The organism is Geobacillus sp. DSP4a, assembly GCF_013096875.1.
GTDB lineage: Bacteria > Bacillota > Bacilli > Bacillales > Anoxybacillaceae > Geobacillus > Geobacillus thermophilus.
The window spans coordinates 1-57,671 of sequence record NZ_SDLD01000013.1; the positions used below are offsets into that span (position 1 = coordinate 1).

Sequence of the window (57,671 nt, forward strand, 5' to 3'; positions counted from 1 at the left end):
ATAGACCTTTTTGACTTGAACGTTCATAAGAGAAAAACTCCTTTACGTTCCTTGTGTGTCAAGGATTCATTCGACATCGGAACGAAAAAATCCTCCCGATTTTCGTCGAGAGGGTGCGAAATGTGAGATTTAATGTTCATAATTATATTAAATGCTTAAAAAGCCTTTTGATACGGTTTCTTGGAAGAGGTTATGGAATGACAGTAGGTTGACCAACTTAATCGCAAAAAGAAAAGCCCCGCAGAGATTTCTCTCCGCGGAGCTTTTCGACATTTTTCAAGCGATGACACTGTGTACCTACCCTAATTATCTTGTAACAGTTAACTCGATTACCACAGGTTCAGCTAATAAGTTCTTAGCTGGGGTTACTGTAGTATCGTTTGAACGAGTAACTTCTGTTAATAAAATTTTAGCTGTTCCTTGTTCCTTGTCAGTTACTAAATTGAATGTAGCTGTTTCATCATTACCAGTAAACTCTACTCCGTCTTTAGAGATTACAGTAAATTTGAATTTTAAGTTTTGTGTTCCTGGAATTACTGAATTATTAATTGCTACTGCACCATTATCATAATTAGACTGATTTAATTGAAGAATTGCTGGACCATATGGCAACTTCACATTGTTTTGGCTTACTAATTCAATAATTGGATTGAATTTATAGCCTGTTGAGCCATTTTTGATGGCAATAGATTTTTTAGTACCACTGTAATCATCAAAAATGTATTGATCTTCATTAGCAACACCAAATAACACATCTTTAATCATTTTTTTTCCTGTTAGTTTCTCTAATTCACTTAAATCTACTACAGGTTTCGTATTCTTCACAGATACTTTGTATGCTACCTCACTAGAGTTTTTAACAGCTACATCAACTGTTCCAAACGCAAGTTTGTTCGCACCTACTTTTGTAGAAACTGTAATTTTACCATTTTCTCCAAATAATGTGTCAGCACCTGAAGCAAAACTATATGTTACTGCTGCAACATCCCCTACTGTAAATTTAGTAGGTGTTACCCACTTTCCAATCACGCTATTATCTGTATCAAATGTAAATTCAATTTCATCGTTTGTAGAGATAACAACATCATCAGCAGTAGAAGTAAGATCTGTTCCACGGTTTATAGATTTTACACCTTTTTTAACTGGACGAATTTTATCACCTTGAGCGTCTACTTCCCAAAGCTCTATTTTTGCTGTTGGATGAAGTGTAGCATCTAGATCGTTTTCTTTAAATACTTTCAAAGCTGTTACTTCACCGATATCTTTAATTGTTACAGGTAATTTTTGAGAAGAAACTAATGTTTCTGTTCCTGAAGTTGTATCATAGAACTTCACGTATACATCAACATTTTCATCAGCTGTTACATTACGATCTGATTTTGTTTTAACTTTCAAACCTTCAAGAACGCTGTTATTAATTTTAATTGATCTAGTAGACGTATCACTCAAGTCTAATTTATTGCTATCAGTAGTCACTACGATTTTTCCATATTTAGTCTCATTACCATTATTATAAGTAACATTAATCTCTACTTTATCAGATGTTACAGTAGTACCAGTGACACTGATAGAAACATTATTATCATTGTTAGTGTTCCCATCTTTAAACAATGCTTTATATTGGTCCTTTAAGACTACATCAAATTCAGCAGATTTTAAAGAATTGTCTACTAAATCTGTTTCACCTGCTTGATCTTCAGCTAACACTAGAGCTGTTTTGTTTAACGCAATTTCTTTTACTTCAGGATAATTACGTAGTTCAATATTTGCATCATAGCTAAATGAACCACGAGTTACTTTTACAGTCGCTTTTCCTTCTTTCTTTGCAGCAAACAATACTTGACCAGTAGAAGGATTTACTTGTAATAAGCTACCACCTGAAGTTACTTCGTATTTCACTACTTCAGAGTTTTTCGATTTAATTTCTTCTGTTAATGGGTCTTTATTGTTGTCATAACCGAATACACCTAGTCTATAATTTGTAGCCGTATCATTTGCATAAATGACTGTACGATTTGCACCAGCAGCACGTAAAGCTTCAAATTCTACTGTATTGTTAGGCATATCATCAGATGTACCATTATTCTTAGCTAAATGGAAGCCAGCCGCATTTGCTACATACTGCTCTGTTACTTTAATAGTTTTAACACCAGTTTCCAATACCGTACCATCTTTTAATTTGTACTTAATATTTACATTTGCAGAACCTGCAGCAAGGATATCTCCAGTTGTAGCAATTACAGTTGTATTGTTAGTTTCTAAGATTTTTTGATCAATTAAGCTTTCAGATACAGCTTTTCCATCAATAGTAGCTGTTACATAATCGAAAATATTATCTTTTTTCGGTGAATTCGGATAGATAGTGAAATCTGTTTTAGCTAACTTTAATTCTTTTGATTGTTCAATAGAATATAGGAATGAAGCTGTTAAATCATTAATTGTGTTACCATTTGCATCTTTTAAACCAGTTACTTTAACAGTGTATGTTGTACCACTCGAGAAATCCGTGCTAACTGTTAATGTAACTACTTTACCTTCTACTTTTACGTCCGTTACAGAAAGGTTAGTAACTTCAAAATTTTGTGGTTTTAAATCTAATTTACTTACATCTTTATTGAATGTTATTGCAATTTGTTTTGAGTTAATCGCACTTACACTCTCAACCTTCGGCGTCAATGCTGCTTCATACGCCGCATTGGCGTCTTGTGCTGCTTTTTGCAGTTCAGCTTTGAACGCATCGGTTACTTTCGATACGTATTGGTTGACTTGGTCAAGCGCGGCTTTCGCTTTGTCCAGGTTGCCGGCTTTGACGGCGTCTTGCGCTTCACGCGCTTTCATGGCAACAGTGATGTCGTAGATCAAGCTGTCGCGCAGTTTTTGCGCTTCGGCTTTGAATTGCGAGCGAAGCAGTTCGCGCGTCGATTTGCCGTAGACGCGGTCGAGAATGACCGTGCGCGTTCTGAGCTCGTACGAAATTTTGTGGTAGAGCTCTTCTGCCTTTTTCAAGTCTTTTGCTTCGACAGCTTTCGCCAGATCTTGACGCAGACCGTCAAGCTTGACTGCGTAGTTGTAAGCGTCGATGTACGTAGCCACGCGCGCTTCGCCCGATTTCGGGTTGGCTTTGAATACATACGTTTCGTATGTAGCTTGCAAATCAGCCAAATACGCGTCTTTTTTCGCGCCGCCGGCTTTGTTCACGACAGCAACCGCGTTTGCATACGCTTGTTTCGCTTTGTTGTAGGCGGCATATACGTCGCGGATGTTCGGGAGTTTGCCCGTTTCCGTTACCGTGTGGCTGTACGCATAATACGCTGCTTTAAATTGCGCTTTCGCTTGGCTGACGACCGTCGCCACGTCCGTTGCTGCTTGGGAAGTGTGCGGGTTGGCGGCGACGAAAGCGCTCGCTGCTACAGCGCTGGCTGTGGCGAGTTTGACTGCTTTCTTTTTGTCCATAAAGCCTAAAATCCCCCTTCGTTTTTATGAAACTTTAAGACAATGATCCTAAACGGCTGCCGTTTAGTAGATTCATTGCCTAAAAGGTGCTAACATGAATCAAGATCATCCTGTGTGTCCAGATGATAGACTTATTAGCAAGGCTATCATCCAGTGCTAGCACTTTCACATCATTCCTTAATGCTCCACGTCTCCTATAATAATACATTTTTCTTCTAAATTCTAGCCCTAAATACAACTTTTTTAGAGAATATGCCATTGAAATTATTTCCATCGATGACGACATTGATATGAATATGCCTGTAACAGAAATTTAGAACAATATTTTGGCAGTTTGATGGTTTTGGTTGGCAAACATTTTGCGCAAAAACATCAATCGTTTTTCTTCACCGTGACGTCCATCGGTTGGCCAAGCGTCATTTTGACGACGTCATAGCGGTCATTCAAGTACAAATCGAGAAAGCGGAACTGTCCTGCGAATTGTTCCGGGCTGTTCGTGATGGAAAATTGCAGCTGCATGGCGTAATCGCCGCTGTTGGCGAGCTGTTCGGCGATTTTTTCGATCTCTTCCTTCGGCACGTTGTACGCTTTTAAGTAAGAGATCGAGTCGGCGATCGCTTCGGCATTGTCGTTGAAATAAATGGAGAGTGTCACCGCGGCGCCGTCGATGCGGCCTTCAAGCGGCAATGACATATTTTGGCCGTATAAATACCAGCCGAACAGACGATTTCCTTTTTGCCGCTCAATGACGAACGGGACGGATTCATTTCCTGCCTGAAGAATGTATTGCCCTTTCAATGAGCGGGCGACAAGGGCGAGAAGTTCGTCTTTGGTGAACGGCACGTATTGGATGGCATCCCCTTGTTTGGCATACAGTCCGCCGCCGAGGCTGTAATAGACGGCGCCGCCTGCCCGTTTTTGGCTGTAGGCGCGATACTCGCGCCCTTGTTTCGCCGTCATGGCGGACTGCCATGCCGCTCCGTTCAGGCGGTATAGAGGCGTGTCGCGCAAAATGACGACTTTGCCGATCATGCCTTGTTTCCATTGGACTTGCCCCCATTGGACGGCGGCGTTAACCGTTTGCCCATTTCCTCCGAGGGCGATGGCGGCGGCGAGGCAGATGGCGGCTGCCATGTGGAATGGTCGTGTCATGTTCTGGTTCCTCCTTTTGCGTTTCGCTGTCAGTGTTGTATGCTAAAACAGCCGCTTCGCCCCCAAGTACCGCTGTTTCCAATACGGTTGGTCGAGGCGGCTCGTCGTCACGCCGGTCGAAGCGCCGCTATGGATGAACTGGCCGTTGCCGATATAGATGCCGGCATGCGACGGGCTATTCGTGGTCGTGGCGAAAAAGACGATGTCGCCGACTTCCGGGGCGGAAACCGATGCGCCTGCATTCCACATCAAGGCGACGGTGCGCGGGATGGGGACGCCTTGTTGCTGGAACAGGTAGAAAATGAAGCCGCTGCAGTCAAATCCCTCTTCCGGCGTCTCGCCGCCCCAAACGTACGGGACGCCGAGCAGTTCGGCCGCATCGGCGACGAGTTCGATGACGTCCAGCTTCGCCGCAGGGGCTTGTCCGATCAGGCGCTCGTATGTTTCGCCGTCCACAACGCCGGTTGCGGGGAGTTGGGCCGCTTGTTGGAAACGGCGGACGGCATCGGCGGTGGCGGTTCCGTAGTAGCCGGTGATGTCCGTCCAGAAGTAGCCGAGCTCTTTGAGCTTCGTCTGAATGCGCTTGACGTCGTCGCCGAGCGCGCCGATTGAGAGGCGAACCGCCAGGCGCTCGCGCTCGATCGGTGCAGGGGAGGTCGTTTTCGCTTTTACTGCGCTCGCGAGGCGGGCAGCGGTTTGGTTGTCGACCGCGCCGGTCACTGGCAGGCCGTTGTCGCGTTGAAAGCGGCGGATGGCGTCGGCGGTCAGCACCCCATAGTAGCCGGTGATGTCCGAATACGTAAAGTAGCCGAGTTGTTTGAGCTGTTGCTGCAGCTTGCGGACTTCGTCGCCGCGCGCCCCAACGGTCAGCGCCGCAGACGGTGAGGGCGAGGAACCTTCTTCTTTTTGCTTCAGCCGCTCAAGCGTCGCCCGGTCCGCCCGGCCGGTGGCGGGAAGCCCGTTCGCCCGTTGAAACTGCTTCACGGCATCGGCCGTCACCGCGCCATAGTAGCCGGTGATTTGCGGATAGCGAAAATAGCCGAGCTGTTTCAGCCGGCGTTGCAAATCACTGACGGCCGCGCCGCGGGAACCGATGGCGAGCGTGTCGTTTGACGCAGGCGCGCTTTTGAGCTTCGCGTAGGTGGCGTCATCGACGATGCCGGTGGCCGGCAAGTTCACCGCCTGCTGGAACGCCTTCACCGCTTCTTCGGTAATCGGCCCGAAGTAGCCGGTCGCCTGCGGATAGGTGAAAAAGCCTTTTTCTTTTAATAGCTGTTGCAGCTCTTTGATTTTGAAAGAGCTCATGCCCTCTTTCCATTCAGCCGCCTTCCCTTCATCCGGCGCGAACAACAGCGCAGACGCGAAGGCAGCGGCTAGCACAACGTGGCCTCGCTTCACTTCCGCTTCCTCTCCCTTCCATCCTTCTCTTTCTTCTATCCCTCAATGCGCCCTGTTCCAACAAAAACTGACAGCACAAGCGCATTCGACGGCAAAAACAGACGATTTTCTCTCCTAATTTTAAGTATAACGAACAGATGGCGGGAAAGGAAATACTTTTTTCCATTGGGAAGCAAAGGGAACGGAAACAACACTCACCGCTGTGTGCGGTTGTTCCGGGCCGGGCATGTAAACAAATACGAGATGCGGCTTTGGTCGCAAATATACATGGACTGCAAAATTTCATAAATCAGCTGTTTTTCCATGGCCAGCCATTCATTTGTGCGGATCAACATATATTTTTGCTGGAGCTGGTTCCATTCATAGAGGGCAACAGCCAATGTTTTTCGGCGAAGGTCGAGCTTGACGATAAACATGTACAGTTGATTGACGCATTTAAACACAAAATACAGCTGAGCTTCATCGGAACAAGAAATGGTGCGGAACAACGCCTCCCCCTCGAAAGAAAAACGCTCCTTTTCCTCTCCGCTTCGCAGGCAGCGGAGGGAATCGGTGAAATTGGTCGGGGCGATGGTTTTCAACTGGATGGAGAAAGGGTTGTTCATTTCTTTAATGAACACGCGGTACATTTTTTTCCCTTTTCTTGCTTCATTTCGTTCACGAACGATCAAATCGGCGAGATAAATATTCACTGTCATCCCTCTTCTTCCTCATTATAATAGTAAATATTTACCCCTTTTTACTTATTGTACTATGGATAGAAATAGGAAAAAAGATGTCGAATGCTGGAAGGAAATGCATGCCGGTTCTTATTCTGAACGAAAAAGGTTGATGGTCGGAAAACGAACAAAAATCGCCACCGCGCTTTCCTATCTTTAAGATAATGATGTAAAGCGTGGTGACAAACGATGAGAAACCTCGGCGAGGTGCTGAAAACGTTGCGGAAACAGCAGCGTTGGACGCAAGAACAGCTGGCTGAACAGTTGAACGTGTCCCGCTCGCAAATCAGCAAATGGGAAAACGGCAGCCTGCTTCCTGACATTCAATCGCTCGAAAAGCTATGCCATTTGTTTAACGTCAGCGCTGATTTTTTACTCGGCAGCGAACTCGGACAGCGGGAAGTGCTGCGGGAAGTGAAGCGGCTGTATGGGGAAACGGAAATGGGTGAAAAGACGCTCGCTGTCGTCGATTATGTGCTGCGAAACCGCGAGATCAGCGACGCGGTGTACACGTTGGCGAAATTGCCGGAGAAAAAACGAAAACATGTCGAAACGATGCTGATCACGATCATTAAAGAGTGCGCCGAAGCCCTCGGCTGACTCCCGCCCTTCGACAAAAAAAGCGCTAACATCGGCTGCTAGCGCCATCGTTGGGGAGTCTTGCGAGGACACGTTCTTTCTCTTGGGGATTCGTCAAGAAAGGAATGAATGGGGAAACAAATCATCAAAACGGGAGAAAAAGCGCGGATTCAGCGGCCCTTTGCGGAAGTCGCGAATCCGTTTAGACGTGCTCCGGCCATTCCCGTGTTTTGCCGGAGTGGAGAAATTTGACCGAATCCGCGACGACCTCGGTCACATAGACGCGTTGGCCGTCCTTATTATCGTAGCGGCGCGTCTGAATTCTTCCCGTCACCGCCACCATCGATCCTTTCCGGCAGTAATTGGCGGTATGTTCCGCTGTTTTCCGCCATAAGACGCATGGAACGAAATCGGCATCAATCCCTCCTTCCGCGTTGCGGAAATTTCTCGCCACCGCCAAGGTGACGGTCGTCACGGCTGCTCCTTCGGCTGTGTAACGGAGCTCCGGGTCTTTCGTCAACCGCCCGACAAGCACCACTTGATTGACCATACGCCGGCGCATCCCTCCTTTCCATCCACCGCATCCTTATGATAAACGATCGCGTTTTTTGCCGTAAAACTGCGATTTTTGCATTTTTCTGCGCAATCTATAAGTACAATCCCCGGCAAATGCGGACAATGCGCCAGCAATAGCGCAGCAAAATGGCGTTTTTGTCATTTCGCAGCAAAATATGTGGATGGCTTTGGCGGAGACAGGCGCATCATCCTGTTTTTCTTCCCTTCGTTGGCTATGGTATAATCATGAATAGACAATCGTGATGAGGTGGGCGACCATGAAAACGTTCAAGCTTGTCGGGCTCTCGGTGATTGACGAGGGGATGCACCGCCGGGACATTCCGTTTATTGACGGCCTGATCATCAATAAGGAAGACGGGCAAAACCGCTGGCTCGTCGAGGCGTATTTGGATGATGAATACGAACCGGTATTTGCCGGATTGAAGGAGCGGACTGAGTTTCAACTGCAAGTGACGATCACCCACACGAGCAACGATCCGGCGAACATGCTTGTTGCCGTCCGTTCCATCACGAAAATGAACGGCCATATTAGCGTGCTGATGGAAGGGTTGATGATCCCGCGGCGGACTCATTTGGCTGAAATGGTATTGGCCGGCCTTGTTGAGAAAGGGTTGCAAGGCGAGGCGCTGCTCAAAGAATTCCGCCAGCAAATGGATGAGCGGCAAGGCGTGAGAGCGAGGGACGGACGGACATAATAAAAGGCTAGAGAGCGCGACTCTCTAGCCTTTTTGTATATCCATCGAGATCGGACGGCCATCAAACGTGGGCAGCGAAATCGACATGCACGAACGAAACCGGACAGTGTGGGCAGGTCGCCGATACGCGCCATTGACGCGCGACAGCTTTCATTCACTGACGCATCCCTCGCCAAAGCGAATGCTGTCCATGTCCATTGGCATGGACAGCTTACCATTCATTGTGAACGCGTTCCAGCGAAACGGTCTGAACCGGGCGGGCGGTGACGATGTAGCGCTTCGGGGCGCGGCCGATGAGACGGAACGGATAGCACGTCGTCACCGTCAACGTCGGACGTGCCTTGTTGACGAGAACGGTCCGGTCGTCGTCATCGACGATGCGGATGCGGACGATGCGATAATGAACAGCTGTGTCCGCCGCCCGGATGACGAGAGCATCACCGATCCCCAGTTCCCCAAGGCGGCGAAACACCGTGTCGCGATGCCCTGACAGCACGACATGCCCCTTTCCCCCCGGCCAAGCGCTGGCCGGGTAATGGCCGGCGCCGCGGCGCAGCTCTTGCTCGCGGACGCCTTCGTATACTGGGATCGCCACCCCGAGCTTCGGAATGACCAGCTCGCCAAGATGCGCCCCCAGCGGAGCAGCGGCTTGTTCAACCGGACGGCGGGACACGGGGGCGGCTTCGGCCGCCGATGATGGAGACGAATCCGAGGCAGGCAAGCGAGCCGCTTCTTGATTCGCTGCTTTCCAGCCAACGATGTACCAATAGCCGTTCCAACCTGCTGTTGCCGCTCCGATGGCGAAAACGGCTGCGGCCGCCCAGCGGGCAGCTTTGCGTTTCCATCGATACCGAGGCGCAGCTTTCCGCACTGTCTGCTCCCTCTTCACAGCCGCTCACCCTTTAAGGCGCCCCGCCCGCCGGTAAAGGAGAGCGCCTGCGACAGCCAGCAGCAACCCGGCCGCCGCCTGCGGCAAATACGGCGACGCCGTATCCGGCAATTTTTCTCCTTGCATCATCCCCTTCATCTCAAGCGCCAGCAGCCCGGCTTCAATCCCTTTCTCCCCGGCGCGGACGATGTAGCCGGACGTCAACATGTCCCTTGTCATCGCGATATCGGCCATTTCTTCGCCTTGGCGGTTATACAATTTCACGATCGTCTTCGTATCGGCTGCAGCGGCCGCTGACGGCGTTATCTCCCGCCCGTTGACATAGTACTTGGCCTCAAGCTGCAGCAAACGAAGCGCTTTTTCCCAAAGGGCTCGCAGTTCGCGACGTTGCTCATCCGTCCACGGCCCCTCGGTCTGCTCAAACGGGCGCAGCTGCGCACGAAGCGCCGCCAGCCGCCCAGCCAATTGCGGGTCGTCAATCGAGGCGATATGGCGGGTGAAGGCGCGTACTTCTTGTTCCGTCATCCCGAGCACCCCAAGCAAGTCGTTGATTTGCTGCATGGCGGCGTTATGCTGTGAGTAAAAGCGGACGGCCCGGTCTAAGTCTTCAACAAATGTGTAGTCTTGCACCGTTTCGCCAAACTGGCCGAGCAGCGCCTCGAGCTCCTCGACCGTCAGCCCGTGCCGACGCAAAACGGCATGAAGCCGCTCGTCAGTGATGGGCGTGCCAAGCCATTGTTTCATCTCATCCATGGTGCGAAAATCGGCGGCTGTCAAGCCGTATTGATCCAAATAAGCCAACAGGTCGCTCACTGTCCAGCCGACGCTCTCAGCATACTGCTCAAGCTCGCTTCGGCTGATGGCCGCCGCCCCAGCCGGAAACGAAGCGAAAACGGCGACAAGCACAGCCATTCCTAGCCATTGCCGCATTCGTTCTTCCTCCCTTCCGCTTTCTTTGACGTACATTGGTAGTATTTTCCGAACATGCCGCTCTTATGTACGCCAACCAGCGAAAAAAGAAGAAAGCTCGGCCTAGAGCGCTTGAACGTTCTCCCACCTACGCAAACGCTTAGAGATGGGAGATTCTCGGGGACACCTGCCATAAGGCAGACTGCCAGCCAGACCATCCCCGTCTGTCCCTGTGACTTGGCTGTTCCAACGAAGTCCTTCTTTCAAGATATTTTGAGCGGCGTTAGGGGACATCCATGATGGAAGACGCTGATTCATTCCCCCCTTCGGCTGATCGCGTGAAAGCGGGGGCTTCTCGGTACATAAGAACAGGCGCCCGAGTTTCGGACGCCTGTTTCGCGTTAGGAAAGGGGGCTTACGGTTGCCTGTTGGAAGTAGGCGTTGTACAAGGCGCGAACCGCCTCGTTGACGACTTCTTCTTTGACGCCGAACATCATGCTCACTTCGGACGAACCTTGGTTGATCATCTCCAAGTTGATGTTGGCGTCAGCGAGCGCAGTCGTGGCTTTCGCCGCCATCCCGATCGTTTTTTCCATCCCTTCGCCGACGACCATAATGAGCGCCAAGCCGTACTCAATCGTCACCTCATCGACGGCAAGCTCCTCGCGGATGCGGGCGAGGATGCGCTCCTCTTTTCCGTCCGCGAGCTGATCCGCCCGCAAGATGACCGACATGTTGTCGATGCCGGACGGCGTATGTTCGTAGGAGATGCCTTCGTCTTCTAAAATTTGCAGCACACGCCGGCCAAAGCCAATCTCACGGTTCATTAAGTATTTGCTGATGTTGATGCTGCAAAAGCCCGTGTCGCTCGCAATGCCGGCGACTGGTTCGTCGATGTGGTTGCGCTTGGCGACGATCCACGTGCCTGGAGCGGCCGGGTTGTTTGTGTTTTTTACGCAAACGGGAATGCCGGCGCGATAGACCGGCTCAAGCGCCTCGTCATGAAAGACGGAAAATCCGGAATACGACAGCTCACGCATCTCGCGGTACGTGATTTCTTTCAACTTGCGGGCATCAGCGACGATCGACGGATTGACGCAATAAATCGAATCGACGTCGGTAAAGTTTTCGTACACGTCCGCTTTGACGCCCGCGGCGACGATCGAGCCCGTAATATCCGACCCGCCGCGCGGGAACGTGACGATATGGCCGGACCGGGAATACCCGAAAAAGCCCGGGATTACGAGCACACCGCGGCGTTCACGAAGCTGCCGCAGCTTTTCATACGATTCCGGCAGCACTTGGGCGTTGCCCGGCTCATCGGTGACGATGATGCCGGCTTCAAGCGGGCTGACGTAGCTCGCCTCAAGCCCGCAATCTTGCAGATAGAGCGCCATGAGCCTTGCGTTATGGTCTTCGCCGCTCGCTTTAATGGCGTCAAACAACCGAGGCGGCTCGCTTCGATAGGCGCTGATTTTCGACTGCAAGTCATCGACAAGCTCGGCCAAAAAGCCGTCGGCTTCCAGCCCCAGCTCATTGGCGATGTCAGCATACCGCTTCACGATCGCTTCCATTGTTTCCTCATGCGGCTCGCCAGCCACAACTTGTTCGGCCAGCTGGATGAGCATATCGGTCACTTTCACATCGTCCTTGTACCGTTTCCCCGGCGCCGACACGACGACGATGCGGCGCTCGATATCCGAGCTGACGATGTCGGCCACTTTACGGAATTGTGCAGCGCTCGCCACCGAACTTCCACCGAATTTGGCTACTTTCATCGTTCATGACCCTTTCTGTCGAAAGTCTCTATAATTGTTTATCATATCACATTTTTCCGCCCATGGAACTATTCATTTTTTAGAAATTTCCGCCAACGTCCAAAACTGCCGCCATCGCCGGCCATGACTCTTTTCAAAACAGATGGCGCCGTGCTTCGTCAATGGAAAGACGGTGCTGCAACAGCCCCCCCTCCTTGACAAACGGATGATGGTTCAGCGCAGCGCCGTTTTTCCATCGTTCCTCCTTGATTTTTCCGAAAACGGCCGCTCTGCCTCACGTTTGCGCCACATTGCCGCGGCGGACGTTGGCGATCCCTTCTTTGCAGACGCCATACGGCAGCCACGAGCAGTTGCGGCATAACTCGTCCAAATCATCCGGCTTGACCCGTTCCGCCGTCCGCCGGATCAGTTCAGACTTCCAATACACATTGCCCGCCTCAAGCCCTAAATGGCGGATCACGTTTCCGTCGAGCGAGCGGACATGAGCGTCGGAATTCGGCCCCGCCTCGCACGTCGTCTCTCCATGATGCGGACAGGCGAGGCACGCCTCATCAAGCGCCGCTACCACTTCAATCGGAAAATCATCCTTTTCATCACGGATGCGCTCGACGATCGCCCACATCTTCTCGACGAACGATGGACTGTAGCCCATGCCCCGAAACCCATGCACACAAAGCAAATGGTGGCCGCGCAGACGCAACGGCTTCATGCTCCTCTCTCCTTTCCTTCGTCTCGTTCGAGCATATGACAGGCGCGTGAAAATATGCCTGTCGCGCCGTTCTTTCATCTCTAAAATCATCATACGCCAACTGGTCCCTAGCAGCAATCATGAATTTGACCGGCGCCTTTCCAACTTCTTTTTCATTCAAGGATGGGGAGCAACATGGTACAATGAAAGCGGCAACTTCGCAACGAAAGGAATGGCGAATGATGACGAAAGACGAAGCGGCACGTTGGCTTTCCGTTTTGCTTCACGAACTGACCAAACCATGGCGAAAAGAAAAAATCCATTCCGATGTGCTCGAAATCATTATGAAACTGCGCATCCAGGCAGCGGATGACGAACGCTATATGAATAATTTGCTCAGCAACATCGCCTTCGCCGGCGAATCGGCGCATGCGTTAAAGCAAATTTGGAGCTACATGCTGCGTGAGCAAACGTTTCTATCGCCACAGACGATCGAGGCGATGCTCACGGACGCCCAGCAAGCGATCCGGCGCCGGCTGCCGGAGCTGACCGCCCGCTACGGCCGGCCATTTGAGCAAATCGACAACTTGATAGAGCGGAAACATCAGCTCGAGCGCTCCTATAGCGCGCTCCTTCTCTTTAACCGGATCGCTACCGATTTTTTGCTTGCGTTTGTCCGCGAAGAAAATGAATCAGCCGCCCGCGCATTTTTCGCCGCCGATCCAAACGAACTGCTCGAAGTGTTCCATCATCTTTGCAGCGTCTATGCGAGCCGCTGGATTGAGGGGCTGGAAGTCGACTGATGCCCCTCCCTGCTCCGGCGGCAGGGCGGCTCGTTTTCAGGTGAAGGTCGTTGAGGCTTTTCCATTTGACAATATTGTCTAGCCATGCTAACCTAATCATTGGGAGGAATTTTTTAAATATTCCTTCCATTGTAAGCGGATACAGAATCCATTGAAGGAGGAATCGGGGATGATCTACGCACAACCAGGCCAGCCAGGCGCGCTTGTTACATTTAAAAAGCGCTACGAAAACTTCATTGGCGGCAAATGGGTGCCGCCGGTCGACGGCGAATATTTTGAAAACATTACGCCGATCACCGGACAGCCGTATTGCGAAGTGCCGCGCTCAAAAGCGGCGGACATCGAACTGGCGCTTGACGCCGCCCATGCGGCCAAAGACGCATGGGGACGCACGTCTCCGGCAGAGCGCGCCCGTTTGCTGAACAAAATCGCCGATCGGATGGAAGAAAACTTGGAAATGCTCGCCGTTGCGGAAACATGGGAAAACGGCAAGCCGATCCGTGAGACGCTCGCGGCTGACATTCCGCTTGCCATCGACCATTTCCGCTATTTTGCCAGCTGCATCCGCGCGCAAGAAGGCACGATTTCGGAAATCGATCACGACACGGTCGCCTATCATTTCAAAGAACCGCTCGGCGTCGTCGGGCAAATCATCCCGTGGAACTTCCCGATTCTCATGGCGGCATGGAAACTCGCCCCGGCATTGGCCGCAGGCAACTGCGTCGTCTTGAAACCGGCGGAGCAAACACCGACATCGATCCTCGTTCTCATCGAACTCATCGAAGATTTGCTTCCACCTGGCGTCGTCAACATCGTCAACGGCTTTGGCTTAGAAGCCGGCAAGCCGCTCGCCTCGAACCCGCGCGTGGCGAAAGTGGCGTTCACCGGCGAAACGACGACCGGACGGCTCATCATGCAATACGCCTCGCAAAACATCGTGCCGGTTACGCTCGAGCTGGGCGGCAAGTCCCCGAACATTTTCTTCGCTGATGTGATGGACAAAGACGATGACTTTCTTGATAAAGCGCTTGAAGGCTTTACGATGTTCGCCTTAAACCAAGGCGAAGTGTGCACATGCCCGTCGCGCGCCCTCATCCATGAGTCGATTTACGACGCCTTTATGGAACGGGCGCTTGAGCGCGTCAAGCAAATCAAGCAAGGCAATCCGCTCGATACGGAAACGATGATCGGCGCCCAAGCCTCCTCCGAACAGCTCGAGAAAATTTTGTCATACATCGACATCGGCAAACAAGAAGGCGCCGAACTTTTGATCGGCGGCGAGCGGAACATGCTCGAAGGAGAACTGTCCGGCGGCTATTACGTCAAGCCGACCGTTTTCAAAGGGCATAACAAAATGCGCATTTTCCAAGAAGAAATTTTCGGCCCAGTGCTCGCGGTCACGACGTTTAAAGATCATGACGAAGCGCTTTCGATCGCCAATGAGACGCTGTACGGCCTTGGCGCCGGCGTCTGGACGCGCGACATCAACACCGCGTACCGCTTCGGCCGCGGCATCCAGGCTGGCCGCGTCTGGACGAACTGCTACCACGTCTATCCGGCCCATGCGGCGTTCGGCGGCTACAAAATGTCCGGCATCGGCCGCGAAACGCACAAAATGATGCTCGACCATTACCAACAAACGAAAAACTTGCTCGTCAGCTATTCGCCGAAAAAACTCGGCTTGTTCTAATATTCATCCACCCACTCTTTCATCGCCTCCTCGTTTAGAGGCGAAGCGCCCATCATTTTGACAAGGTGTCCTGATCTTTTCGGGACACCCTCTTTTGCCTTTGGCGACACCGCTGTTGTCCCGCTTCGGCGGACCGCCGGGCGAGCGTCAATGTCGAAAACGGAAATCGAATGCATAAGGAGGGGACGTAATGGGCGATGAACCGAAAGTGATCGCCACCGAAGCGGCGTTGGCATTAATCGAAAAACTGAAAGCAAAGTACGGCCCGCTCATGTTCCACCAATCGGGCGGGTGCTGCGACGGCAGCTCGCCGATGTGCTATCCGCTCGGCGAACTGATTGTCGGCGATTCTGACGTCCTGCTTGGCGAAATCGGCGGCTGCCCGTTTTACATTGCCAAGGCGCAATACGAATATTGGAAGCACACGCAACTGATCATCGACGTCGTTCCCGGGCGCGGCGGCATGTTTTCGCTCGAAGGTCCGGAAGGCGTCCGCTTTCTCACCCGCTCCCGCGTCTTCGGACAGAGCGCAGAGGCAGGCGCGCCGTAGCCGCCCGTTGCCGATCGTCACCGTGAAGCTGCCAAGCGCCGAGCATCGCGTTGATGCGAGACCCGCCCGGCGAAATGAGCGGCATAAAAGCAAACCGACGCCTACCTCTGGATGCCTCATCGCTCTTTTGTTCGTTGCCGCCCACAAAAAAGGCGGCCCGCCTTCTCGCCGAAAAGGCGCGGTCCGCCGTTTCCTTTTCTTCACTCGGTCTCGGTTCCCTGCTTCAACGGCTTCATCGCCTCCGCCCGATCGGACAAGACGACCCTCTTCAAGCCGAACACGAAAAGCAAGCCGACCGCGATAAACGCGAGCCCGAACCAAAAGACCGCCTGCAGGGAATCGACAAGCGACTGCTTCAGCACCGGCACGAACATGTCCCGAAGCGGCGCTGGAATTTTCGCCATCGCTTCCGGGCTGAGCAAGACGGAATACAGCCCTTGCGGATCGTCATGGATCATGTCCGCAAAGCGGTCGACAGCCCCCTTCGCCTGCGCCGGCAGCGCTTCAAGCTTTGGCATGAGCCGTTCGTCAAGCAAAGTGCTCGAACGATGATTCATGATGGCCCCGAGCACTGTCATGCCAAACGTCCCACCGATCGAGCGGAAAAATTGGCTTGAAGATGTCACCACGCCAAGCTCCGATTTCGGAAAGCTTTCTTGCAAAGCAAGCGTTAAAATCGGCATCACGAGCCCTGTACCGAGTCCAAGCACGATCATATACAGCGTTGCCGTCCATTTTGACGTATCGACATCCATCGTGCCAAGCAAGCCAAACGCTGACAACATAATGGCCATGCCGACGATCAGCTGTGTTTTCACACCAATTCGGTAAACGAGTCGGCCGCCAACGACACTGCCGATAATCATCGTAATCATCATCGGTGTCATAATCGTTCCTGACTCTGTGGCACTTACCCCAACCACCCCTTGCATAAAAAACGGGACGAACATGATGGCTCCGAACATACCGACGCTCATGAAAAAGCCGATGCCGTTTAACAACGTAAACGTCCGGTTGCGGAAGAGCCAAAGCGGAATGATCGGCTCCTCCGCCCGCTTTTCTGCCCAAACGAACAAGGCGAAAAAGATCACCGCCGCCGCAAACAGCGAGATGATTTGCCATGAGCCCCACGCATATTGGTCACCGCCAAATGTCAGCCCAAGCAATAAGCTGACGACACCTGCCGTCAGCGTCGCCATCCCGGCAACGTCGAATTTCACTGGCCCTTCAGCTTTATATTTGCTTAACCCCATCGCAATCAGCACGGTCGCTAAAATGCCGACCGGCAAGTTAATATAAAACACCCAACGCCAGTTCAAATGATCGACGATAAAGCCGCCGATTTGCGGGCCCAGCACCGAAGCGAGACCGTACAGACCACCGAACACTCCTTGCCATTTCGCCCGCTCTTTCCCCGTAAACACGTCACCAACGACAATCATTGCCATCGGCATCATAATGCCGCCGCCGATTCCTTGAATGCCGCGGTAAATAATGAGCTGGGTCATATCGTTCGCCATGCCGCAAAGCGCGGAGCCGGCCATAAAAATGATGAGTCCGCTCACATATACGATTCGACGCCCTAATACGTCGGCAAGCTTCCCGGCGATCGGCACGACCGCTGTCGACGTTAACATGTACGCCGTTGTCAGCCATGTCATCACGCCAAGCCCGCCGAGCTCCCCGACGATGCGCGGCATGGCCGTTCCGACAATCGTCCCGTCCAACGCCGCAAAGAGCATCGCAATAATGAGCCCGGTGATCAGCAGCGAGCGATGACGAATGGTGCTCGTCGGCACTGCTATCGCTTTTTCCATACTTCTCTCTCCCATCCGTTTTGTCGTTGGTATTCATCCATTTCTTTGACCAATGCATCCAAAGCCGGCGCCAGTTGAGGCGTTTGTTGATGACGCAAATACAACAGCAGCGCTTCGACGATATAGGCGCGGGGCGGCGCGTGCCGTCCAAGCAGCTCTTCCTCCAGCGCCGCTATGGCTTCGAGCACATCGCTTGCCTGCTTTGGATCGAGATCGTTGACGGCCTCCCGGACGGCGGCGAACGCGGAAGCCAGCCGCTCCCGCTGACGCTCTCGCTCCTGCTCCTCCATCTTCACCCATGGCGCAAACGACTCTTCCGTCAAAAGCGGACGCTCCTCAGCCGTGAAGCTAGCGACAATGGCATCAAGGCGGCGCATGAGAAAACGAGCCGCCTCGTCCGCATCAAACGCCTCCTCGCGAAAAAAGAAGTAAAACAAATATTGCCGGATGATGCCGTTGATCATCATGGCCACATCATACACATACGGACCAACCGCCTCGCCATAGACCTCCGTTAGGCGCGTGCAATACCATAAAAAAAGGCGCCCATGCTGGCGGAACATATACCGCTCCACTTCCGGATTGACTTTCGGCAATTGTTCCGACATGATCATGCGCAAAAAGTCTTTGTACTCGCGAATGTGAGAAAAATGGGCCGCCAACTGGCGGATGAACCGCTCCTTTTCCGGGCCATCCCCGCCGGATGCCGTGAAATCTGCGACCATTTTTTCGCTGTAATAGCGAAGCACTTCAAGCAACAATTCCTCCTTCGAGGCGAAATGATGGTAAAACGCCCCTTTGGAAATGCCCCACGCCTCGACCAAATCTTGAATCGAGGTGGCATGATACCCTTTTTCCGCAAACAGTTTCATCGCGGTTTCAATAAAGCGAACGCGCCGTTCATCCATGGCAACGACTCATTCCTTTCCCATTCGCCCTCATCCATTGCCGGTACGACGGCAACACCGCGCGCGGTTTCACGACATCAACCCGTACGCCGCGCTGTTGCAGCCATTCTACCAACCGTCGAACATGGATCATTGTCCTCGCCTCCATATCACTTATGACCAAATGGTCAAACTAATTATAAACCGACGTCATAAAGATACGCAACTCAAAAACGATTTTTTTGACCAATAGGTCGTTTTTTTGCTAATTTCGTTGAACAATCGGTCAATATCCCTGCCTTCAAACAAAAAACGGCCCCACCGCCTGATTGAAGACGGTGAACGGCCGTCCTTGCTATTCGATCGCTCTCGCCGCAAGCGCCAACGCGCCCGCGATGCCGGCGTTGTCGCCAAGCCCTGGAAGGACAATATACTCATCAATCCGTCGCAAAATCGCCTCATGCTCGACATACCCGTTGAGCAGTTCCTGCACATGGCGGCGCACAAGCGGCAACACGTGCGTCTGCTTCATGACGCCTCCGCCCGTGATCACTTTTTTCGGCGATAACACGAGAATGTAGTTGGCAATCGCTTGGGCAAGATAAAAGGCTTCCAACTCCCATACTTCATGGCGGTCCGCCAATTCCGCCCCCTTTTTCCCCCAGCGCCGCTCAATCGCCGGGCCGGACGCCATCCCTTCTAGACAGTCGCCGTGGTATGGGCAGACGCCGGCAAACGCGTCATCCGGATGGCGGCGGACCAAGATATGCCCCATCTCCGGATGAAGCAGCCCATGCAACAGGCGGCCCTCGACGATTGCCCCAACACCTATGCCCGTTCCGACCGTTATGTACAGGCAGCTGTCAAGCCCTCGCGCCGCCCCCCAGCGCTGTTCGCCAAGCGCCGCCGCATTGACGTCCGTGTCAAAGCCGATCGGCACCGGAAAATGCCGCTTCATCGCGCCGACAAAATCGAAGTTTCGCCACGCCTGTTTCGGCGTACTCGTAATGCATCCGTACGTCGGGCTGTCCGGGCGCAAATCAACCGGACCGAACGACCCGATGCCGATCGCCTCCACGTTGTGAGGGCGGAAAAAATCCATAACATGCGCCATCGTCTCCTCCGGCGTCGTCGTCGGAAACACCGCCCGTTCATGGATGTTGCCGTGTTCATCGCCAACGGCGCAGACAAATTTCGTGCCTCCAGCTTCAATGGCTCCCAAAATCATATGTACGCCTCTCTTTCTTCATCTGCTCTTTTGTTGTATCTATTTTACTGGAAAAAGGGAGAGGACATCAATGGCAAAAAGCCGCGGATCAGCGGCTTTTTGAAACATAGGGAAATCGATTCTATTGTCCGCCGGGGTTGTTGATCTACACCGCTGATCGGCTCACCCCTTCACCGATCCGGCAAGCAAGCCGCGGACGAAGTATTTGCCGAGGAAAATGTACACAAGCAAAGTCGGCAGCGCGGCGAGCAAGGCGCCTGCCATTTGCACGTTCCATTGCACGATTTGGCTGCCGGATAAGTTTTGCAGTGCGACCATGATCGGCTGTTTGTCCGAGGTCGTAATCGTCACGGCAAACAAAAACTCGTTCCAAATGTTCGTAAACTGCCAGATTGCCACAACGACAAATCCGGTGATGGACAAGGGAAGCATAATATCACGAAAAATGCGGACAAACCCAGCGCCGTCGATTTTCGCTGATTCAATCATCTCATCCGGTATTGCGGCGTAAAAATTGCGAAACATCAGCGTCGTAATCGGGATGCCGTAGACGACATGAACGAACACCAACCCAGTAATCGTGTTGTACAGCCCGATTTCACGCAAAAACTGAATGAGTGGAATTAAGATGCTTTGATATGGAATGAACATGCCAAACAAAATGAGCGTAAATAACGTGTCCGCCCCTTTAAACTTCCACTTCGACAGCACGTAGCCGTTGAGCGCCCCCAGCAGCGCCGATAACAGCGTCGCCGGCACGACGAGCAAAATCGAGTTCCAAAAGTTCGGGGCCAGCTTTTCAAATGCGGTCGCATAGCTGCTCCAATCGACCGTTGACGGCAACTTCCACATGTCCGCCAACGTCACTTCATCGAGCGGTTTTAAGCTTGTCACGATCATGACATATACCGGCAATAGAAAAAATGCGCTCATCGCCAGTGCGAGCATATACAAAAACGGCCGCGCCCATAGTGGTTTCGCCATTATGATCCCCCCTTGCGGCTCGAGACGAGATACGGAACGATAAACATCGCGACCGACAGCAGCATCACAATGGCGATTGCCGCCCCGTTCGCATAATAGTTGCCGCGGAATGTCGTTTCAAACATATACACCCCAGGCACATCGGTGACAAAGTTCGCCCCTGGTCCGGTCATAGCATAAACCAAATCAAAAATTTTGAGTGAAATGTGCGCCATAATGATGATGACACTGGCCGTAATCGGCCGCAACAGCGGCAAAACGATTTTCCAATACAATTGAAACTCGGTCGCCCCGTCCATCCGCGCCGCTTCACGCACCTCATCCGGAATCGCGCGCAAGCCAGCCAAATACATGGCGACGGCAAAACCGGTCATTTGCCAGACTGCTGCGACCACCACCGCAATCATGGCCAATGGGACGCCAAATTCGATTTTGCCCCATTGAAATCCGCCCAAAATCGTTGTATCCGTATACCATTTGGAATCCAAGCCAAGCGGTTTTAAGAACAAGTTCACGCCCGTTGACGGGTTGAACAGCCATTGCCACACGACCCCGGTGACGACAAAAGACAAGGCCATCGGGAAAAAGAAAATGTTGCGAAACAACGATTCCCCACGAAGCTTTTGGTCAAGCAAAATCGCGAGCAGTTGGCCGAGCACAATCACGACGGCGATAAACAACACCGTAAATACGAGCGTATTGCGCAAATCAGCTTGAAAGCGAAAGTCTTGGAACAAATACTGGTAATTTTTCAATCCAGCGAACGACCAATCCGGAACGAGCGAATTCCAATTGCTGACCGAAACATATCCTGTCCAGCCGATAAATCCATACACAAATAGGAAAATCAAGATGACCGACGGCGCCAAAAACACGGCGGCCAGCCAATGGTCGGCCGTCCATTTTCGCTTTTTCCGCACCGTCGGAACCGCCGTTGCCTTCTCCGCCGTTGTGACGTTGACCGTTTCCACCATCATCCCTCCTCATGATGACGAAAAGGGGAAGAGAATGGCTCCCGTCCCCTTTCCATTCATTACTTCTTCAGTTCCGCCGCTGCCGAAACAAGGGTGTCCGTAAACGAATTCACATCTTTTTGCGTGACGAAAATGTTGACGGCCTGATTCACCTTCGTGACAAACCCTTCCGGCGCTGCGGAGCCGTGGGCTAAGCTCGGCGCCAATTCGGCTGTTTTGAAGTCTTGCATCGTTTGTTTGCCGTATTCATCGTACTTGGACGGATCCGCGTCGATGCGGGCCGGGATGGAGCCTTTCAGCGGGTTAAACGCATCTTGCCCTTCCACCGAGCCAAGCACCGCTAAAAATTTCTTTACATCATCCGGGTTTTTCACGCCTTTCGGCAGGCCGAACGTATCGGTAATGACCATAAACTTGCCATCGGTGTTCGGTGTCGGTACGTAGCCGAAATCTTCGTTCACTTTTAATTTTAGGTCGTTGACGAAATAGCCTTTGGCCCAGTCGCCCATCACGTACATGGCCGCTTTTCCTTCAGCGACGAGCTGAGCCGCGTCTTGCCAGTTGCGCGAGCTATGGTCTTCGTTAATATAGCCAAGCATTTTCTTAAACGTCTCAACGGCTTGTTTCACTTGTGGGTCGTTAAACGATAATTCTCCCGTCCAAAGTTTCTTGTAGTTTTCCGTTCCGAGCGTGCCAAGCAGCACGTTTTCAAACAGGTGCGTCGCTGCCCACGGCTCTTTGTCGCCTAAGGCGAGCGGCGTAATGCCCTTTGCTTTCAGCTTGTCGGCCACTTGGAAAAACTCGTCGAATGTTTTCGGCGGCTGAAGCCCGTTGTCGGCAAATACTTTTTTGTTGTACCAAAGCACGTTGCCGCGGTGAATGTTGACAGGCACGGAGTAAATGTTGCCGTCTTTGCTCACCATGTCAATCAACGCTTTCGGGAATTTGTCCATCCAGCCTTCTTTTTCATATAAATCGTTGAGCGGCTCCATTTTGCCGGCGGCCACCCAGCCTTCATTCAGCTCCGCTCCGCCGTGTACTTGGAACGTCGATGGCGGATCGTTTCCTTGCATGCGGCTCGCCAACACCGCCTTGGCGTTCGTGCCCGCCCCGCCGGCCACCGCCGCGTTTTCGACTTCAATATCCGGATATTTTTCTTGGAACAGTTTGATGAGCGCTTTTAAGCCGTCTTCCTCACCGGCTCCGGTCCACCAGCTGAAAATCTCGAGCTTCTCTCCCGCTTTTTGGCTGCCTTGTTTGGCGTCATCGGACGAAGAAGAGTTCGAGCTGCTGCAGCCCGACAGCGCCATACCGACGCCAAGCGCCAACGCCAGCCATGCGGATGCTTTCTTTCTCATGTTCCTCCCCCTTTTCCGTTTGTTTTTGAAACCCCTTTCAATGTTGAGTGTACCATGGGCCGCTTATCAATCGGCGGCTTGATTTCTTCACTTTTTTGCGTTTTTCTTCACTTTTTTGTTTTCCTTTCTCCTGTTGGGCAAACGGAAGGCTCGCTGGTACAGCTAACGGCCGGTTCGCTTCCATGGCGCGAAAAAAGCCCGTCTCCCCATCAGTGGGGCGGGCTTCGCTTCGGACGCCGGAAGAAGGGCGGAGCCTGCTTTGTCCGCGGGACTTACCTTTTGACTTGCCATGCACCTTCCTTGTTGGAGACAGCACTCCCCTTGTCAGCGCGCCTGTACTTTTTTCCGGTATTCGCTCGGCGACAGGCCGGTTTGCTTTTTAAAGACGCGGCTGAAATAGTTGGGGTCGTTGTAGCCGACTGAAAAACAAATTTCTTTTAAGCTTTGATCCGTCTCAGCCAGCGCTTCTTTCGCCCGTTCGATGCGCACGTTCGTCACATAGTCGATAAAGGTGATGCCAAACTGCTCTTTGAACAGTTTGCTGAAGTAGTATGGGCTCATCCCGGCTTGTTCCGCCACCTCCTCAAGCGTCAGCGGCTCGGCGTAGTGGCGGTCAATGTAGTCTTTCGCCTTGCCGAGTTTGCCATACGCTTGCTGCTGGCGCCAAACCTCGAGATCAGCGGCGATGCGGTCCAGTTCATCAAGCGCCGCTCGCTTCAATTCTGCCGCCGACCGGCAGGAAGCAAAGGAAGCGAGCCGCTCATAACGAATGCCCAGCTCCGATAGAAGACGCCCGAGCCACACAAAGGTCTCTTCCGCTTTGCGGCCGGCGGCCGGCAGTGAATGAGAAGAGGCCAGTTCCTCTATATACGTCAGACAAATCATCCGGGCTTGCTCGATGTCGCCAAGGCGCAGCGCTTCAAACAGCTGCTTATCCCGTTCCGCTTCCCCGCCGGCGCGCGTCGCTTCCGCCGGCAGAAACCCCACTTGTGCTTTTTGCCGGTCGGCGTAATAATGAGCGGCCGACAGCGCCTCATAGTACGAGGAACGAAGTTGGTCAAGGCGGGAAAACGGGGAGCCGAGCCCGATATACAGCGCGGCGCCGTACCGGGCCGAAAACTGCCGCGCCAAATCGAGCGCCAATGCCTGGATGACGGGCTTCCAGGCTGGCTCGCCATCGTTTGGGCTGCGGAAAAACAAGACCGGCAGGCGCCGGTTCACCATCCGCCCGATCCAATAGCGCGTTGGCGCCTTCCCGCTAAGCTGCTTGTCCAGCCATGATTTCCATTCGTCAGCCACCCCTGCATCCGGGAACTGAATGACGAGGAACATCCCCGACGCAATCGAAAACGGCAGCAGTTCCTTCCACCGCTCCCACTCATCAGCCGATACGTCTTCTGTCATGAGGACGGACAGCCATTCGCTTTCCACAAGCGTCTGCAACCGGCGAATCTGCTCCTCGAGCTGGCGGCTGCTCTCCTCGTGTCGCCGCTTGGCCGCCACTTCTTGGCTGACCCGTTCCAAAGCCGAAATGACCTCCTCCTTCCGGCTCGGTTTCAATAAATATTCCTTGACGCCAAACCGCATCGCTTGTTTCGCATAGTCGAACAAATCAAACGCCGACACAATAATGAACTCCAGATCGAGGCCGTCTTGGCGAATCGCTTCGATCGCTTGCAGCCCGTCAAGGCCGGGCATTTTGATGTCAATCAGCATGATATCCGGACGATAACGCTTGGCGATCTCGACCGCCTCGCGCCCGTTGGCGCCCTCGGCGACCACCTCGATATCCGGAAGGTGGTCGCTAATCATTTTGCAAAGCGCTCTTCGCTCCAACGCCTCATCATCGACGATCGCCACTTTCACCGTTCATCCCCCCTTGCCATCTTGGCAGCCATAACCGCACCGTCGTTCCTTTTCCTAGTGCAGACTCGATTTCGGCCACATCCATCACTCCGTAAAACAGCTGCAGTCGGCGAATGACATTGTGCAAGCCGATGCCGGTTGAATGGCCGCGCCCTTGCTCACGGCGCGTCCGCGGTTCTTCGCCGCGGATCAACGCTTCAAGCTCCGCTTTCACCTGCTCATCCATGCCAACGCCATTGTCGCGCACTTCCACAACGACCCGCCCGTTTTCGGCGAAAACGGACACGGACAGCTCGGCTCCCTGCTCGTACGTCTCAATGCCATGGATGAACGCATTTTCAATCAGCGGCTGCAACGTGAGCGGCGGAATCGGTTGATCGAGGCAAGATGGTTCCGCCTCTAACGAAAACTTGATCCGATCAAAAAACCGCGTCTGCTGGATGAAGAAATATTCACGGGCGATGCGCACCTCATCGGCAAGCGTCACCGTCCGCTGCAAATCACCCAAGTTGTAGCGCAAAATGGCCGCCACCGCTTCAATCAGCCGCGACGTTTGCTGGGCGTCCTCCAAGTACGCCATCTTCGCAACCGTGTTCAGCGTATTGAATAAAAAATGCGGATTGATTTGGCTTTGCAAGCTTTTGAGTTCCAGCTCCTTCACCAGCCGGTCGAGCTCAGCCTTTTGTTTCATCTCCGCAATCAGCTGCTTTAAATTGCGGCGCATGTCATTAAACGTGATCGTCAACAGCCGCAGCTCATCGTTGGTCATCGGCTCAATATCCGGCCCGTCCAGCCGCCCGTCAGCGATGGATCGGGCAGCGCGCGAGAGAAGAATGATCGGCTTCGTTAAGTGGCCGGAAAAGAACACCGCCAGCAAGGCGCCAAGCAACAACGTCGTGACAAACAATCCCATTCCCATATAGCGGAAATAGCGGTTGCGCCGCTCCACTTCATCGTACCGCCGTTGGTAGGCCGTCAGCTCATCGTCAATCAAGTTTAACGTTTCCTCTTGCAAAAAGGACGCAATGTTCATCGTTTCATGCAAGTGGGATGAGTACAAGCCAATATTTCCAGCTTGAAAATGATAGACCGTCAGCGCCGCCTCCTCCAGCAAACTTTCAATCATATGTTCATAGTTTTCCGCCGCCAGCTGGTCGGACAGCACTGGCAAGATGGCGCCGAGCTGCCGGCGGCGTTGCTGCAGCCAGCGGAACTCCCGCTCATAAGCGCGTGCATACCGTCCTTCTTTTTCCGAGACGTACGCATTGAGCTGTTCCATCATTCGGTTTGCCCGCTGCGACACCTCATTGAGCAACAACAAGCGGCGCATCCGGCGATCGTAATCGCTCATCATCTCTTCGCTCGTTTGGTACAAAAGAAACACCGCTCCATTTAACAAAAGCAAAAAAACGGTAAAACAAAGCAGCATCTTCGTGCGGATGTTCATCCTGGCTTTCCCCCCGCTGTCCCCAGCGCTTTGTTGTCTGCACCATCCCCGTGCCGTTTCAAGCTAAAACGGATTCCAACGTCAAGCTGATCGAACCGATGAAGGCGCCGCCGCGTTCAAATGGGCGTACTTGAATGCGACAGCCATCCATATTTTCATCGCACACCCCACCGTTTTGACGGCGCTCCCCCATCTTCCGCCGCTTTCCGTTCACCCTGCCAAGCTGTTGTTCGAATAGAACGTGCTGTTTCCCAAATCAGAGTCGCATTGACTCCTCTTTGCACACAAGGAACGATCAAGAAAAACACTTTTTTACTCGTTTTCTATAGGAGCTGCAAATGCCAACGTTATGGCGTGTTGACCTCATAATTGCGCGCCGGGCGCAGCGGCAAGTCTTTTTTCCGAATGACTTTCGTCTCCGTATTCGTCACCGCCGGCACGTCTCTCCCGGCGACGATCTCGGCCATCATTTTGACAGCCTTGTATCCCATTTCATACGGCTCCTGCACCACGGTCGCCGCAATCGTTCCTTTTTGCAAATAGCGGATCGTCTCCGGCAGCGTATCAAAACCAATAATATACGTCTTTTGCTCCCGATGAAACTGCTCGACCACCTTGGCAACGCCAATCGCATCAAGCGCGCTCGTGCCGTAAAACGCATTCACATCCGGGTGCTTTTTCAAAATCGTATACGCCTTTTCCGCGGCTTGCACACGCGTAATGTGCGACTCTTCGATGGCAACGATGCGGATTCCTTTTTCCTGTCTCACTGCATCCTCAAATCCGCGCACTCGCAGCTGTTGGTGCGCCGCCGTCAAACTGCCGGTAATAATCGCGACCGTCGCCTTGCCCTTTGTATCCTCAGCCAACGCCCGTCCTGCGAGAAAACCGGCATAATAATTATCCGTTCCCACATAGGCGACGCGTCGGCTCGTTGGAGCATCCGTATCGATCGTCACCACAGGAATATTCTTGTCCGTGATTTCGTTAATCACTGGGACAAATTCCGCTTCCGTCAACCCTTGGGTGATGATCCCATCGACTTTCGCTGCCGCGGCTTTTTTCAAAATGCGCAAATGCTCATCAATATTCGCCTGCCGCGGACCGATATACTCGAGGTCAACCCCCAGTTCTTTCGCCGCCGCTTTCGCTCCTTTTTCCACGAGCCGCCAGTAATCATTATCGAGTTCCTCCGGCACAAGCACGAAATGATAGGCCTCTTTTGTTGTTTCCGGAACCCGTTCCTTTTCTGATTTCGGATACGCATACACGTTCCAAGCGCAATAGGCGGTGAAGGAAGCGCTTCCAATCAGCGCGGCGATGCCGCCCCCGTAAAACAGCCGTTTCCACCAATCGCACATCTTGATTCCTCCTACCGCCATTGTACACGAACGTCGGGGCGCTAGCCTAGACAAAAGAAAATGGATGAATTGCATCTATATGAAATCCAAATAGGGGTCAGTCCGGCCGGCATCATTCGCCATGCGGCGATGGCCATGCCCATCATCAAGTGCAGAGCGAGCAAAAAAACCCCGTTCCGAAACAAGCTCGCTGCATCGGAACGGGGGCTCTCCACTCGTTTATCCTTTCAACTTTTCCACCGCCTCCACTGGCAGTCCGGTCAACTCACAAATCGTTGGCACATCATATCCTTTCCCTAACATCCGTTTCGCAACGTCCATCTTGCCTTTTTCCATCCCCTTTTCCACCCCCCGTTGCTCGTACGACACGATGAGATCCATCACTTTTTTCGCTTCCTTCGTTTCCATTTCGTTCACCTCGTTTCGCAATTCGAGTTCCTCTTGTTCGGACAACCGCAAATACGTCTCAAAAAAGCCAAACAACAGCCGCTGTTTCGCTTCATCAAGCTCCAAACGGACGAGCATGCGCAAAAATTCTCTTTTCACGGCCACTCTTTCACTTTCATTATACCCCATTTTGCTTAACAGAGCGGCGGCGACCGGGTTATCGCGGCGAATGTACTCGCGCCATGGCAACTTGCGCAGTTCAACGGTAAGAAAGCGGAAATCGACAACGGTTAGGAACGAAAACTGGATGGTGAACGAGGACGGTTCATCGCGGATGGCGTCATAGCTGAAGATGGCAACGGGCAGAATGCGGCGGCGGTATTTTTGAAACAAACGGCTGACATAAAGGAACATGCGCTCGGGAAACGCCGGCTGCGTGTAGCTTTGGTGCTCGATATGGACGATGATCAGCCCGGCTTCCCCCTTCAACTTTGTTTCCACCAATAGATCGACACGGTGCTTTTCGCCGGCTGCCACATCCGTAAACACCTCTTCGGACAAAAAGGAGATGTGGCGGAAGTCGACTTGTTCATACACATGCGGGAAAAACAGAAGCAAAAACTCTTCAAAAAACGTCGACAACAACTCCTTAAACAGCCGATCATGGTCGATTCGCGTTTCGGACACGGTCTCCCTCCTTGTGATATTTGAACTTCCTTTATTTTCTTCGCCGCGCCTTAGGCAAAATCCTGCCGAAAAGGCTGGTGAAAAGCATTGATTTTGTCTAAAATAAGGGGAACGTGAACGGGAAGAAAGCCCTTGTGTTGTGCGGCTTTTCACGATGAAATGACAAAGCCGCCTGTCACTGGCGGCCTTGTCAGTCCACTATAGCTTAGTTTCCAGCCGCTGCTTTGGTCTGTTTGAAAAACTGCGGCAAATGTTCTTTATGCGCTTCAAGCATTTCGTCCAAAATTTGTTTGGCGATGGTGTCAGACGGCACAAGCGGATTGATCGTCATGGCGACGAGCGCCGTTTGGTAGTCGCCGGTGACCGCCGCTTCGGCTGCGACGCGCTCGAACGACTTGATTTGCTGGACGAGCCCGCGCACCGCGACCGGCAAGTCGCCGACGGCGATCGGTTTCGGCCCATCTTTTGTGATGACGCAGTTGACCTCAACGGCTGATTCTGGCGGAATGCTGGCAATGGCGCCGTTGTTTCTCGTGTTGACCGGCTGAATGTCGCGCTTGTCGTTGTAGATGGAGCTGATCAAGCTGCAGGCGGCGTCGCTGTAGTACGCCCCGCCGCGCTGTTCGAGCTGCGGCGGCTTGATGGCCAAGTTCGGGTCTTTGTACAGCTCAAACAGCTCTTTTTCGAGCTGCTGCACAACCTCGGCGCGCGTCCCTTTCGTTTTCGCCGCCTCCAGCTCCTCGGCGAGCATTTTGTCTGTTTGGTAGTAATACCGGTGGTACGGGCATGGCAGCACTTTCAGCCCTTTTAGGAAATCCGGCTCCCAGCCAAGGTCGACGATATTTTTCATCGTCACACCGGAACGATCCGGATGGGCAAGGAGGTCGATCACCTTTTCCGTCACCCGGACGCCGTCCAGATAGACGTGCAAGCCAAACACCATATGGTTCAAGCCGGCAAAATCAATGTGCACGCGGTCGGCATCAACGCCAAGCAGCTTGGCGACGCCCATGCGCATGCCGATCGGCACGTTGCACAAACCGACGACTTTTTCCTGCTTCGTGTAGCGCAAGACGGCTTCCGTCACCATTCCAGCCGGGTTTGTGAAGTTGATCAGCCATGCATCGGGGCAAAGCTCTTCCATATCGCGAATGATATCCAAAATGACCGGAATGGTGCGCAGCCCTTTAAACAATCCACCCGGACCGTTTGTCTCTTGGCCGATCACCCCGTATTGGAGCGGGATGCGCTCGTCTTTCGCCCGCGCCTCAAGACCGCCGACACGAAATTGCGTCGTAACAAAGTCTGCTCCTTCCAAGGCCCGGCGGCGGTCTAGTGTCAAATGAATCTCAATGGGCACACCGGCTTTTTCGACCATCCGTTTGGCCAGTGCGCCAACGATTTCGAGTTTTTCTTTGCCTTCCGGAATATCGACAAGCCACAATTCCCCGACCGGCAATTCATGATAACGCTTGATCAACCCTTCGACCAATTCCGGCGTGTAGCTCGACCCGCCGCCGATCGTCGCCATTTTCAATCGTTTATCCATACTCCTCTTCCCCTTTCGCCCTGTTGGGCATGGTATAATCAATGTAGGAATCAACCAGTGGGCTTGGAAGCGCCATCCTTTCCCAGCTATCGCACGTTCCGTCCCATGAAAGCGAGGTGTCCCGATGTTCACTCCTGAACAAATCGCCCAGTTCTCCGAGCTCGACTACGCCATTTACGACTATGTGATGAAACATCCTCATGAAGTCGCGTACATGCGCATTCGCGAGCTCGCCGAGGCCGTCCATGTCTCGCCGCCGACCGTGCTCCGCTTTTGCAAAAAGGTCGGATGCGAAGGGTTCAGTGAATTTAAAACGAAATGGAAGCTGTATTTGCGCGAGACAAAGCGAACCGCGATCATCAGCAGTCAAGAGGCGCTTAAGGAATTTTTCGAACGGACGCTGACCGCCGATTACGAGCGGACCATTCTGGATGCGGCAGCCGCGATCGCCCGGGCGGATCACGTGATTTTTGTCGGCTCCGGCAGCTCCGGCATTTTGGCTGAATACGGATCGCGCTATTTTTCTGCCTTTCAAAAGTTTTCCGTCTACATCAAGGACCCGTTTTTTCCGATTTACGGCCATTATTTCCACAACTGCGCCGTGATCGCCTTGTCGGTGTCTGGAGAGACGTCATATACGCTCGCCCAAGTGCACCGGTTCAAGGAAAACGGCAGCACGATCATCAGCATCACCAACCGGAAACATTGCACACTCGCGAACATCTCGGACTACAACTTGACGTATTATGCCACCGCCGAGCGGATGGGACAGACGGATGTGACAACACAACTGCCGGTCGTTTATTTGCTTGAGCGGCTCGCGAAGGAAATGTACCGGTTGCTGCCGACGCAGACTGACCGCGGGCCGAGCGGGCGGTGACAAAGCTACAGCTCGGCACCGTTCGTCGCAATCACACGCTGATACCATTTGTTCCCTTAAACGTTCGGCCCGGCTGTTTGGCAAACACATCCCATACCGATAATCCTTTTCCATCTTCGTTCCACGCCCCTTCGACTTGATACGCAGCTGATGCTGCACCCCATAAAAACCCGGGCGGAAACGGTTTCAGATGGCGATGCTCCATTCAGATCGTCTCCTTTCTCGCAACAACGTCGATGAATCATTCTATCACCAATAAACCGTGTTTGGCGAAAAAAGTAAAGGGCGCGGCGGCTTTTTGTAACGAGACGAACGTGAAAAACAATTGTTTCTTCGGAGTAACAAACTGTTACAAAAAGGATAAGAAAAGCAAGCGCGCAGTATGCAAAAAGCAACCGTGAGGACGTTTCATGAAATGCGAGCAACGGCACTCTCCATCCTTGTAGAGAAACACAAGAAGAAAAAGGTGCTCCGTTCCATTGAGAGCACCCTTTTCCCCATAAAGGCCCGTCTTCAGCCCATTTATGTTTGGGAGAAATATTCAACCTAATCCATCGAGCCGCCATACAGATGAAGCGTTACGGCAAAAAGATTTTTCCCGGATTGAGAATGCCGTTCGGGTCAAACAGCTGTTTCAACCGTTTCATCCAAAGCACGGCGTCTCCTTTTTCTTCACGCAAAAACGCCCGTTTGCCAATGCCGATGCCGTGCTCTCCCGTGCACGTGCCGCCGCGCGATAAGGCATAGCGGACGATATGGGCGTGCACGCGTTCGATCCGCGCCATCTCATCCGCATCGTTCGGGTCAAAGGCAAGCACCGTATGGTAATTGCCGTCGCCGACATGGCCGAAAATCGCGGCGGTCATGTTCTGCTCGTTGACAAGCCGGCGCGTATCGGCGATCGCCCCCGGCAGCTCGGACAGCGGCACGCACACATCAGTTGAGAGCATCGCCTTGCCTGGATAGGCGGCTTGAATGGCGAACGCCGCATGGTGGCGCGCTTCCCAAAGCTTCGCGCGGGCGAGCGAGTCGGTCTCGACCACAAACGAAACGGCGCCCTCCCCTTCGCACAATTCGTTGACAAGCTTTGTTCCGTCCTCGACGCTTGACGGGCTGCCGCTCAGTTCAATAAACAGCGTCGGTTTCACTGGATAATCGGTTTTTTTGTACGCATTGACCGCCGCGATCGTCGCCTCGTCAACGAGCTCGATTTTCCCCGGACCGACGCCCGCTTTCAGCACGGCAAACGCCGCTTGCGCTGCCGCCTCAAGCGACGGAAAGCACACTTTGATGGCCGTTGTCGCCTCCGGAATGCCATGCAGGCGGACAATAAGACGGGTGAACACGCCAAGCGTCCCTTCCGATCCAACGAACAAGCCGGTCAAGTCATAGCCGGCCGACGATTTCACCGCCAAGCTGCCCGTTTGCATGACCGAACCGTCAGCGAGCACCACCTCTAATCCGAGCACTTGATCGCGCATGACGCCGTATTTCACGCAGTTCGTGCCGCTCGCGTTCGTCGCCGCCATGCCGCCGATCGTCGCGTCCGCACCCGGATCGACCGGGAAAAACAACCCATATCGCTTCAGCGCCTCATTCAGTTGCAACCGCGTCACTCCCGGCTCGACGATGGCGAGAAAATCGTCCGGGCGAATGTCGATGATGTTGTTCATCAACGTCAAATCCAAACTGATGCCGCCCGCAACTGGAATGACATGCCCTTCCAAGCTCGTGCCGGCGCCAAACGGCGTCACAGGGATGCGGTGCTCGTTGGCAAACGCCATCACCCGGCTCACTTCCTCCGCCGTTTTCGGAAACACGACGACATCTGGCGCATGCGGCGCATGGTAGGCGATGCCTTTGCTGTGGTGTTCGAGCACCGTTTCATTGATGCTCACCCGCTCGCGGTCGCCGATCAATTCAAGCAGTGATTCGTATACGTTCATCGTTCTCCTCCTCACCCGATCGGATCAAGCGGCGCCACCCATCGATGCGCCGCCTTTTCTCTTGACGCACTCTGATGGTGGATCGATCGACCCGGATGGCATGGTTCGTTTAGTAACGGAGCAACGTTTCAATTCCTTCCGCAATCCGCTCGGCGTTCGGCAGCCAATCATCCTCCACCGACGGCACCGGATACGGCGTGTCGTAGCCGGCGATACGCACGATTGGAGCTGATAGAGAAAACAGCGCCCGTTCGCTGATCAAGGCCGCCACTTCCGCGCCAAACCCGCCTGTTTTCACCGCTTCATGGACGATCATCACCCGTCCTGTTTTTTCCACCGAAGTGATGATGGTGTCGATATCAAGCGGCTGCAGGCAGCGAAGGTCGATGACCTCCGCATTGACTCCTTTCGCTTGCATCTCGGCGGCGACTTTGGCGGCAAGCGGCACGGTCGCCCCCCAAGCAATGATCGTCACATCGTCTCCTTCTTTCACAACCCGTGCTTGGCCGAGCGGAATCGTGTACGGCTCTTCGGGCACTTCCATGCGAAACGCCCGATACAGCTTCATCGGCTCCAGAAACAGAACCGGGTCTTCATCGCGAATGGCGGAAATGAGCAGCCCTTTCGCATCGTACGGATTGGACGGCATGACGACTTTTAAGCCCGGCGAATGGGTAAACAGCGCCTCGAGCGCATCCGAATGCAATTCGGGCGTCCGCACCCCGCCGCCGTACGGGCTGCGCACGACGATCGGGCACGAAAACCGTCCGGCCGAGCGGAAGCGGATGCGCGCCGCCTGGGCCGCCAGCTGGTCCATCGCCTGGTACACAAACCCGAGAAACTGAATTTCGGCAATCGGGCGCATGCCGTTGATCGCCAGTCCAATAGACGTGCCGATAATGCCCGATTCCGCAAGCGGCGTATCAAACACGCGCCCCTCGCCAAACTGCGCAAGCAGCCCGTCCGTCGCCCGGAAGACGCCGCCGTTTTCGCCGACATCTTCGCCCAGCACGATGATGCGCGGATCGCGCTCCATCTCTTGGCGCATCGCTTCATTGATCGCTTCAATCATCGTCAATTCCGCCATTTATCTCACCCCGCTCCGTTGTTTGCGCCGCATCACTTCGTCTTTTTGCTCGGCCAGCAATTTGGGCGCCTCGCTGTACACACAATCGAATGCATCGACAATCGAACCGGACTTGCTGGCGATGGCCGCCTCGTACGCCGCGGTCACTTCATCATTCACTTGGGCGACAAGCGCGTCTTCCTGCGCTTCCGTCCATAATCCGCGCCGTTCCAAAAGCAGGCGCAGACGGCGGAGCGGATCTTTCGCCCGCCATGTCTCGACTTCTTCCGGCCGGCGGTATTTCGTCGGGTCGTCCGCCGTCGTGTGCGGCCCGAGCCGATAGGTGAGCGCCTCGATCAACATCGGCCCCTCGCCGCGGCGAGCGGCTTCGACGGCCTGCTTCATCGTTTCGTACACCGCCAGCACGTCATTGCCGTCAACGAGCACCCCTTTCATCCCGTACGCAAGCGCCTTTTGCGCGATCGTCCGGCTGGCCGTCTGCTTCCGGTACGGGACGCTGATGGCGTATTGGTTGTTTTGGCAGAAAAAGATGACCGGCACGTTGTACACCGCGGCAAAATTCATCGCTTCATGAAAATCGCCCTCTGACGTCGCCCCGTCGCCGAAATACGCCACCGATACTTGCGATTCGCCTTTCAATTTCGACGCCCACGCGCAGCCGACCGCATGCAACGTCTGCGCCGCGATAATGATTTGCGTTGGGAAAATGTTCAATCCTTCCGGCATCCGCTTTCCCGACAGGCGGCCCTGCACATAATGGAAAAACTGCTCAAGCGGCATGCCGTGCATCAAGCAGACCGCCACTTCGCGGTAGCTCGGGAAAATCCAGTCGTCTTTTCGAAGCGCAAGGGCGCTGCCGATTTGCGCCGCCTCTTGACCGCTAAACGGGGCATACGTCCCGATCCGCCCCTGCCGCTGCATGCGCAACAGCCGCTCATCAATGACGCGCGCCCGCCGCATTTCCCGATAGGCGCGAAGCAGCCATTCATCGGAAAACGCCGCTAACTTCTCCTCATCGCCATTTCCGTTTTCATCGAGAATTTGCACAATCTCGACCGGCAATTTGTCCGGGTCAAACATGGGCTTCCCTCCTCATCATTTTTTCATCACGGCCCAGCTGCTTCTCTTTGGCGCTCGCTCTCTTCCAGCACGAAGACATGTCCTCCTAACCGAGCGCCGCCTACCGCACGTCCAAGAGCAACACTTCCGGATTTTCCAAATAGTGCGCCACCGTCCGCATAAACCGCCCGGCCGGCTCGCCGTCAATGACGCGGTGGTCAAAGGTGAGCGACATCCCCATCATATCGCGGATGACGATTTCATCGCCGACGACAACCGGGCGCCGTTTGATCGCATGAGCCCCGAAAATCGCCACTTCCGGATAGTTGATGATCGGCGTCGCAAACCAGCCCCCGCCCGCCCCGGTGCTCGTGATCGTAAACGTGCTTCCTTGCAGCTCCTCAAGGCGAAGCGCCTGGCGGTGCGCTTTTTCTGACAGTTCCGCGATTTCGATGGCGAGCTCGCGGATCGATTTTTGATCGGCGTCACGGATGACGGGGACGACGAGACCGGCTTTCGTCGCCGTCGCGATGCCGATGTGATACCGTTTCTTCAACACGATTTCGTTCGTTTCCTCATCCAGCACCGCATTAAACATCGGATATTGCTTCAGCGCCCTTGTCACCGCTTTAATAATAAACGGCAAATACGTCAGTTTGATACGTTCTTCCGCCAATTGATTGGCAAGGTGCTTGCGGATTTCCACCAACTTCGTGACGTCCACCTCGTCCATGCCGGTCACATGCGGCGCCGTGTACATCGATTTCACCATTTTTTCGGCGATTTTTTTGCGCAAGCCTCGAAGCGGGATTCGCTCTTCTTCTTCAAACACCGCATCCAAACTCGCGATGGATGTCCATGAGGCTATACTCTCCTGCCGTCCTCCGGCCGCACTCGCGCTGCCGGTCGGCAGAACGCCGGCTTCGTTCGCTTCCCTTCTTGCCGCCTCCGCCACCGAAGCGGCCGCCTCGCGCTCCCTGACATACCGCTCCAAATCGGCGAGCGTCACCCGACCGCCTTCGCCCGTTCCTTCCACTTCATCGATCGGAACACCCATCTCCCGCGCCCGCTTGCGCACAGACGGCGCGGCAATCGCCCGCTTGCGCCCCACCGTTGGGCGCGGGGCTTCTATATGAACAGCAGACGCAGGCTCCTGAGCCAAATGGTCAGTCGGCGCGGCTTCCCCCGCGACCGACGCCTCGGTTTCCACGACAATCAACGGCTCTCCAACCTTCACCGTCGCCCCTTCCGGTCCGGCAAGCGCCACGACTTTGCCAGCGACCGGCGTCGTCATTTCGACCATCGCCTTATCGGTTTGAATTTCGGCAATCGGCTGATCCGCCTTGACCACATCCCCTTCGCGAATGAGCCAGCGGATGATTTCCGCTTCATGCAGCCCTTCGCCGATGTCAGGCAATTTAAATTCGTAGATCATGCCATATCCCCTTCCCCTTGTTCTCATGTTGTGATTGGAAACAAAAACAATGGTGCAGCATCGATGGTGTGGCGATCATGAGGCAGTACAACGGTTAAGCGCTTACAAAAAACGTGGTGAACATTCGCTTTTTCTGCCAAAATATCAAATGAATATTTCAAATTTTCTAACCTACAAGATTTATGATAGTATATAGATTGTCAGGCTGTCAATATAAGGAGAGCGGACATTTTTCGCCTGCTTCGACAATCATCGACAGGCGTTTCCATTATCGCAAAATAATAACTGTCGGTTCGATTCGCCCCAAGCATCGAAAGCTGGTAAAAACGATGCAGGTTTCATCGGTGGGAGGCCACTTTTTAACGACATCCTAGAGGGCTGGTGAAAAACGACCGATTTCGCCGAACCCGTTGCTTTCGGCTGAAAGAGAAGCGTTGATTTTACAGGATTTCTCAATTTGAGAAGAGATTCCGTTTTCCGCGACTTTTCACTAAATCACCAGCCTTCTAGAAGGCCAATGAAAAATGGCTGTCACGCGCAAATCAGCGGCATTTTTTAAAAAAAGTTGGTTCTACAAGGTTTCTCTAATTGAAAAACGGATAAGTTCAACGGTATTTTGCAATACATCACCCGTCTTATATAGGAGGAGTCGACATGCGTCTTGCCACGATTCACCATATCGCCATTATTTGCTCGGACTATGAGCGGTCGAAACGATTTTACACTGAAATTCTCGGATTTCGCCCCATCCGTGAGCAATACCGCGCCGAGCGCCGCTCGTACAAACTCGATTTAGAAGCGGACGGCGGCATTCAGATTGAGTTATTCTCCTTCGAACACCCGCCAAAGCGCCCAAGTTGCCCAGAAGCGTGCGGACTGCGCCATCTTGCTTTGGCGGTGGACAACCTCGATGAAGCCATTGCCTACTTGCGCCAACATGGCATCGATGCCGAACCCGTCCGCGTTGATGAAGCGACCGGAAAACGGTTCACCTTCTTCCAAGACCCGGACGCGCTGCCGATCGAGCTGTATGAAAACTAGAGAGAAAAGCGCACTTGCTCAATGACGATGACAAAACGAAGCCCCTCCGTTAATTTATGGTACAATGAGGGTCGATACGATCAAGGAGGGAAACAATATGGTGCGATTCGCAACAATCGGCACAAACTGGATCACCGAAGCATTTCTTGACGCCGCGCGCCTCGTCGATTCCATTGAACTCGCCGCCGTCTACTCGCGGACGGAGGAAACAGCGAAGCGTTTTGCCGAGAAAGTCGGAGCGCCGCGCACGTTCACTGATTTACACGAACTGGCGAGCAGCCCTGACATTGATGCGGTCTACATCGCGAGCCCGAACGCACTTCATGCCGAGCAGGCGATCTTGCTCATGAACCACGGCAAACACGTCTTATGCGAAAAACCGCTCGCCTCGAACGCCAAAGAAGTAAAGGCGATGATCGAAGCGGCCGAGCGAAACGGCGTCGTGTTGATGGAAGCGATGAAAGCGACACTGCTCCCCACATTCCGGTCCATCCGCGAGCACTTGCCGAAACTCGGCCGCATCCGCCGTTATGTGGCGAGCTACTGCCAATATTCATCGCGCTATGACGCCTATAAGCAAGGAACGGTGCTCAACGCCTTCAATCCGGCTTTTTCGAACGGAGCATTGATGGATATCGGCGTCTACTGCCTGTACCCGATGGTGGTGCTGTTTGGCAAGCCGAAGAGCCTCAAAGCACAAAGCCTCAAGCTTGAATCGGGGGTAGACGGCGAAGGAACAATCGTCTTCGACTACGGGGGGATGGATGGGATCGTCTTTTATTCGAAAATCGCCAATTCCTACTTGCCGGCGGAAATCCAAGGAGAAGAAGGAAGTATGATCATTGACGCCATCCATACGCCGACCAAAGCGGAAATCCGCTACCGCGACGGGCGCGTCGAGGACATCACCGTCCCGCAAGACAAACCGCCGATGTATTACGAGGCGGAAGAGTTTATCCGTCTCATCGAAAGCGGGGAACGGGAGTCGTCCATCAACTCACACCGCCATTCGCTTTGGACGATGGAAATCATGGACGAAGCGCGAAAACAAACCGGCATCGTGTTCCCGGCCGACGAGCGATAATAAAAAGGTTCCAACCTAGTCTTCCTGGGGCTCGGTTGGAACTCTTTTTCTTTCTGTCTCATTGGATTTCCTTGGCCGCCGATAAGCCATGGCTGTTACCTTCTGCTAAAATACGGGCCAAGCCATCCGCTTTCATGCGTCATGACAAACGTCCAGTTGAACTCGCTGTCCACCACATATAGATCGATTTTGTCGTTTTCCGCTGCCAGATCGGCGGCTTTCAATCCGGACGCATCCTCCACGGTGAACGCATCGTCGCCATGTTGAAAGAAAAGATAGCAACACGTTTTCTCTTCTTGATCAAACGCCATTTCCGCTTCTTCTCCTGTGAAACAGCCTCTCATCCCATAGCTGAACACATGCCATAAGTAGCCGTTGACTCCATTCCGATTATGAAGGTGGATGTGTTGTTTTTCTTCCGCAGTCAAATGGCCGGCAAACACCTCTTCCCACTGTTGTCGCCATTGCGCTCCGAAACCGGACTGTTTGCGGATTTTGATGTTTCGGCGAGCTAACTGATGAAATAACTCCATTTGGTTTCTCCTCCAGTGACCTAATGTGGCACCGCCTTCATCGATGTGCTCATTTCGTCTATCAACAAGATGGCTTCTCACCATCTTTGTCACGCCGAGCGGTTTTCGTCCGCCCAGCCAATTCCCCGTTTCCGGCCGCACTTCGACGAGCAGTTGCTACGCACCCTATGCAAGACAGTTTCCCCGCTCTTTGCGCCTTGTTGCACCGTCCCTATTCACCCGTCTCGGCAAACCGGCGGATGCGCGCGCCAATTTCATCGCGGACGCGGCGGAACACCGCCAGCTTCTCCTCTTCCGTCCCTTCCGCTTTCGCCGGGTCGTCAAAGCCCCAATGGACGCGCTTCACGTGCGGCGGGGTGACGGGGCAATGGTCGGCCGCATGGCCGCACAGCGTCACGACCAAATCAGCGCGGTTGAGGAGATCCGGGTCGATGACATCAGACGTTTGCTTCGAAATATCGATGCCGACTTCCTTCATCACTTTCACCGCATTCGGATTGAGGCCATGCGCTTCAATGCCGGCGCTGTACACATCCCATTCATCGCCTAACAGTTGTTTGGCCCAGCCTTCCGCCATTTGGCTGCGGCATGAGTTGCCGGTGCATAAAAAGTATATGACTTTTTTCTTCATCGCTGGTTCCCACCTTTACGTTGATGTTGGATTGCCCGAAGAAAAATACTTTCGCTGAAACGCCAATGCTACGTTGACAAGCGCCAGCATCACCGGCACTTCAATGAGCGGACCGATAACTGCCGCAAACGCCGCGCCCGAATGAATGCCAAACACCCCAATGGCGACGGCAATGGCCAGCTCAAAGTTGTTGCTTCCCGCCGTAAACGCGAGCGTCGTCGACACCGGGTAGCCGGCTCCCAATTTTTTCGCCAAAAAGAACGACACAAAAAACATGATGACAAAATAAAGCAGCAACGGAATCGCAATGCGCACAACATCAAGCGGCAAGCTGACGATCATATCGCCTTTGAGCGAAAACATCACCACGATCGTAAACAAAAGCGCAACAAGCGTCAGCGGGCTGATTTTCGGCACAAACACTGTTTCATACCATCGCCGCCCTTTCGCTTTCACAAGCACAAACCTTGTCGCCATGCCAGCGAGAAACGGGATGCCTAAGTAAATAAACACCGATTTCGCCACTTCCGCCATCGTGATCTCGACAACGGCTCCCTCAAGCCCAATCCATCCCGGAATGACCGTCACAAACACGTACGCATATAGCGAGAAAAACAATACTTGAAACAGTGAATTGAAGGCGACAAGTCCTGCTGCGTACTCGGTGTCGCCGCGCGCCAAATCGTTCCAGACGATGACCATGGCGATGCAACGGGCAAGCCCGATTAAAATCAAGCCGATCATATACTCCGGCTTGTCAGGCAAAAAGACGACCGCCAACAAAAACATGAGAATGGGGCCGATCACCCAATTTTGCACGAGGGACAAAACGAGCACCTTCACATCTTTGAACACGCGCCCCATCTCTTCGTAGCGCACTTTCGCGAGCGGCGGATACATCATCAAAATCAAGCCAATCGCAATCGGAATCGAGGTCGTACCGACTTGCAGACGATTCAATCCATCCACCAACCCAGGAGCCCAAATTCCGACTGCGATCCCGACCGCCATCGCAAGAAAAATCCATACCGTCAAAAAGCGGTCTAAAAACGACAACCGCTTCGGTTCACAACAATCCACCATCATTCACCTCGTCATTTAACATCAGCACCCGCAGCGGGCTGCAGGATTCGCTGTCTCGATTTTGCGAATGTTTTCCTCTTGATCCGGAACGTACGACAACACCGCTTGCAGCAGGGAGTAGTATTCGCTTTGCGGCCGGAGCGAATAATACACCCATTGCCCTCTCCGCTCCTCTTGGATCAGCCCGGCATCTTTTAACTTGCGCAAATGCTGGCTGATCGCCGGCTGGCTTGACGAAAACACCTCCAGCAGCTCGCACACACAGCACTCCCGCTGATTCAAAATCGCCAAAATCGTCAGCCGCGTCGGATCGCCGAGCAGCTTCAACACCCGAGCGGCTGCTCCTATCTCCATTGCGAGTTGCGGCATATCACCCCTCCATTCATCATCATATCATGATTTGCTTATATAAAAACGAACATCCATCATGAAACGGCCACGCCGACCAATGAAATGGTTTCTGTCAATCAGTATATAATTAAATAATTATATAAGTCAACCATGATGTATCGACAAAAGCAAGAAAAGCGAGCGTGCCGCATGTTTCCACCGCACGCCCGCCAATGTCACTCCATCCGCTTTTTCGCCGCTGACAAAAGGTCGATCGCCTTCGTCCCGACCCCGACAAACGTCTCGAGAATCGCCTGCGCCCCGGCGATGGAAAAGACAAAAATCAACGGCATGGCGATCTTCGGGATGAATAAATACCCAAGCGCGAGAAACATCGCGCTCCATACGCCCGCGCACCAGTAACAGTTCAACAAATAGCCGAATTTCGATTTCGGCACTTTCTTGATTTCCGTACTCCCGTCTTCGTGTTGGATTGTCTCTTTTTTCATAAACGGATTGCGAATAAACTCCGTGATCTTATCAAAGACGATCAAGTGGGTGAACCGATAGCTGGCCAAAATGATCATGATGTACGTCATCCAGTCGAGTTCACGAAGCATGGTGGGTTCCTTTCTTTTTCCATCTTTTTCTTTAGTATGAACCAAGATGCGTTTCTTTATGACCTCCGATGGTTAATGGAGCCGGTCGAGGGAAAGAGCGGAAATCACTACTCACATGTCACACCCTAACAAGGTAGAAACAAAGGATTTTTGTAGATTGGTTGGTTTTGTTATCCCCTCTTGTATATGCTATAATAGATGTACATTATAGCCAGCGTATGTCTCGTACATGTTTTTTCAAAACAGGCATATGCTATTGCTAAGGTGGTGATAGCGTATGCGCAGAAAGGAGCATCGCCAGTTGCGAAGATCAGCCATCTCAAGGCGAAAAGATGTGCGAGCACCGTCATTAAGATCGATTTATGCTAAACCTGCTGTGCGAAATCGATACGCAAACATCAATGCGTCTTTAAGTTCAAGCATTTGTTTTGATCGGTTGCCTTCTGCTCCTTTATTGGATGTTAGCCCTGATGGTGTTGTGACTGTGAATCCCGATAATCCTGTGCATCAACGGTGGCTAGATGAAGAATGATGCAGCCGGGTGGTATTTACGATATATATTTTCGTTTTCAGGAAGGGCAGGGCGGTACATATCGTCCTGTTCTTATTTTGGGTTTTAGAGGCAATCGAGCCATTGCTATTGGATTAAAAGTCACAAGATCAAAACCAACATCTCGATACCCTTATCGAATACCAATTGTTTATTGGAAATATGTTGGATTAAAGGCACAATCATATGTTCAGTATGACTGGTATAACGAAATTCCATCTACCGTTCGGTTTCGGAAATTTTACGGGATTATGCACCCTTATGATTTTAATCGCGTCCTTAATGCGTTTCGTCGTTATCATGGCATTTAATAGATACATAGTGATCAAAGAGCTTGCTTTGCCAGAGTTTTGTTTTGATTAACCCAGGTGCTAGTTGAGCGTCAGAGCTCAACTAGCACCACGGATAAAATCCCATATTATTGCCCTTGAACCAACTCGAGCGGAACCGGAATAAATTTTTCCACTTTCTCCCCTTTGTGAACGCGAATGGCGGCTTCCACAGCTTTTTCGCCAATTAATGCCGGTTTTTGCGCGACCGTGGCTGCCATTTTGCCTTCTTTCACGGCTTTGACTGCGTCATCTGTCGCATCGAATCCGACCACAAGGACGTTGTTCATTCCATGTGCTTGCAACGCCTCTAAAGCTCCTAAGGCCATTTCATCATTATGCGCAAAAACCGCTTGAATGTCTTTATGGCTTTGCAAAATGTTTTCCATGACCGCCAGTCCTTTCGCCCGGTCAAAATCTGCCGCCTGTTTGGCGACGACCTTCATATTGGCTGCTTTGTCAATGACTTGGTGAAATCCTTCTCCACGTTCACGAGCGGCCGAGGAACCAGGAATCCCTTCCAATTCCACAATGTTTCCACCGTTTTTCAAGTGATCGACAAGAAATTGGGCCGCCATTTTCCCACCAGCCACATTGTCAGAAGCGATATGGGTGACCACTTTTCCGCCGTCCGCGCTGCGGTCGACCGTAATGACCGGGATGTTGGCGCTGTTGGCGGATTCAATCGCAGAAGCCACGGCGCTCGAGTCCGTCGGATTGACCAAAAGCACATCGACCTTCTGCTGGATCAAGTCTTCAATATCGTTAATTTGTTTCGCCGAATCATTTTGGGCATCAACCACAATCAGCTCTGCCCCTTCATCCTTGGCGGCTTTTTCAGCCCCTTCTTTTAATGTGACAAAGAACGGGTTGTTCAAGGTGGAAATGGACAAACCGATTTTCACTTCCCCATCCGGTTTCGTTTTCCCTTTGTCGCTCGATGCGTTGTTCTGGTCGAGCGAACATCCACCCAACACGCCGCCTGCAAGCAACAATGTGGCTAACAAACCAACTGCTTTTCGCATTTTCATACTCCCCCTTATTTTTTGATAACATCTATCATACTTCTTTGCGGCGGTCTAACAGCACCGCAAGAAGAATGACCGCTCCTTTGATGACTTGCTGGTAAAACGACGACACATTGAGCAAGTTCAATCCATTGTTCAATACACCGATAATCAAGGCGCCGACTAACGTGCCGAAAATCCAGCCTCTTCCTCCTGACAAACTGGTGCCGCCTAAAACAACGGCCGCAATGGCATCCAACTCGTACGCCGTTCCCGCTGTCGGCTGCGCGGAATTCAAACGGGAAGTTAAAATGAGCCCCGCCAAAGCAGATAACGCCCCTGTTAGGGCATACACATATATTTTGAGTCGATCAACGCGAAGTCCCGATAGACGGCTCGCTTCTTCGTTCCCCCCAACCGCGTACGTATGGCGGCCAAATGTAGTCTTTTTCAATACCACATACAAAGCGATATAGACCATGAGCATCAATATAATAGGTACGGGAATGCCGAAGAAATAACCGCGGCCTATCATCTGAAACATGATGTCATCAGACGCAAACCCTGTAATCGGGCGACCGTCCGTGTAAACGAGAGTCAAGCCGCGAAACGCCGTCATGGTCGCCAGCGTAGCGATAAAAGGAGCGACTTTTCCTTTGGTGATGATCACCCCATTCAACACTCCCATTACCATACCCGCTAATAGGCCCACCAGTATAGCGACAAAACCATTCATTCCTTGCGCCATCATTCCTGCTGTGATCGCGCTTGAGAGCGCTAACACAGAACCGACTGATAAATCGATGCCTCCTGTTAAAATGACAAACGTCATCCCAAAGGCAATCAAGGCGTTGATGGATACTTGCCGCAGGAGATTGAGCCAGTTGTCCATCGTCAAAAAGTCATCGCTCAATATGGAAAGCACGATGCATAGCAGAAACAATCCGATGAGAGGCCCTAATTTTTTCACATCCCATTTTCGCTTTGCTTCCATCATCGATTCCCCCCTGTCGCCGCCCGCATGATGGTTTCTTGATCCAACCCGTCGTTTTCCAAAATCGCTTGCACTTTCCCTTCATGGACGACCATGACGCGGTCGCTCATGCCCAATACTTCCGGCAGTTCAGAAGAGATCATAATGATCGCGGCGCCTTGGGCGGCCAATTCATTGATCACTTCATAAATCTCTTGCTTTGCCCCGACATCCACGCCGCGAGTCGGTTCATCCAAAATGAGGATGCGCGGGTTCATCGCCAGCCATTTGCCGAATACGACTTTTTGTTGATTCCCGCCGCTCAATGCTTTCACAGGTAAATCTGGGGAAGAGGCTTTAATATCCAACAGATGAATGTATGTCAACACCACGTCCCGTTCTTTCGATGACTGGATGAATCCCGCTGTTGCCAATTGTTCCAACTTCGGCAAGGTCAAATTCTCATGGACGCTCATCTCGAGAATGAGCCCTTTTTGCTTTCGGTCTTCGGTAATCATGGCGATGCCATGTTCGACGGCCTGGCGCGGAGAACGGATGCGCACAGGGCGCCCGTCGATATAGATGTCTCCTTCATCGAATGGTCTGGCTCCGAAAATCGCTTCCATGATCTCGGTTCGCCCCGATCCCATCAGTCCCGCCACACCAAGCACTTCACCGGCTCGCACGGAAAACGATACATTCTCAAACAATCCTTTTTTCGTGAGCCGCTCTACGCGCAGCCGTTCTTCTCCAATGGTGACGCGCCGTTTTGGAAAGCGTTCCCCAATTTGCCGCCCGACCATCATTTGAACAATTTCATCGAAGTTCGTTTCCTTTACTCGTTTCGTTCCGATGAACTGGCCATCGCGGAGAACCGAAATCCGGTCGCAAATGGTAAAAATCTCTTCCATCCGATGTGAAATGTAAACAACCGCGACGCCTTGCTGTTTCAAGGTGCGAATGACAGAAAATAAAGCCTGAATTTCCCGTTCCGTCAGCGCCGCTGTCGGTTCATCCATAATAAGGCACTTCGCATTCGTCGAAATGGCCCTGGCAATTTCGATCATTTGCTGTTTTCCGACAGACAACCGACCGGCGAGTTCTCGTGGGTCAAGGTCCATCCCTAATCTCCGCAAATAGGAAGCGGCCTGTTGCTCCATTTCTTTATAACGAATGACACCCGTTCTCCCGATTTTCGGCTCGCGGCCAAGAAAAATGTTTTCGGCCACCGTCAATGTTGGAATGACATTCAACTCTTGATGAATCACGACAATCCCGTCGCGTTCCGCCTCTTTCGGATGACGGTAATGCACTTCGCGCCCGTTGACAACAATCGTTCCCCCATCTCGCTCATAAATGCCGGTCAACACCTTGATGAGCGTCGATTTCCCCGCTCCGTTCTCTCCCATCAACGCATGCACTTCTCCAGGAAGCACTTCAAAATCAACGCCATTCAGAACGATATTGGCGCCAAACGATTTTTGAATCGACCGCATGTCAATCAAGGGCCTCATCGTTTCTGCCCTCCTTTTCCTTCAGAAATCTTTCGATGAAAAACTTACACCGGAACGCAGAATGATATTGGCATAGGGGGTTGCCTCTCCTGTGCGAATCACCGCTTTCGCCTGCTTCGTCATCGCTTTGAATTGTTCGTGAGGAACAAACTGCACAGGCACACCACCCATTCTTGCCCTGATGCTTTCGTATAAATCCGGATTCTGGTCTTTGATCTCCTCGGCTAGTACGATTGCTTCAATTTCCAATTCATCAACAACCGCATCCAACACGGATAAAAAGGGCGGAAACCCTTTGACGAGAGACAAGTCGATGCGCGCCTGTTCGTTCGGAATCGGCAACCCGCAATCGGCAATCACGATCGTATCGGTGTGCCCGAGCGAGGCAAGCAGCGTGTTCAATTCTTTATTCAAAATCCCGCTTTTTTTCATCACTGACTCTCCTTCTGTCTGGACAAAAATGATTCAACCTCTTGCCGTCTCGGCATCCCAGCTTGCGCCCCAAGTTTCGTCACCGACAAGGCCGCCGCTGCATTGGCAAACCGACACGCTTCATCAAGCGGCTTCCCTTCTGCCAACGCCACGGCAAGCGCACCGTTAAACGTATCGCCCGCGCCCGTCGTATCCACGACGGGAACTTGGAAACTTGGAATGAGCCGTTCTTGTCCATCTTGCCAAATGCGCACCCCTTTTGCCCCTTCGGTGACAATCAGCTTATCGGCAAACGCTTCTTCGTCCATCTTGTCGAACAAAATCGTCCGTTCATGTTCATTGGGCGTCAAGAAACTCGCCTGCTCAAGCACCGACGGCGGCAGTGGCTGGGCCGGAGCGGGGTTGACGATGACGCGCACGCCATGGCGATGAGCGATCGAAACCGCCCGTTCCACAACGGGAAGCGGGATTTCCAGCTGCAGTAAGCACACATCGCTTTCGGCGATCACGGATTCATATGGATCCAGATCCTCCGGCGTAAGCGCATGATTCGCCCCAGGAACGACGATGATCCGATTGTCCCGCTCAGAAATCGTAATGGAAGCAATGCCTGTACTCCCATGTGTAACCGGTTTCACATAATCGACGGAAACGCCTTCATTTTGTAACGAATGGATGAGCGCTTGCCCAAACGCATCATCCCCGACCGCGCCAATCATCCGCACATTGGCGCCGAGGCGGGCGGCGGCCACCGCCTGGTTCGCCCCTTTGCCACCGGGAGTGGTGAGAAACTGTTCGCCTAAAATCGTCTCTCCTTGGTTTGGAAACCGTGCCGCCACAGTGACTAAGTCCATGTTGATGCTGCCGATCACCGTAATGGTTGGTTTGTTCAAGTCAATCCCCTCCTTGACGTCGACTGCCGCACCACAAGTTGAACCGGAAGTTGATAATGGAGCTTCTCAAGCGGCTTCCCCTCAATTTGTTTAATTAAAATTCTTGCCGCCATGGCCCCCATTTCGTAAATAGGCTGAGACACGGTCGATAGTTCGGGTGTTGTCATTTCCGTCAGCGGGATGCCGTCGTAGCCAATAATGGCAATATCATCCGGAACCCGCAGCCCGTATTGCTGAACCGCTTTCAAAGCACCGACCGCCATCGCATCGTTGCCGGCAAAAATGCCGTCGATCTCCTGCTCAGCCAACGCGGCCATCACCGCTTCTTTCGCCTGCTTCAACTGGTAATTCCCTTGAATGACGAGCTGCCGATCTCCCAGCCCTAACGCCCTCATTTCATCTTGATAGCCGCGGAAACGCTCCATGGCGTTCACCACGTGGTTGGGCCCTTGAATATGGGCAATCCGCCGGCAGCCCACTTCATACAAATGTCGCGTCGCTAAACGAGCTCCCTCGTAATTATCCGCGACCACCGACGGATAACGTTCATGCAGCGGACGGTCGAGCACGACAATCGGAACATCCCATTCCTCAACTTCTTCCGGCGCTAACTGATTAGTGGTCAAAATGACGCCGTCCACATATTTTTGCTTTAACACTTCGATGTATTCTCGTTCTTTTTCTACTTTCTCATCCGAATTGCATAGAATGACCGTATAGTCATAAATATTCATCACATCTTCCACCGCGCGAACGAGCTCGGGAAAGAACGGGTTCGTAATATCCGGGACAATCAATCCGACGGTTTTGGATGTTTTTTTGAACAAAGCTCTCGCCACTTCATTCGGTTTATAATTGAGCTCTTTCATCGCCTGTCTAACCCGTCTTTCCGTTTCCTCATTAACATATCCATTTTGATTTAACACCCGCGAAACGGTGGCGACGGAGACACCTGCACGCTTTGCCACATCACGAATCGTTGCCATGTTCGATTCCTTCTTTTCTGTCTATGTGTAACCGGTTACACATAGTATATCCGATTTTTTGTGCGCCATCAAGCTTTTTTTAAATACTAGTGATTTAAGGGGAAATGTTGCTCCCCAGCAACGTTTCTCAAACTGAAAAACTTTGCAACAAAAACATCATTTTATCCCCTTCAACTTTTCGAATCCGTTGTACTTCGTCGGTCTTTCACGGCGGTCCTCAAACAATGTGCGGCCTTTTTTGCAAGCTGACGTAAACATGATCGCACAGCATTTTCAAAAAAAATCCCTTGCCTGCCGCAAGGGACTTCTCACTTTTCCCTCCACCGTTCGCTCGCTTCATCCGCCCGTTTCGCGGCCACCATCATGCTCATGATGACGAGCATCACGAACGAGCCGACAAACATTCCCGCGATAAACGCGACCATGGCCCTCTCTCCCTTTTCTCGCATACTCGTTATTGGCCATTCTTTCCGTTTACATCTAAATCTATACGATGGGAGAGCTTTGTTCTATTATACGCCGCGTTTGACCGCACGATGCTTTGTCCTTAACCAATGGCGGCAAACAAAGACGATCAAAAGCGCAATCAGCGCCCCGCACGAATCAATCGCCACGTCTTTTGGCGTCGCCGTCCGCCCTGGTTCAAACGATTGGTGCCACTCATCGGTCGCCGCGTAGGCGGTCGCAAACAGCCAAGCGCCTGCATACGCAAACCGCTTGGGCGACAGCGCCCGCCATACAAGCGCGGCCAAAATGCCAAACTCCGTCAAATGCGCCGCTTTGCGAATCAAAAAGTTCAAAAATGACGGCCCCTCTTCATCCCCGCCGCCAAACGACAAGTACGATAAAATCATCTGCAGCACATGCGCCGTATTCGCCCCAGTGAACCAGGAAGACTCGCTGAACGTGTAAATGACGACACACCAGAGAATGACGGGGAGCCAGCGGGAAAGGAAATCTCTCATCGTTTCACCTGCCAACACCTTTTTACCAACAAAACAAGGTACCTAAACAACAAACGAAAGTAGACACCTTGTTCGCTAAACCCTTTACCATCATAACAGGGATGGTGATATTTTTCCATTTTCTTTTTTGAAAGCTGCTTCACCATTGTTTTAAAATCGTTCGCTCACAGGCTGGAAAGAAGACTTCTTTTCCGTTCCCCCCTTTTCTTTCACCCATTCCCCTTTTAAGGGAGATTCTCTCCCTGTTTATGTTTTCATGAACAAGGGTATAGTAGTAAAAGAAAAATCTGTACATTTTTTCTGGCCAGCATTATAATTTTTAGAAAGGAGAATCAATGAGGTGATCAATATGCCCTCCGCTTTGGAAACGAAAATGAGGGTGACACTGTCTTGCACGGAACAGGCCAACAAACCGGATAAGGATCTTTCATTTGCCGAATTACGGAAAAAAATAGCCAAACCTTCTCCCTTTGGCAAAAAATTAGTGGACATCTACAAACAAGGACGGTAGCCGATTATGTCGTTTGTGATGACATATGAAGATGCCATAGATGAACATTTTGGACAAGCGTCTATATACATCGATGCTTGTTTTATTTTGGCCTATATGGACTCCGATGATCCAAGGGGAGATAAGGTATGTGAAATCCTTCAAAAATGGCATAACGAAGGTGTAACGAAATTAGGGATAAGTACACATGTATTTGGGGAAGTGGTACATAACTTATTCATTCAAGAAATTCTATTACCATTAGAAATCTACCATAAAAATCAATCCAATTTACGTTCAAAGTCTCGCCAAAATCATCACCTTGGAGAATTAGAAGAAAGCGTATCCTTCCTATATAACGTTTGGAAAAAACATATTCCAAAATTCTACAAGAAGAACGTTTCTATTAATATTTCAGAATTAATCAAATTAGTGAAGATGAATTATCACAAAGAAACAAGTTGCAAATCTTCTACAACAGTTCCATTGATCGATATAATGAATTTTTATCTGCCATAAGGCAACATTTCCGCATCGAATTCCTAACAACAGATGCCAACATTCAAGATTTAGCCTTGGCTCAAATGCGGCTCCTTCAGCTCGAAGCCTATGATGCCTTGCACTACGCCATTGCAACATACCATCATTATGACTACTTCGCTACGCTTGACGGCGATTTTGTCCACGCTCTTTACAACCAAGACCTCGACCTAGCACCGATCACAAAAATTGTCAAAATCGCCTAGCCTTGTCGTCTTGATCGAATCGAAGCCCAAAACAAACATTAAGGAAGGCAAAGAGTCCCCATGCTCTCTTTATTTCCTTTATCCACTCATGTGAGCTACACCAAGTTCAACCATGTGAATTAGCGACAGAGAAAGAGCATGCAATATATCGATCCGCCTTTATGATGTACAAAAAAGCGGAAGCATCCTACTCTGCTTCCGCCAACAGTTTCAACGTCGCCGCGACAAACATTTGCACGCCAATCTCAAGCGCGTCTTCGTCAATCGTAAAGCGCGGGTGGTGGTGCGGGTAAACGATGCCTTTTTCTACATTGCCCGCGCCGACGTAGAAAAAGCTGCCGGGCGCTTTTTGCAAAAAGGCGGAGAAATCTTCGCCGCCCATGTTCGGTTTCAAGCGGGCCACTGCCTCTTCGCCGAACAGCTCGCACGCCGTTTCCTCCATGACGCGGGTCACTTCATCGTAGTTGATGACCGGGCGGTAGCCGTAGTCAAATCGAAACTCATACGAGGCGCCGTGCGCTTCGGTGATCCCTTTGACAATGCGCTCCATCCATTGCGGCACCGTGCGCCGCAGCGTCTCATCGAACGTGCGCACTGTCCCTTGGATTTCGACCTCCCCAGGCAGGACATTATGCGCCGTACCCGCCACAAATTGCGTCACGGACAGAACAAGCGGCTCGAGCGGGTCGACATAGCGCGAGACAATGTGCTGCAAGTTCGTCACGACTTGCGCTCCGATGGCGATCGCATCGATCGTTTGGTGCGGCATCGCCCCGTGGCCGCCTTTGCCGATGATGCGGATGAAAAAGCGGTCGGGTGCGGCCATCATCGGCCCATACACAATGCCGATTTTTCCGCGCTCGAGCGGCGACCAAAGGTGAGTGCCGATGACGACGTCCACCCCGTCCATGACACCAGCTTGCACCATCTCCTCCGCCCCGCCGGGGAACAATTCTTCCGCGTGTTGGAACAAAAAGCGGATTTCACCGCGAATGTCATCGCGCAGCTGGGAGAAAATTTTCGCCGTCCCGAGAAGCATCGCCGTATGGCCGTCATGTCCGCACGCATGCATCACGCCTGGGTTTTTTGAGGCAAACTCAAACGTGTTTTCCTCTTGAATCGGCAATGCGTCCATATCAGCGCGAATGGCGACGACCCGGCCTGGCTGTTGGCCAATGAGCCGCGCCATGACGCTCGTTTTCGTCGGCCGCGAAAGTTCAAGATGACCGAATGATTGCAGCGTCTCATAGACAAACTGCGCTGTTTTCTCTTCTTGGAACGACAATTCCGGATGGGCATGCAAATGACGGCGCCAGGCGATGACGTCCGTTTTCACTTCATCGACGAGTCGTTTGATTTCTTCACTTGTCATCCATGGTCTCCCCCTGTTCGTTTGTCTTTTTCGTTATTCCCCTTGGGCCAGTTGCCACACTGTATGATAAAGCACCTCTGCTCCAGCGGCGCAGTCTTCTTTAGTACTCCATTCCGCCGGACTATGACTCACTCCGTCTTGGGAGCGGACAAAAATCATCCCGATTGGGCAAATCGGAGCCAACTGTACGCTGTCATGGGCTGCGCCGCTCGGCAGCCAAAACGACGGGTAGCCAAGCTTTTGGCACGCCGCCTCCGCCGCGCGCTTCACCTCATCGGAACATAGCACCGGCGGCATTTCTTGCAGCCGCTCGGTCGTGACGCGGACGTTCCGCTCCTTGGCGATCGTCTCTGCCCGCACGGCTATGGCTTTCCATACTTGATCGCGCACCTCAGCCTTCAAGTCGCGCAAATCGAGCACAAATTCGACCCGTTCCGGAATGACATTAATACCGCCCGGATATACATGCAACTGTCCTACAGTACCGACCGTTGTCCCTGTTCGTCTTGCTTCCTCTTCGATCACTATGATGATCTGGGCGGCCGCCGCCATCGGGTCGCGCCGCAATGACATCGGCGTGGCGCCGGCATGTTCCGCCTTTCCTTCGATGGTAAATTTCACCCAAATCAGACCGGCGATGCCAGTGACGATGCCAACTGGAAGTCCTGTCTCCTCAAGCACCCGTCCTTGTTCGATATGCAATTCGACATAGGCTTTCACCGTTCCTGGTTTTCGCGCTGCCTGCGGCAAGCGGTCCGGGTCAAGCCCCGCCTGTTTCATCGCTTCAGCGAGGGAAATCCCTTCCGCGTCGCGGCACTCGAGCGCTTCCGGCGGCAGTGTTCCGGCCATGGCGCGGCTGCCGATCATGCCGAAACGAAAGCGCGCTCCCTCTTCGTCAGTGAACGCCACTACTTCAATTGGGTGGTGCGTCACAACACCGTGCTCGTTCATCGTCTGAACGACTTCCACGCCGGCCAACACCCCGAGCGGTCCATCAAAGCAGCCGCCGTTGTAAACCGAATCGAGATGAGATCCAACAAGGACGACCGTGGCATCCGGATTCGTCCCTTCTTTCCGTCCGATCAAGTTGCCAGCCGCGTCTTCATATACGAAAAGCCCGGCTTCGCGCATGTAGGAAGCGACGAGATCTTTGGCCCGCCGCTCTTCAGCAGTGAACGAGAGGCGCGTGACGCCGCCGCTTGGTTGCTTGCCGACCTCCCCTAGTTCCATGAGCCGTTGCCAAAGACGTTCCCCTTGAATCAAGCTATCCTCCCCTCACGCCAATTACGGATAATTTTCGGATATGTCCTTAATTATAATGGAAACAGATGAAATTTTCAAATAATACAAATAATACAAACGCCTTCAAGACAACAAAAAACTTCTGCCTGTCGCTAAAGGCAGAAGCTGATCGAGCAATTATAAGAAAATGCGGTATACTTTGCGCGGACGCCCGCGCGGATACGGGTTTGTTTCCCCGGCCACTTCGGCAAGGCCCACGGTCTCCAATTGGTTTAAAATCCGGCGGGCGCTGCGCGGCACAATCCCCATGTAAGAGGCCAACTCATGCGCTTCGATCTCGTTGGTTCCTCGTTTTTGCAATATTGCTTTCAATTTGCAGAGCGTCGCGGCGCTTAATCCCGTCCGCTCCGCCAGCTGCCGCAGTTCTCCGCCGCCGAGCGAATAGCGGAGGTGCACACTTTTTCCTAACGGACCCGAGATCGTTCCGTCATCAAACACCACCATCCACGCACCCCGTCCGCTTTGTTTCGCATGCAAAAACGCCTTCCCAGCCTGAATTTCGGCCTCATACGCCGTTCGGCCGATGCCGATTCCGCACGCGATGACCTCGCTGTACAAGAGCTCCGTCTCCTCCGCCGAGGGGACCGTTTTATAGCCATCGGTGATCTCTTTTAATGCGCCCCTTGTCGTAAAAATGACATAGCGGCCCGGCCCGGCGCTTTTCAGCGACCCTTGGACTTTTTTTGCATACCGTAGCAATTTTTCCGTTGTCTTCATCTCCAGACGATATATGTCATCGGTCGAAAATGTCTCTGGGGAGGCCGCCTGCATCGCATCGACTTCAATCATTTGCACGGCGATTTGCGCATCTTGCACCTGCAGCATCTGTCCGGTGCGAATGATGGTTTGGATGACCGCTTCCACCGCCGAGCGGGCAGGCAATACCCGATACACCGGCATTCCGAGTTTCTCCAGTTCGAGATGGGCTGTCCGCAAACAGGTGACCGCTGCTTCCGTTTTCCCTTGTTTCCAAAGGGTGTAATGATAGTCGGACAGTTCCTGGGCCGAAATGCCTCCCTCGTAATGCTTGACGTATGGAATCGGCTCCTCGATGCCCGCCTCTTCGAGCAGCCGTTCGATTTCGCGGCGCTCGTACGTGTCAAAACTAAGCCGGCTGACCGGAATCTGCTCCGTATAGTGCGCCTGCAGCAGTGTGCGGTACAAGCTGGCACCAATATGTGGCACATAAAACAGCGGCGCATCGACCTCACTGGACTGCTTGACGATCGAATACGGCACTTGTCCGGAAAACAGCCACATATCAACTTCTGACGCGAGCGGGCGGATCAAATCGATCACTTCACTTTCATCCCAATACACAACGGGAACGCAAACAAGCTCTTTGTACTCTTGCGCCACCGCCTGAATAATTGACAGCGAATCGTCCGCACCAAACAGACCTAAGCGAATGCGGATGATACATCCCTCCTTTTGCCGCCTGCCCATAGCGGTGGGAAAAGACGGCTTCTTCAGCCGCTCTCTTCCCCGCCTGTCTCCGCTTTCAAAGTGGCGGGCCACGACCCCACGTTTTCCCATAAAACCACTGGAAACATAACCTTCTCTTTCTTTGAAACGGCGATTGATGCCCCGCGCCCGCCGGCATGTCTACTATCCCACTTCCATCGAACGGACAGACCGCCTTATTCCCTTTTTTACAAAAAAGCCGTCGTGGCGATGCGAACGGGACAATTAAGCGGCATCCCTATTCACTTTGTTTGTGGAAAAAGGCAGCTGAGGCGCACTGGAGAACGTCAACAGCCCGATCCACTTTCAGCTGCCTATGCCCCACCGGCCGACCGATCGACTCGTAGATGAGGCCGGCGGCGTCGGCTTGTTTCGGGTCGTAGCAGTTGCGCCCGTCAAGCACAATTGGCCGATTCATCAGCGTCTTGTAACGGTGAAGGTCAAATTGCAGCACAGCCGGCCATTCGGTGAAAATGAAACAAACATCCGCGCCGCGAATGGCTTCCTCCATTGTCTCGCAACAAACAACCGCATCGCCAAAACGGCGCGAGACATGACCGAGGGCGGCCGGGTCCCAGACGCGCACGTCGGCTCCTTCGGCAATGAGCCGTTCGATGTTCGCCAATGCCGGCGATTCGCGCACATCGTCAGTGCCGGGCTTGAATGCGGCGCCAAGCACAGCAACAGTCCGGTTGCGAAAATCTCCGATGTGCGGACGCGCTTTGTCAAGAAGCTTCCATTTTTGTTTCTCATTGACGTCCATCGCCGCCCACACGGTTTTGAGCGAATAGCCATGGGAGGCAGCCAACGCATAAAGCGCCTTCGTATCTTTCGGCAGGCAAGAGCCGCCGTAGCCGACGCCGGCGCGCAAAAAGCGGCGGCCAATGCGCGGATCCATGCCGATTCCTTCCGCCACCGCCTGAATGTCGGCCCCTACCAACTCGCATACGTTGGCGATCTCGTTGATGTACGAAATTTTCAGCGCCAAAAACACATTGGCAGCGTACTTGATCATCTCTGCGCTTTTGCGGTCGGTGACAACGTACGGGAGCGCAAACGGGGCGTAGAGGTCCTTCATTATCCGCTCAGCTCTCTCCGATTCGACGCCTAACACAATGCGCGGCGCCTGCAACGTATCGCGCACCGCCGTTCCTTGTGACAAAAACTCCGGATTGGAAACGACATCGATACGCACCCCCCCGCGTCCGTGTTCCGCCAAAAAGCGAGCCGCTTCGTCTCCCGTACCGACTGGCACGGTCGATTTGATGGCCACAAGGCAGTCGCGTTCGGCCGACGCGGCGATGCGGCGCAGCGTTTCCCATACGTCATCGAGCTTGACCGATCCGTCCGGCAGCGGCGGGGTGCCGACCGCGACCATGATCACTTCCGCCCATCGATACGCTTCCGCATCGTCTGTGGTAAAGCGAAGGCGGGCGCTGTTCCGTTGGATGAGCGGTTCGAGCCCCGGTTCATAAATGGGGACGATTCCTTCATTCAACCGCCGAATTTTTTCCTCATTGACATCCACGCATATGACATCATGACCTTTATCAGCCAGGCAGGCGGCGGTCACAAGCCCAACATACCCCGCCCCGGCGATCGTGATTTTCATCGTTCCTCACACCTTTTTGATCCATTGCGGCTATTGTCGCTTGTTCTCATTATATCGAATCGCCTGGGGATTTTCATTGTTTTCGCCTAGCCGCTGAGTTCACCGGTTGTGCTCTGCGGCCAAAAGAAAACCGGGAGGAGCCACCCCCCCGGTTGCACGGCGTGTTTCCGTTTGCTTGATGACGGCCGATTGATCACAAAAACGAACAGACCGCCGATCAACGATTTCTCCACGATCATTTCTTATTCAAAATAATGCCGAACCGCATCCGCGATCGCGGCCGTCACTGCTTCCTGATAGTCGTCTGTCGCCACCGTCGCCGCATCTGTGCGGTTGCTTACATAGCCGAGCTCAAGCAATACAGACGGTCTGTCGTTTTCCCGCAGCACGTAATAGTCGCCAAACGCAACGCCGCGGAAAGGCAGTGCGGCCAATCGGGAAAGCGGGTCTTCGAATGATTGCGCTAAGCCGTAATCGGCAAAACGGTCGTAATAATAAACGGTGATGCCGCTCGCCTGTTGGTCATCTGCGCTGTCATAATGCAGGCTGATAAACGCATCCGCTTGATACAGGCGCGCCATCGCCACGCGCGCGGACAGCGGCACATACTCATCGCTAGAGCGCGTCAGCACGACGCGGGCGCCGTAAGATTGCAACTTGTTTTTCAGAAGCTTGGCGGTTTCCAACGTCAACTCCTTTTCCTTGATGCCATCGACACTTTGGGCCCCGCCGTCTTTGCCTCCGTGGCCAGCGTCAAGAACGATCGTTTTTCCGGCCAGCGCCTGAACAGGACCGCGCGTCCAGCTGTCTACATAAAGGCGGGAGTCGCTAGGCGCGATGGCTGAAAGCAGCGAGCGGTCAGCCGACTGGGGCGCTTCCGCTT

The 57,671-nt window shown here is 52.8% G+C and carries 54 protein-coding genes and 1 pseudogene (1 of these 55 running past the window's edge); 10 read left to right on the top strand and 45 right to left on the bottom strand.

Annotated features, from left to right (window positions below):
* Nucleotides 1-306: 306 nt before the first annotated feature.
* The 4 genes from ETC02_RS17665 to ETC02_RS06395 form a co-directional block, all read right to left on the bottom strand.
* A complete protein-coding gene (locus ETC02_RS17665) occupies nt 307-3,453 on the bottom strand; it encodes an S-layer protein (protein ID WP_253264099.1) in 3,147 nt (1,048 codons plus the stop codon).
* 372 nt (nt 3,454-3,825) lie between these two features.
* Entirely contained in the window at nt 3,826-4,605 is a 780-nt protein-coding gene (locus ETC02_RS06385) for a hypothetical protein (RefSeq protein ID WP_050367869.1), read from the bottom strand.
* A 42-nt stretch (nt 4,606-4,647) separates the two neighbouring features.
* Nucleotides 4,648-6,003 (bottom strand): C40 family peptidase, encoded by a 1,356-nt coding sequence (locus tag ETC02_RS06390; protein ID WP_171698134.1) that lies wholly within the window; start codon nt 6,001-6,003, stop codon nt 4,648-4,650.
* A 194-nt stretch (nt 6,004-6,197) separates the two neighbouring features.
* Entirely contained in the window at nt 6,198-6,695 is a 498-nt protein-coding gene (locus ETC02_RS06395; RefSeq protein WP_371810125.1) for a hypothetical protein, read from the bottom strand.
* 216 nt (nt 6,696-6,911) lie between these two features.
* Here ETC02_RS06395 and ETC02_RS06400 point away from each other — a divergent pair, with 216 nt between their 5' ends.
* Entirely contained in the window at nt 6,912-7,322 is a 411-nt protein-coding gene (locus ETC02_RS06400; RefSeq protein WP_050367872.1) for a helix-turn-helix domain-containing protein, read from the top strand.
* A 181-nt stretch (nt 7,323-7,503) separates the two neighbouring features.
* On the opposite strand, the gene ssb is transcribed toward ETC02_RS06400, so the two are convergent.
* Nucleotides 7,504-7,863 carry a single-stranded DNA-binding protein gene (ssb, locus tag ETC02_RS06405; RefSeq protein ID WP_171698135.1) on the bottom strand — a complete coding sequence of 120 codons (360 nt, stop codon included), beginning with the start codon at nt 7,861-7,863 and terminating at the stop codon, nt 7,504-7,506.
* Nucleotides 7,864-8,134: 271 nt separating this feature from the next.
* Here ssb and ETC02_RS06410 point away from each other — a divergent pair, with 271 nt between their 5' ends.
* Nucleotides 8,135-8,572, top strand: coding sequence for a YwpF-like family protein (locus ETC02_RS06410; RefSeq protein ID WP_063211069.1), 438 nt, complete (start codon nt 8,135-8,137; stop codon nt 8,570-8,572).
* A 211-nt stretch (nt 8,573-8,783) separates the two neighbouring features.
* Here ETC02_RS06410 and ETC02_RS06415 read toward each other — a convergent pair whose 3' ends face one another.
* From ETC02_RS06415 to ETC02_RS06430, 4 genes are all read right to left on the bottom strand, one after another.
* Nucleotides 8,784-9,443, bottom strand: a complete 660-nt coding sequence (locus tag ETC02_RS06415; RefSeq protein ID WP_063211067.1) for a class D sortase — start codon at nt 9,441-9,443, stop codon at nt 8,784-8,786.
* A 24-nt stretch (nt 9,444-9,467) separates the two neighbouring features.
* Complete coding sequence (locus ETC02_RS06420; protein WP_063211065.1) at nt 9,468-10,391, bottom strand: processed acidic surface protein; 924 nt, start codon at nt 10,389-10,391, stop codon at nt 9,468-9,470.
* A gap of 380 nt (nt 10,392-10,771) precedes the next feature.
* Entirely contained in the window at nt 10,772-12,148 is a 1,377-nt protein-coding gene (locus tag ETC02_RS06425; RefSeq protein WP_033008226.1) for an aspartate kinase, read from the bottom strand.
* Nucleotides 12,149-12,422: 274 nt separating this feature from the next.
* A complete protein-coding gene (locus ETC02_RS06430) occupies nt 12,423-12,857 on the bottom strand; it encodes a DUF1284 domain-containing protein (RefSeq protein WP_033008224.1) in 435 nt (144 codons plus the stop codon).
* 218 nt (nt 12,858-13,075) lie between these two features.
* Here ETC02_RS06430 and ETC02_RS06435 point away from each other — a divergent pair, with 218 nt between their 5' ends.
* From ETC02_RS06435 to ETC02_RS06445, 3 genes are all read left to right on the top strand, one after another.
* Complete coding sequence (locus tag ETC02_RS06435) at nt 13,076-13,639, top strand: hypothetical protein (RefSeq protein WP_033008223.1); 564 nt, start codon at nt 13,076-13,078, stop codon at nt 13,637-13,639.
* A 169-nt stretch (nt 13,640-13,808) separates the two neighbouring features.
* Nucleotides 13,809-15,329 carry an aldehyde dehydrogenase gene (gene adh, locus ETC02_RS06440; protein ID WP_033008222.1) on the top strand — a complete coding sequence of 507 codons (1,521 nt, stop codon included), beginning with the start codon at nt 13,809-13,811 and terminating at the stop codon, nt 15,327-15,329.
* 190 nt (nt 15,330-15,519) lie between these two features.
* Nucleotides 15,520-15,879, top strand: a complete 360-nt coding sequence (locus ETC02_RS06445) for a DUF779 domain-containing protein (protein WP_033008221.1) — start codon at nt 15,520-15,522, stop codon at nt 15,877-15,879.
* Nucleotides 15,880-16,079: 200 nt separating this feature from the next.
* On the opposite strand, the gene ETC02_RS06450 is transcribed toward ETC02_RS06445, so the two are convergent.
* The 13 genes from ETC02_RS06450 to ETC02_RS06505 form a co-directional block, all read right to left on the bottom strand.
* A complete protein-coding gene (locus ETC02_RS06450; RefSeq protein ID WP_033008219.1) occupies nt 16,080-17,696 on the bottom strand; it encodes an MDR family MFS transporter in 1,617 nt (538 codons plus the stop codon).
* On the bottom strand, nt 17,681-18,604 hold the full coding sequence (locus tag ETC02_RS06455; RefSeq protein ID WP_033008217.1) for a TetR/AcrR family transcriptional regulator: 924 nt from the start codon (nt 18,602-18,604) through the stop codon (nt 17,681-17,683). Before ETC02_RS06455 ends, ETC02_RS06450 begins: the two co-directional genes overlap by 16 nt.
* Complete coding sequence (locus tag ETC02_RS06460; RefSeq protein ID WP_033008215.1) at nt 18,597-18,737, bottom strand: hypothetical protein; 141 nt, start codon at nt 18,735-18,737, stop codon at nt 18,597-18,599. Before ETC02_RS06460 ends, ETC02_RS06455 begins: the two co-directional genes overlap by 8 nt.
* Nucleotides 18,738-18,938: 201 nt before the next feature.
* Complete coding sequence (locus ETC02_RS06465; RefSeq protein WP_033008214.1) at nt 18,939-19,811, bottom strand: ROK family protein; 873 nt, start codon at nt 19,809-19,811, stop codon at nt 18,939-18,941.
* A gap of 162 nt (nt 19,812-19,973) precedes the next feature.
* Nucleotides 19,974-20,795 carry a carbohydrate ABC transporter permease gene (locus tag ETC02_RS06470; RefSeq protein WP_050367885.1) on the bottom strand — a complete coding sequence of 274 codons (822 nt, stop codon included), beginning with the start codon at nt 20,793-20,795 and terminating at the stop codon, nt 19,974-19,976.
* Complete coding sequence (locus ETC02_RS06475; protein WP_171698136.1) at nt 20,795-21,772, bottom strand: carbohydrate ABC transporter permease; 978 nt, start codon at nt 21,770-21,772, stop codon at nt 20,795-20,797. Before ETC02_RS06475 ends, ETC02_RS06470 begins: the two co-directional genes overlap by 1 nt.
* A 56-nt stretch (nt 21,773-21,828) precedes the next feature.
* Nucleotides 21,829-23,127: an ABC transporter substrate-binding protein gene (locus ETC02_RS06480; protein ID WP_050367886.1), complete on the bottom strand. Its 1,299-nt coding sequence runs from the start codon at nt 23,125-23,127 to the stop codon at nt 21,829-21,831.
* A gap of 324 nt (nt 23,128-23,451) precedes the next feature.
* Nucleotides 23,452-24,993 (bottom strand): response regulator transcription factor, encoded by a 1,542-nt coding sequence (locus ETC02_RS06485; protein ID WP_050367887.1) that lies wholly within the window; start codon nt 24,991-24,993, stop codon nt 23,452-23,454.
* Nucleotides 24,971-26,440 carry a sensor histidine kinase gene (locus ETC02_RS06490; protein ID WP_050367888.1) on the bottom strand — a complete coding sequence of 490 codons (1,470 nt, stop codon included), beginning with the start codon at nt 26,438-26,440 and terminating at the stop codon, nt 24,971-24,973. The genes ETC02_RS06485 and ETC02_RS06490 overlap by 23 nt, the downstream gene beginning before the upstream one ends.
* 58 nt (nt 26,441-26,498) lie before the next feature.
* On the bottom strand, nt 26,499-26,633 hold the full coding sequence (locus tag ETC02_RS18070) for a hypothetical protein (RefSeq protein WP_255396861.1): 135 nt from the start codon (nt 26,631-26,633) through the stop codon (nt 26,499-26,501).
* Nucleotides 26,634-26,787: 154 nt separating this feature from the next.
* Nucleotides 26,788-27,801: a sugar-binding protein gene (locus ETC02_RS06495; RefSeq protein WP_033008206.1), complete on the bottom strand. Its 1,014-nt coding sequence runs from the start codon at nt 27,799-27,801 to the stop codon at nt 26,788-26,790.
* 219 nt (nt 27,802-28,020) lie between these two features.
* Nucleotides 28,021-28,875: an Rpn family recombination-promoting nuclease/putative transposase gene (locus ETC02_RS06500; RefSeq protein WP_033008203.1), complete on the bottom strand. Its 855-nt coding sequence runs from the start codon at nt 28,873-28,875 to the stop codon at nt 28,021-28,023.
* Between the two features lie 205 nt (nt 28,876-29,080).
* Entirely contained in the window at nt 29,081-30,424 is a 1,344-nt protein-coding gene (locus ETC02_RS06505; RefSeq protein WP_063211061.1) for a 6-phospho-beta-glucosidase, read from the bottom strand.
* A 124-nt stretch (nt 30,425-30,548) separates the two neighbouring features.
* Between ETC02_RS06505 and ETC02_RS06510 the strand changes: the two genes are divergently transcribed.
* Entirely contained in the window at nt 30,549-31,304 is a 756-nt protein-coding gene (locus tag ETC02_RS06510; protein ID WP_011232683.1) for a MurR/RpiR family transcriptional regulator, read from the top strand.
* 43 nt (nt 31,305-31,347) lie between these two features.
* On the opposite strand, the pseudogene ETC02_RS06515 reads toward ETC02_RS06510, so the two are convergent.
* The 5 genes and pseudogenes from ETC02_RS06515 to ETC02_RS06535 all read right to left on the bottom strand — a co-directional run.
* Nucleotides 31,348-31,509, bottom strand: a pseudogene (locus ETC02_RS06515) (family 1 glycosylhydrolase); the annotation flags it as partial.
* Nucleotides 31,510-31,882: 373 nt separating this feature from the next.
* Nucleotides 31,883-33,250, bottom strand: a complete 1,368-nt coding sequence (locus tag ETC02_RS06520; protein ID WP_011232685.1) for an FAD-binding oxidoreductase — start codon at nt 33,248-33,250, stop codon at nt 31,883-31,885.
* Nucleotides 33,251-33,359: 109 nt separating this feature from the next.
* On the bottom strand, nt 33,360-34,337 hold the full coding sequence (locus ETC02_RS06525) for an alpha-ketoacid dehydrogenase subunit beta (RefSeq protein ID WP_011232686.1): 978 nt from the start codon (nt 34,335-34,337) through the stop codon (nt 33,360-33,362).
* Complete coding sequence (gene pdhA, locus ETC02_RS06530) at nt 34,338-35,417, bottom strand: pyruvate dehydrogenase (acetyl-transferring) E1 component subunit alpha (protein WP_063211059.1); 1,080 nt, start codon at nt 35,415-35,417, stop codon at nt 34,338-34,340.
* A 100-nt stretch (nt 35,418-35,517) separates the two neighbouring features.
* Nucleotides 35,518-36,831 carry a dihydrolipoamide acetyltransferase family protein gene (locus tag ETC02_RS06535; protein WP_063211057.1) on the bottom strand — a complete coding sequence of 438 codons (1,314 nt, stop codon included), beginning with the start codon at nt 36,829-36,831 and terminating at the stop codon, nt 35,518-35,520.
* A gap of 654 nt (nt 36,832-37,485) precedes the next feature.
* On the opposite strand from ETC02_RS06535, the gene gloA2 reads away from it, so the two are divergent.
* Together gloA2 and ETC02_RS06545 are read left to right on the top strand one after the other, a co-directional pair.
* Complete coding sequence (gene gloA2 / locus ETC02_RS06540; RefSeq protein WP_025038921.1) at nt 37,486-37,872, top strand: SMU1112c/YaeR family gloxylase I-like metalloprotein; 387 nt, start codon at nt 37,486-37,488, stop codon at nt 37,870-37,872.
* Between the two features lie 97 nt (nt 37,873-37,969).
* On the top strand, nt 37,970-38,956 hold the full coding sequence (locus ETC02_RS06545) for a Gfo/Idh/MocA family protein (protein ID WP_171698137.1): 987 nt from the start codon (nt 37,970-37,972) through the stop codon (nt 38,954-38,956).
* A 95-nt stretch (nt 38,957-39,051) separates the two neighbouring features.
* Here ETC02_RS06545 and ETC02_RS06550 read toward each other — a convergent pair whose 3' ends face one another.
* From ETC02_RS06550 to ETC02_RS06605, 13 genes are all read right to left on the bottom strand, one after another.
* A complete protein-coding gene (locus tag ETC02_RS06550; protein WP_100660080.1) occupies nt 39,052-39,489 on the bottom strand; it encodes a DUF4275 family protein in 438 nt (145 codons plus the stop codon).
* 211 nt (nt 39,490-39,700) lie between these two features.
* A complete protein-coding gene (arsC, locus tag ETC02_RS06555) occupies nt 39,701-40,120 on the bottom strand; it encodes an arsenate reductase (thioredoxin) (protein WP_033011375.1) in 420 nt (139 codons plus the stop codon).
* A gap of 15 nt (nt 40,121-40,135) precedes the next feature.
* Nucleotides 40,136-41,203, bottom strand: coding sequence for an ACR3 family arsenite efflux transporter (gene arsB / locus ETC02_RS06560; protein WP_171698138.1), 1,068 nt, complete (start codon nt 41,201-41,203; stop codon nt 40,136-40,138).
* A 21-nt stretch (nt 41,204-41,224) separates the two neighbouring features.
* Nucleotides 41,225-41,572, bottom strand: a complete 348-nt coding sequence (locus ETC02_RS06565) for an ArsR/SmtB family transcription factor (RefSeq protein WP_033011370.1) — start codon at nt 41,570-41,572, stop codon at nt 41,225-41,227.
* Between the two features lie 197 nt (nt 41,573-41,769).
* Nucleotides 41,770-42,153, bottom strand: a complete 384-nt coding sequence (locus ETC02_RS06570) for a DUF1360 domain-containing protein (protein ID WP_033011368.1) — start codon at nt 42,151-42,153, stop codon at nt 41,770-41,772.
* Between the two features lie 968 nt (nt 42,154-43,121).
* A complete protein-coding gene (gene rbsB, locus ETC02_RS06575) occupies nt 43,122-44,057 on the bottom strand; it encodes a ribose ABC transporter substrate-binding protein RbsB (protein WP_033011366.1) in 936 nt (311 codons plus the stop codon).
* Nucleotides 44,058-44,091: 34 nt separating this feature from the next.
* Nucleotides 44,092-45,036: a ribose ABC transporter permease gene (gene rbsC, locus ETC02_RS06580; RefSeq protein ID WP_033011364.1), complete on the bottom strand. Its 945-nt coding sequence runs from the start codon at nt 45,034-45,036 to the stop codon at nt 44,092-44,094.
* Nucleotides 45,033-46,526, bottom strand: coding sequence for a sugar ABC transporter ATP-binding protein (locus tag ETC02_RS06585; protein WP_033011361.1), 1,494 nt, complete (start codon nt 46,524-46,526; stop codon nt 45,033-45,035). Before ETC02_RS06585 ends, rbsC begins: the two co-directional genes overlap by 4 nt.
* Nucleotides 46,527-46,547: 21 nt before the next feature.
* Nucleotides 46,548-46,958, bottom strand: a complete 411-nt coding sequence (gene rbsD, locus ETC02_RS06590; RefSeq protein WP_011232699.1) for a D-ribose pyranase — start codon at nt 46,956-46,958, stop codon at nt 46,548-46,550.
* Nucleotides 46,958-47,851, bottom strand: coding sequence for a ribokinase (gene rbsK, locus ETC02_RS06595; RefSeq protein WP_050367904.1), 894 nt, complete (start codon nt 47,849-47,851; stop codon nt 46,958-46,960). The genes rbsD and rbsK overlap by 1 nt, the downstream gene beginning before the upstream one ends.
* Nucleotides 47,848-48,837, bottom strand: a complete 990-nt coding sequence (locus tag ETC02_RS06600; protein WP_050367905.1) for a LacI family DNA-binding transcriptional regulator — start codon at nt 48,835-48,837, stop codon at nt 47,848-47,850. The genes rbsK and ETC02_RS06600 overlap by 4 nt, the downstream gene beginning before the upstream one ends.
* A 308-nt stretch (nt 48,838-49,145) precedes the next feature.
* Entirely contained in the window at nt 49,146-49,262 is a 117-nt protein-coding gene (locus ETC02_RS17670) for a DUF3789 domain-containing protein (RefSeq protein WP_013146530.1), read from the bottom strand.
* An 87-nt stretch (nt 49,263-49,349) separates the two neighbouring features.
* A complete protein-coding gene (locus ETC02_RS06605) occupies nt 49,350-49,802 on the bottom strand; it encodes a VanZ family protein (RefSeq protein WP_050367906.1) in 453 nt (150 codons plus the stop codon).
* A gap of 517 nt (nt 49,803-50,319) precedes the next feature.
* On the opposite strand from ETC02_RS06605, the gene ETC02_RS06610 reads away from it, so the two are divergent.
* Together ETC02_RS06610 and ETC02_RS06615 are read left to right on the top strand one after the other, a co-directional pair.
* Nucleotides 50,320-50,811, top strand: a complete 492-nt coding sequence (locus ETC02_RS06610) for a hypothetical protein (protein ID WP_171698133.1) — start codon at nt 50,320-50,322, stop codon at nt 50,809-50,811.
* Entirely contained in the window at nt 50,754-51,038 is a 285-nt protein-coding gene (locus tag ETC02_RS06615) for a PIN domain-containing protein (RefSeq protein WP_050367907.1), read from the top strand. Before ETC02_RS06610 ends, ETC02_RS06615 begins: the two co-directional genes overlap by 58 nt.
* Nucleotides 51,039-51,225: 187 nt before the next feature.
* Here ETC02_RS06615 and ETC02_RS06620 read toward each other — a convergent pair whose 3' ends face one another.
* From ETC02_RS06620 to ETC02_RS06640, 5 genes are all read right to left on the bottom strand, one after another.
* Nucleotides 51,226-52,410, bottom strand: a complete 1,185-nt coding sequence (locus tag ETC02_RS06620) for a M20 family metallopeptidase (protein ID WP_171698139.1) — start codon at nt 52,408-52,410, stop codon at nt 51,226-51,228.
* Nucleotides 52,411-52,443: 33 nt separating this feature from the next.
* The gene (locus tag ETC02_RS06625; RefSeq protein ID WP_033026504.1) at nt 52,444-53,673 is read right to left on the bottom strand and encodes a hydantoinase/carbamoylase family amidase; all 1,230 of its coding nucleotides are present in this window, start codon (nt 53,671-53,673) and stop codon (nt 52,444-52,446) included.
* Nucleotides 53,674-53,829: 156 nt separating this feature from the next.
* Nucleotides 53,830-55,158, bottom strand: coding sequence for a helix-turn-helix domain-containing protein (locus tag ETC02_RS06630; protein WP_014196895.1), 1,329 nt, complete (start codon nt 55,156-55,158; stop codon nt 53,830-53,832).
* A gap of 256 nt (nt 55,159-55,414) precedes the next feature.
* A complete protein-coding gene (locus ETC02_RS06635; protein WP_020279260.1) occupies nt 55,415-56,788 on the bottom strand; it encodes a UDP-glucose dehydrogenase family protein in 1,374 nt (457 codons plus the stop codon).
* 242 nt (nt 56,789-57,030) lie between these two features.
* Nucleotides 57,031-57,671, bottom strand: partial view of an N-acetylmuramoyl-L-alanine amidase family protein gene (locus ETC02_RS06640; protein WP_171698140.1) — the 3' portion only. 700 nt of this gene lie beyond the right edge of the window; the window shows 641 of its 1,341 coding nt (coding positions 701-1,341); its start codon lies beyond the right edge, outside the window — the gene reads right to left on this strand; it ends in the stop codon at nt 57,031-57,033.

Coding starts and splice junctions, on each gene's coding strand:
- ETC02_RS06385 (WP_050367869.1), bottom strand. CDS start 4,605: ATGACACGACCATTCCACATGGCAGCCGCCATCTGCCTCGCCGCCGCC.
- ETC02_RS06450 (WP_033008219.1), bottom strand. CDS start 17,696: ATGGAAAAAGCGATAGCAGTGCCGACGAGCACCATTCGTCATCGCTCG.
- ETC02_RS06585 (WP_033011361.1), bottom strand. CDS start 46,526: ATGAGGCCCTTGATTGACATGCGGTCGATTCAAAAATCGTTTGGCGCC.
- gloA2 (WP_025038921.1), top strand. CDS start 37,486: ATGCGTCTTGCCACGATTCACCATATCGCCATTATTTGCTCGGACTAT.
- ETC02_RS06490 (WP_050367888.1), bottom strand. CDS start 26,440: ATGAACATCCGCACGAAGATGCTGCTTTGTTTTACCGTTTTTTTGCTT.
- ETC02_RS06510 (WP_011232683.1), top strand. CDS start 30,549: ATGTTCACTCCTGAACAAATCGCCCAGTTCTCCGAGCTCGACTACGCC.
- ETC02_RS06605 (WP_050367906.1), bottom strand. CDS start 49,802: ATGAGAGATTTCCTTTCCCGCTGGCTCCCCGTCATTCTCTGGTGTGTC.
- ETC02_RS06420 (WP_063211065.1), bottom strand. CDS start 10,391: ATGCGGCAATGGCTAGGAATGGCTGTGCTTGTCGCCGTTTTCGCTTCG.
- ETC02_RS06455 (WP_033008217.1), bottom strand. CDS start 18,604: ATGGATGAACGGCGCGTTCGCTTTATTGAAACCGCGATGAAACTGTTT.
- ETC02_RS06445 (WP_033008221.1), top strand. CDS start 15,520: ATGGGCGATGAACCGAAAGTGATCGCCACCGAAGCGGCGTTGGCATTA.
- ETC02_RS06425 (WP_033008226.1), bottom strand. CDS start 12,148: ATGAAAGTAGCCAAATTCGGTGGAAGTTCGGTGGCGAGCGCTGCACAA.
- ETC02_RS06410 (WP_063211069.1), top strand. CDS start 8,135: ATGAAAACGTTCAAGCTTGTCGGGCTCTCGGTGATTGACGAGGGGATG.
- ETC02_RS06570 (WP_033011368.1), bottom strand. CDS start 42,153: ATGCTTCGTGAACTCGACTGGATGACGTACATCATGATCATTTTGGCC.
- ETC02_RS06525 (WP_011232686.1), bottom strand. CDS start 34,337: ATGGCGGAATTGACGATGATTGAAGCGATCAATGAAGCGATGCGCCAA.
- ssb (WP_171698135.1), bottom strand. CDS start 7,863: ATGCGCCGGCGTATGGTCAATCAAGTGGTGCTTGTCGGGCGGTTGACG.
- ETC02_RS06610 (WP_171698133.1), top strand. CDS start 50,320: ATGTCGTTTGTGATGACATATGAAGATGCCATAGATGAACATTTTGGA.
- ETC02_RS06460 (WP_033008215.1), bottom strand. CDS start 18,737: ATGATCCATGTTCGACGGTTGGTAGAATGGCTGCAACAGCGCGGCGTA.
- rbsC (WP_033011364.1), bottom strand. CDS start 45,036: ATGATGGAAGCAAAGCGAAAATGGGATGTGAAAAAATTAGGGCCTCTC.
- ETC02_RS06505 (WP_063211061.1), bottom strand. CDS start 30,424: ATGGATAAACGATTGAAAATGGCGACGATCGGCGGCGGGTCGAGCTAC.
- ETC02_RS06495 (WP_033008206.1), bottom strand. CDS start 27,801: ATGTGCGATTGGTGGAAACGGCTGTTTTACGGGGGCGGCATCGCCGCG.
- ETC02_RS06520 (WP_011232685.1), bottom strand. CDS start 33,250: ATGAACGTATACGAATCACTGCTTGAATTGATCGGCGACCGCGAGCGG.
- ETC02_RS17665 (WP_253264099.1), bottom strand. CDS start 3,453: ATGGACAAAAAGAAAGCAGTCAAACTCGCCACAGCCAGCGCTGTAGCA.
- pdhA (WP_063211059.1), bottom strand. CDS start 35,417: ATGTTTGACCCGGACAAATTGCCGGTCGAGATTGTGCAAATTCTCGAT.
- ETC02_RS06475 (WP_171698136.1), bottom strand. CDS start 21,772: ATGATGGTGGAAACGGTCAACGTCACAACGGCGGAGAAGGCAACGGCG.
- arsB (WP_171698138.1), bottom strand. CDS start 41,203: ATGGTGGATTGTTGTGAACCGAAGCGGTTGTCGTTTTTAGACCGCTTT.
- ETC02_RS06550 (WP_100660080.1), bottom strand. CDS start 39,489: ATGGAGTTATTTCATCAGTTAGCTCGCCGAAACATCAAAATCCGCAAA.
- ETC02_RS06545 (WP_171698137.1), top strand. CDS start 37,970: ATGGTGCGATTCGCAACAATCGGCACAAACTGGATCACCGAAGCATTT.
- ETC02_RS06600 (WP_050367905.1), bottom strand. CDS start 48,837: ATGGCAACGATTCGTGATGTGGCAAAGCGTGCAGGTGTCTCCGTCGCC.
- ETC02_RS06480 (WP_050367886.1), bottom strand. CDS start 23,127: ATGAGAAAGAAAGCATCCGCATGGCTGGCGTTGGCGCTTGGCGTCGGT.
- ETC02_RS17670 (WP_013146530.1), bottom strand. CDS start 49,262: ATGGTCGCGTTTATCGCGGGAATGTTTGTCGGCTCGTTCGTGATGCTC.
- arsC (WP_033011375.1), bottom strand. CDS start 40,120: ATGAAGAAAAAAGTCATATACTTTTTATGCACCGGCAACTCATGCCGC.
- ETC02_RS06400 (WP_050367872.1), top strand. CDS start 6,912: ATGAGAAACCTCGGCGAGGTGCTGAAAACGTTGCGGAAACAGCAGCGT.
- ETC02_RS06635 (WP_020279260.1), bottom strand. CDS start 56,788: ATGAAAATCACGATCGCCGGGGCGGGGTATGTTGGGCTTGTGACCGCC.
- ETC02_RS06470 (WP_050367885.1), bottom strand. CDS start 20,795: ATGGCGAAACCACTATGGGCGCGGCCGTTTTTGTATATGCTCGCACTG.
- adh (WP_033008222.1), top strand. CDS start 13,809: ATGATCTACGCACAACCAGGCCAGCCAGGCGCGCTTGTTACATTTAAA.
- ETC02_RS06535 (WP_063211057.1), bottom strand. CDS start 36,831: ATGATCTACGAATTTAAATTGCCTGACATCGGCGAAGGGCTGCATGAA.
- ETC02_RS06620 (WP_171698139.1), bottom strand. CDS start 52,410: ATGACAAGTGAAGAAATCAAACGACTCGTCGATGAAGTGAAAACGGAC.
- ETC02_RS06630 (WP_014196895.1), bottom strand. CDS start 55,158: ATGGGCAGGCGGCAAAAGGAGGGATGTATCATCCGCATTCGCTTAGGT.
- rbsB (WP_033011366.1), bottom strand. CDS start 44,057: ATGCGAAAAGCAGTTGGTTTGTTAGCCACATTGTTGCTTGCAGGCGGC.
- ETC02_RS06435 (WP_033008223.1), top strand. CDS start 13,076: ATGATGACGAAAGACGAAGCGGCACGTTGGCTTTCCGTTTTGCTTCAC.
- ETC02_RS06465 (WP_033008214.1), bottom strand. CDS start 19,811: ATGATTTTGGGAGCCATTGAAGCTGGAGGCACGAAATTTGTCTGCGCC.
- ETC02_RS18070 (WP_255396861.1), bottom strand. CDS start 26,633: ATGGGGGAGCGCCGTCAAAACGGTGGGGTGTGCGATGAAAATATGGAT.
- ETC02_RS06430 (WP_033008224.1), bottom strand. CDS start 12,857: ATGAAGCCGTTGCGTCTGCGCGGCCACCATTTGCTTTGTGTGCATGGG.
- rbsD (WP_011232699.1), bottom strand. CDS start 46,958: ATGAAAAAAAGCGGGATTTTGAATAAAGAATTGAACACGCTGCTTGCC.
- ETC02_RS06565 (WP_033011370.1), bottom strand. CDS start 41,572: ATGCCGCAACTCGCAATGGAGATAGGAGCAGCCGCTCGGGTGTTGAAG.